This is a genomic window from Bacillus sp. NEAU-Y102 (assembly GCF_054788175.1).
The window spans coordinates 173,015-229,679 of the sequence record NZ_JBTWFK010000001.1 but is presented as its reverse complement, the minus strand read 5'-3'; the positions used below and the strand labels follow the sequence as shown (position 1 = coordinate 229,679).

The 56,665-nt window shown below is 34.0% G+C and carries 65 protein-coding genes, 6 pseudogenes and 2 riboswitches (1 of these 73 only partly in view); of the genes and pseudogenes, 57 read left to right on the top strand and 14 right to left on the bottom strand.

The features are described 5' to 3' along the window. Positions 1–34: the 5' end (the start) of a DUF1292 domain-containing protein gene (locus ACYFX0_RS01120; protein WP_002005464.1), read on the bottom strand. 248 nt of this gene lie to the left of the window's left edge; 34 of the gene's 282 nt are visible here — the first part of the coding sequence; its start codon is at positions 32–34; its stop codon lies beyond the left edge, outside the window. 155 nt (positions 35–189) lie between these two features. Beyond that, positions 190–873 (bottom strand): NAD(P)H-dependent oxidoreductase, encoded by a 684-nt coding sequence (locus tag ACYFX0_RS01115; RefSeq protein ID WP_000185604.1) that lies wholly within the window; start codon positions 871–873, stop codon positions 190–192. A gap of 128 nt (positions 874–1,001) precedes the next feature. Between ACYFX0_RS01115 and ACYFX0_RS01110 the strand changes: the two genes are divergently transcribed. After that, entirely contained in the window at positions 1,002–1,382 is a 381-nt protein-coding gene (locus tag ACYFX0_RS01110; protein ID WP_000340656.1) for a winged helix-turn-helix transcriptional regulator, read from the top strand. Between the two features lie 162 nt (positions 1,383–1,544). Here the strand turns inward: ACYFX0_RS01110 and ACYFX0_RS01105 are convergent, their stop codons facing one another. The 3 genes from ACYFX0_RS01105 to ACYFX0_RS01095 form a co-directional block, all read right to left on the bottom strand. Continuing rightward, on the bottom strand, positions 1,545–2,144 hold the full coding sequence (locus ACYFX0_RS01105; protein ID WP_106082297.1) for a hypothetical protein: 600 nt from the start codon (positions 2,142–2,144) through the stop codon (positions 1,545–1,547). A 222-nt stretch (positions 2,145–2,366) separates the two neighbouring features. Continuing rightward, positions 2,367–2,678, bottom strand: coding sequence for a hypothetical protein (locus ACYFX0_RS01100; RefSeq protein WP_000860703.1), 312 nt, complete (start codon positions 2,676–2,678; stop codon positions 2,367–2,369). A gap of 162 nt (positions 2,679–2,840) precedes the next feature. Continuing rightward, positions 2,841–4,118: a histidine--tRNA ligase gene (locus tag ACYFX0_RS01095; protein ID WP_000425329.1), complete on the bottom strand. Its 1,278-nt coding sequence runs from the start codon at positions 4,116–4,118 to the stop codon at positions 2,841–2,843. A gap of 340 nt (positions 4,119–4,458) precedes the next feature. Here ACYFX0_RS01095 and ybaK point away from each other — a divergent pair, with 340 nt between their 5' ends. From ybaK to ACYFX0_RS01075, 4 genes are all read left to right on the top strand, one after another. Next, the gene (gene ybaK, locus ACYFX0_RS01090; RefSeq protein WP_000710860.1) at positions 4,459–4,935 is read left to right on the top strand and encodes a Cys-tRNA(Pro) deacylase; all 477 of its coding nucleotides are present in this window, start codon (positions 4,459–4,461) and stop codon (positions 4,933–4,935) included. A gap of 240 nt (positions 4,936–5,175) precedes the next feature. After that, a riboswitch (purine riboswitch) is annotated at positions 5,176–5,279 on the top strand. 180 nt (positions 5,280–5,459) lie between these two features. Beyond that, positions 5,460–6,338 (top strand): 5'-methylthioadenosine/S-adenosylhomocysteine nucleosidase, encoded by an 879-nt coding sequence (locus ACYFX0_RS01085; protein ID WP_106082296.1) that lies wholly within the window; start codon positions 5,460–5,462, stop codon positions 6,336–6,338. 211 nt (positions 6,339–6,549) lie between these two features. Then, positions 6,550–6,906, top strand: coding sequence for a hypothetical protein (locus ACYFX0_RS01080; RefSeq protein WP_001229421.1), 357 nt, complete (start codon positions 6,550–6,552; stop codon positions 6,904–6,906). A gap of 499 nt (positions 6,907–7,405) precedes the next feature. After that, positions 7,406–8,233: an endonuclease I family protein gene (locus ACYFX0_RS01075; RefSeq protein ID WP_000672181.1), complete on the top strand. Its 828-nt coding sequence runs from the start codon at positions 7,406–7,408 to the stop codon at positions 8,231–8,233. A 146-nt stretch (positions 8,234–8,379) separates the two neighbouring features. On the opposite strand, the gene ACYFX0_RS01070 is transcribed toward ACYFX0_RS01075, so the two are convergent. Next, positions 8,380–9,810: a YfcC family protein gene (locus ACYFX0_RS01070; RefSeq protein WP_001166977.1), complete on the bottom strand. Its 1,431-nt coding sequence runs from the start codon at positions 9,808–9,810 to the stop codon at positions 8,380–8,382. Between the two features lie 199 nt (positions 9,811–10,009). Between ACYFX0_RS01070 and rraA the strand changes: the two genes are divergently transcribed. From rraA to ACYFX0_RS01035, 7 genes are all read left to right on the top strand, one after another. Beyond that, positions 10,010–10,489, top strand: coding sequence for a ribonuclease E activity regulator RraA (gene rraA / locus ACYFX0_RS01065; RefSeq protein WP_000266045.1), 480 nt, complete (start codon positions 10,010–10,012; stop codon positions 10,487–10,489). Between the two features lie 339 nt (positions 10,490–10,828). Further along, a complete protein-coding gene (locus ACYFX0_RS01060) occupies positions 10,829–12,691 on the top strand; it encodes a DUF4430 domain-containing protein (RefSeq protein ID WP_106103373.1) in 1,863 nt (620 codons plus the stop codon). A gap of 57 nt (positions 12,692–12,748) precedes the next feature. After that, positions 12,749–13,585: a DUF4430 domain-containing protein gene (locus ACYFX0_RS01055; protein WP_016077454.1), complete on the top strand. Its 837-nt coding sequence runs from the start codon at positions 12,749–12,751 to the stop codon at positions 13,583–13,585. A 22-nt stretch (positions 13,586–13,607) separates the two neighbouring features. Further along, positions 13,608–14,486 carry an energy-coupling factor transporter transmembrane component T gene (locus ACYFX0_RS01050; RefSeq protein ID WP_016077455.1) on the top strand — a complete coding sequence of 293 codons (879 nt, stop codon included), beginning with the start codon at positions 13,608–13,610 and terminating at the stop codon, positions 14,484–14,486. Beyond that, positions 14,459–16,120 (top strand): ABC transporter ATP-binding protein, encoded by a 1,662-nt coding sequence (locus ACYFX0_RS01045; RefSeq protein WP_460269689.1) that lies wholly within the window; start codon positions 14,459–14,461, stop codon positions 16,118–16,120. The genes ACYFX0_RS01050 and ACYFX0_RS01045 overlap by 28 nt, the downstream gene beginning before the upstream one ends. Next, entirely contained in the window at positions 16,093–16,794 is a 702-nt protein-coding gene (locus ACYFX0_RS01040) for an ECF transporter S component (RefSeq protein ID WP_000044907.1), read from the top strand. The genes ACYFX0_RS01045 and ACYFX0_RS01040 overlap by 28 nt, the downstream gene beginning before the upstream one ends. Positions 16,795–16,976: 182 nt before the next feature. Further along, entirely contained in the window at positions 16,977–17,699 is a 723-nt protein-coding gene (locus ACYFX0_RS01035) for a YwiC-like family protein (RefSeq protein WP_000779977.1), read from the top strand. Positions 17,700–17,729: 30 nt separating this feature from the next. Here the strand turns inward: ACYFX0_RS01035 and ACYFX0_RS01030 are convergent, their stop codons facing one another. Beyond that, on the bottom strand, positions 17,730–17,921 hold the full coding sequence (locus ACYFX0_RS01030; RefSeq protein ID WP_000554032.1) for a hypothetical protein: 192 nt from the start codon (positions 17,919–17,921) through the stop codon (positions 17,730–17,732). Positions 17,922–18,052: 131 nt separating this feature from the next. After that, positions 18,053–18,151: riboswitch (SAM riboswitch) on the top strand. Between the two features lie 100 nt (positions 18,152–18,251). Between ACYFX0_RS01030 and ACYFX0_RS01025 the strand changes: the two genes are divergently transcribed. The 4 genes from ACYFX0_RS01025 (at position 18,252) to ACYFX0_RS01010 (ending at position 20,111) form a co-directional block, all read left to right on the top strand. After that, positions 18,252–18,509: a hypothetical protein gene (locus tag ACYFX0_RS01025; protein WP_000171476.1), complete on the top strand. Its 258-nt coding sequence runs from the start codon at positions 18,252–18,254 to the stop codon at positions 18,507–18,509. A gap of 263 nt (positions 18,510–18,772) precedes the next feature. After that, on the top strand, positions 18,773–19,162 hold the full coding sequence (locus tag ACYFX0_RS01020) for an SWIM zinc finger family protein (protein WP_000271475.1): 390 nt from the start codon (positions 18,773–18,775) through the stop codon (positions 19,160–19,162). A 23-nt stretch (positions 19,163–19,185) separates the two neighbouring features. Then, positions 19,186–19,761 carry an NAD(P)H-dependent oxidoreductase gene (locus ACYFX0_RS01015; RefSeq protein ID WP_001101653.1) on the top strand — a complete coding sequence of 192 codons (576 nt, stop codon included), beginning with the start codon at positions 19,186–19,188 and terminating at the stop codon, positions 19,759–19,761. After that, complete coding sequence (locus tag ACYFX0_RS01010) at positions 19,758–20,111, top strand: hypothetical protein (protein WP_001006485.1); 354 nt, start codon at positions 19,758–19,760, stop codon at positions 20,109–20,111. The genes ACYFX0_RS01015 and ACYFX0_RS01010 overlap by 4 nt, the downstream gene beginning before the upstream one ends. A gap of 40 nt (positions 20,112–20,151) precedes the next feature. Here the strand turns inward: ACYFX0_RS01010 and ACYFX0_RS01005 are convergent. Next, positions 20,152–20,278: pseudogene (locus ACYFX0_RS01005) on the bottom strand (TIGR00366 family protein); the annotation flags it as partial. 123 nt (positions 20,279–20,401) lie between these two features. Here ACYFX0_RS01005 and ACYFX0_RS01000 point away from each other — a divergent pair. After that, on the top strand, positions 20,402–21,769 hold the full coding sequence (locus tag ACYFX0_RS01000) for a short-chain fatty acid transporter (protein WP_000682890.1): 1,368 nt from the start codon (positions 20,402–20,404) through the stop codon (positions 21,767–21,769). A 738-nt stretch (positions 21,770–22,507) separates the two neighbouring features. Here ACYFX0_RS01000 and ACYFX0_RS00995 read toward each other — a convergent pair. The 3 genes from ACYFX0_RS00995 to ACYFX0_RS00985 all read right to left on the bottom strand — a co-directional run bounded on the left by ACYFX0_RS00995 (position 22,508) and on the right by ACYFX0_RS00985 (position 25,499). Then, positions 22,508–23,767, bottom strand: coding sequence for a serine hydrolase domain-containing protein (locus ACYFX0_RS00995; RefSeq protein ID WP_106082291.1), 1,260 nt, complete (start codon positions 23,765–23,767; stop codon positions 22,508–22,510). Between the two features lie 100 nt (positions 23,768–23,867). Further along, positions 23,868–25,067, bottom strand: a complete 1,200-nt coding sequence (locus tag ACYFX0_RS00990; protein WP_001190320.1) for an MFS transporter — start codon at positions 25,065–25,067, stop codon at positions 23,868–23,870. 15 nt (positions 25,068–25,082) lie between these two features. Next, positions 25,083–25,499 carry a MarR family winged helix-turn-helix transcriptional regulator gene (locus tag ACYFX0_RS00985; RefSeq protein WP_000343679.1) on the bottom strand — a complete coding sequence of 139 codons (417 nt, stop codon included), beginning with the start codon at positions 25,497–25,499 and terminating at the stop codon, positions 25,083–25,085. Positions 25,500–25,688: 189 nt separating this feature from the next. Here ACYFX0_RS00985 and phaZ point away from each other — a divergent pair, with 189 nt between their 5' ends. The 25 genes and pseudogenes from phaZ to ACYFX0_RS00860 all read left to right on the top strand — a co-directional run bounded on the left by phaZ (position 25,689) and on the right by ACYFX0_RS00860 (position 46,069). Next, on the top strand, positions 25,689–26,591 hold the full coding sequence (phaZ, locus tag ACYFX0_RS00980) for an intracellular short-chain-length polyhydroxyalkanoate depolymerase (protein ID WP_000594886.1): 903 nt from the start codon (positions 25,689–25,691) through the stop codon (positions 26,589–26,591). Between the two features lie 61 nt (positions 26,592–26,652). Then, positions 26,653–26,880, top strand: coding sequence for a hypothetical protein (locus ACYFX0_RS00975; RefSeq protein WP_000549498.1), 228 nt, complete (start codon positions 26,653–26,655; stop codon positions 26,878–26,880). Between the two features lie 119 nt (positions 26,881–26,999). Then, positions 27,000–28,196, top strand: a complete 1,197-nt coding sequence (locus tag ACYFX0_RS00970) for an MFS transporter (RefSeq protein ID WP_106082289.1) — start codon at positions 27,000–27,002, stop codon at positions 28,194–28,196. Then, a complete protein-coding gene (locus tag ACYFX0_RS00965) occupies positions 28,180–28,380 on the top strand; it encodes an NETI motif-containing protein (RefSeq protein WP_000166303.1) in 201 nt (66 codons plus the stop codon). Before ACYFX0_RS00970 ends, ACYFX0_RS00965 begins: the two co-directional genes overlap by 17 nt. A 601-nt stretch (positions 28,381–28,981) precedes the next feature. After that, positions 28,982–30,217 carry a CapA family protein gene (locus ACYFX0_RS00960; RefSeq protein WP_000887606.1) on the top strand — a complete coding sequence of 412 codons (1,236 nt, stop codon included), beginning with the start codon at positions 28,982–28,984 and terminating at the stop codon, positions 30,215–30,217. A gap of 48 nt (positions 30,218–30,265) precedes the next feature. Continuing rightward, complete coding sequence (locus ACYFX0_RS00955) at positions 30,266–30,997, top strand: M15 family metallopeptidase (RefSeq protein WP_106082288.1); 732 nt, start codon at positions 30,266–30,268, stop codon at positions 30,995–30,997. A gap of 601 nt (positions 30,998–31,598) precedes the next feature. Beyond that, the gene (locus tag ACYFX0_RS00950; protein ID WP_106082287.1) at positions 31,599–32,021 is read left to right on the top strand and encodes a hypothetical protein; all 423 of its coding nucleotides are present in this window, start codon (positions 31,599–31,601) and stop codon (positions 32,019–32,021) included. Between the two features lie 26 nt (positions 32,022–32,047). Further along, positions 32,048–32,353, top strand: a complete 306-nt coding sequence (locus ACYFX0_RS00945) for a WXG100 family type VII secretion target (RefSeq protein ID WP_000014538.1) — start codon at positions 32,048–32,050, stop codon at positions 32,351–32,353. A gap of 22 nt (positions 32,354–32,375) precedes the next feature. Next, positions 32,376–33,095 carry a DUF5081 family protein gene (locus tag ACYFX0_RS00940; protein WP_000514120.1) on the top strand — a complete coding sequence of 240 codons (720 nt, stop codon included), beginning with the start codon at positions 32,376–32,378 and terminating at the stop codon, positions 33,093–33,095. Continuing rightward, on the top strand, positions 33,095–33,421 hold the full coding sequence (locus ACYFX0_RS00935; protein ID WP_001198201.1) for a hypothetical protein: 327 nt from the start codon (positions 33,095–33,097) through the stop codon (positions 33,419–33,421). Before ACYFX0_RS00940 ends, ACYFX0_RS00935 begins: the two co-directional genes overlap by 1 nt. Positions 33,422–33,454: 33 nt before the next feature. Further along, positions 33,455–35,224: a hypothetical protein gene (locus ACYFX0_RS00930; protein ID WP_223266676.1), complete on the top strand. Its 1,770-nt coding sequence runs from the start codon at positions 33,455–33,457 to the stop codon at positions 35,222–35,224. A gap of 37 nt (positions 35,225–35,261) precedes the next feature. Next, on the top strand, positions 35,262–35,666 hold the full coding sequence (locus tag ACYFX0_RS00925; protein ID WP_070180328.1) for an immunity 22 family protein: 405 nt from the start codon (positions 35,262–35,264) through the stop codon (positions 35,664–35,666). 709 nt (positions 35,667–36,375) lie between these two features. Then, positions 36,376–37,161, top strand: coding sequence for a recombinase family protein (locus tag ACYFX0_RS00920; protein WP_106082286.1), 786 nt, complete (start codon positions 36,376–36,378; stop codon positions 37,159–37,161). A gap of 154 nt (positions 37,162–37,315) precedes the next feature. Beyond that, complete coding sequence (locus tag ACYFX0_RS00915) at positions 37,316–38,551, top strand: IS110 family RNA-guided transposase (protein WP_460269679.1); 1,236 nt, start codon at positions 37,316–37,318, stop codon at positions 38,549–38,551. Between the two features lie 126 nt (positions 38,552–38,677). Continuing rightward, positions 38,678–39,214, top strand: coding sequence for an HNH endonuclease (locus ACYFX0_RS00910; RefSeq protein WP_223266675.1), 537 nt, complete (start codon positions 38,678–38,680; stop codon positions 39,212–39,214). Beyond that, complete coding sequence (locus tag ACYFX0_RS00905) at positions 39,211–39,702, top strand: SMI1/KNR4 family protein (RefSeq protein WP_002110829.1); 492 nt, start codon at positions 39,211–39,213, stop codon at positions 39,700–39,702. Before ACYFX0_RS00910 ends, ACYFX0_RS00905 begins: the two co-directional genes overlap by 4 nt. Positions 39,703–40,160: 458 nt before the next feature. Then, positions 40,161–40,988: pseudogene (locus ACYFX0_RS00900) on the top strand (ADP-ribosyltransferase). Positions 40,989–41,036: 48 nt separating this feature from the next. Further along, the gene (locus ACYFX0_RS00895) at positions 41,037–41,816 is read left to right on the top strand and encodes a hypothetical protein (RefSeq protein ID WP_106082283.1); all 780 of its coding nucleotides are present in this window, start codon (positions 41,037–41,039) and stop codon (positions 41,814–41,816) included. A 19-nt stretch (positions 41,817–41,835) separates the two neighbouring features. Next, on the top strand, positions 41,836–42,549 hold the full coding sequence (locus tag ACYFX0_RS00890) for a pentapeptide repeat-containing protein (protein WP_106082282.1): 714 nt from the start codon (positions 41,836–41,838) through the stop codon (positions 42,547–42,549). 155 nt (positions 42,550–42,704) lie between these two features. Then, positions 42,705–43,097, top strand: a complete 393-nt coding sequence (locus ACYFX0_RS00885; RefSeq protein ID WP_106082281.1) for an immunity 22 family protein — start codon at positions 42,705–42,707, stop codon at positions 43,095–43,097. 32 nt (positions 43,098–43,129) lie between these two features. Next, positions 43,130–43,786 carry an SMI1/KNR4 family protein gene (locus tag ACYFX0_RS00880; protein WP_000177844.1) on the top strand — a complete coding sequence of 219 codons (657 nt, stop codon included), beginning with the start codon at positions 43,130–43,132 and terminating at the stop codon, positions 43,784–43,786. 345 nt (positions 43,787–44,131) lie between these two features. Continuing rightward, the gene (locus tag ACYFX0_RS00875) at positions 44,132–44,335 is read left to right on the top strand and encodes a hypothetical protein (protein ID WP_000873537.1); all 204 of its coding nucleotides are present in this window, start codon (positions 44,132–44,134) and stop codon (positions 44,333–44,335) included. A gap of 112 nt (positions 44,336–44,447) precedes the next feature. Further along, on the top strand, positions 44,448–45,101 hold the full coding sequence (locus tag ACYFX0_RS00870; protein ID WP_106082069.1) for an SMI1/KNR4 family protein: 654 nt from the start codon (positions 44,448–44,450) through the stop codon (positions 45,099–45,101). An 87-nt stretch (positions 45,102–45,188) separates the two neighbouring features. Continuing rightward, positions 45,189–45,441 (top strand): annotated as a pseudogene (locus ACYFX0_RS00865) (ankyrin repeat domain-containing protein); the annotation flags it as partial. Positions 45,442–45,595: 154 nt separating this feature from the next. After that, positions 45,596–46,069 (top strand): Imm30 family immunity protein, encoded by a 474-nt coding sequence (locus tag ACYFX0_RS00860; protein WP_098223064.1) that lies wholly within the window; start codon positions 45,596–45,598, stop codon positions 46,067–46,069. Between the two features lie 183 nt (positions 46,070–46,252). On the opposite strand, the gene ACYFX0_RS00855 is transcribed toward ACYFX0_RS00860, so the two are convergent. After that, entirely contained in the window at positions 46,253–46,507 is a 255-nt protein-coding gene (locus tag ACYFX0_RS00855) for a SunI/YnzG family protein (RefSeq protein ID WP_000900619.1), read from the bottom strand. A gap of 313 nt (positions 46,508–46,820) precedes the next feature. Here ACYFX0_RS00855 and ACYFX0_RS00850 point away from each other — a divergent pair, with 313 nt between their 5' ends. Together ACYFX0_RS00850 and ACYFX0_RS00845 are read left to right on the top strand one after the other, a co-directional pair. Further along, positions 46,821–47,153, top strand: a complete 333-nt coding sequence (locus tag ACYFX0_RS00850) for a DUF3895 domain-containing protein (RefSeq protein WP_001071919.1) — start codon at positions 46,821–46,823, stop codon at positions 47,151–47,153. A gap of 237 nt (positions 47,154–47,390) precedes the next feature. After that, positions 47,391–47,612 (top strand): annotated as a pseudogene (locus ACYFX0_RS00845) (hypothetical protein); the annotation flags it as partial. Positions 47,613–47,846: 234 nt separating this feature from the next. On the opposite strand, the gene ACYFX0_RS00840 reads toward ACYFX0_RS00845, so the two are convergent. Continuing rightward, a complete protein-coding gene (locus tag ACYFX0_RS00840) occupies positions 47,847–48,464 on the bottom strand; it encodes a DUF4241 domain-containing protein (RefSeq protein WP_071759461.1) in 618 nt (205 codons plus the stop codon). A 651-nt stretch (positions 48,465–49,115) separates the two neighbouring features. Here ACYFX0_RS00840 and ACYFX0_RS00835 point away from each other — a divergent pair. The 7 genes and pseudogenes from ACYFX0_RS00835 to ACYFX0_RS00805 form a co-directional block, all read left to right on the top strand. Beyond that, positions 49,116–49,412, top strand: coding sequence for a hypothetical protein (locus tag ACYFX0_RS00835; protein ID WP_063264064.1), 297 nt, complete (start codon positions 49,116–49,118; stop codon positions 49,410–49,412). Between the two features lie 86 nt (positions 49,413–49,498). Further along, positions 49,499–50,332: a DUF2262 domain-containing protein gene (locus ACYFX0_RS00830; RefSeq protein ID WP_142398805.1), complete on the top strand. Its 834-nt coding sequence runs from the start codon at positions 49,499–49,501 to the stop codon at positions 50,330–50,332. Between the two features lie 13 nt (positions 50,333–50,345). Next, a pseudogene (locus ACYFX0_RS00825) lies at positions 50,346–50,540 on the top strand (SUKH-4 family immunity protein); the annotation flags it as partial. A gap of 63 nt (positions 50,541–50,603) precedes the next feature. Beyond that, positions 50,604–51,116, top strand: coding sequence for a SecY-interacting protein Syd (locus ACYFX0_RS00820; protein ID WP_175282548.1), 513 nt, complete (start codon positions 50,604–50,606; stop codon positions 51,114–51,116). Between the two features lie 59 nt (positions 51,117–51,175). Continuing rightward, entirely contained in the window at positions 51,176–51,550 is a 375-nt protein-coding gene (locus ACYFX0_RS00815) for an immunity 22 family protein (RefSeq protein ID WP_002162741.1), read from the top strand. Between the two features lie 64 nt (positions 51,551–51,614). Further along, entirely contained in the window at positions 51,615–52,043 is a 429-nt protein-coding gene (locus ACYFX0_RS00810) for an SMI1/KNR4 family protein (RefSeq protein ID WP_000543081.1), read from the top strand. Positions 52,044–52,089: 46 nt separating this feature from the next. Continuing rightward, positions 52,090–52,173 (top strand): annotated as a pseudogene (locus tag ACYFX0_RS00805) (Imm30 family immunity protein); the annotation flags it as partial. Positions 52,174–52,234: 61 nt separating this feature from the next. Here ACYFX0_RS00805 and ACYFX0_RS00800 read toward each other — a convergent pair. Next, positions 52,235–52,942: a DNA alkylation repair protein gene (locus ACYFX0_RS00800; RefSeq protein WP_097838173.1), complete on the bottom strand. Its 708-nt coding sequence runs from the start codon at positions 52,940–52,942 to the stop codon at positions 52,235–52,237. Between the two features lie 225 nt (positions 52,943–53,167). Between ACYFX0_RS00800 and ACYFX0_RS00795 the strand changes: the two genes are divergently transcribed. From ACYFX0_RS00795 to ACYFX0_RS00770, 6 genes are all read left to right on the top strand, one after another. Then, the gene (locus ACYFX0_RS00795; RefSeq protein ID WP_000403541.1) at positions 53,168–53,656 is read left to right on the top strand and encodes an antitoxin YezG family protein; all 489 of its coding nucleotides are present in this window, start codon (positions 53,168–53,170) and stop codon (positions 53,654–53,656) included. A gap of 103 nt (positions 53,657–53,759) precedes the next feature. Next, positions 53,760–54,134: an immunity 22 family protein gene (locus tag ACYFX0_RS00790; protein ID WP_000451788.1), complete on the top strand. Its 375-nt coding sequence runs from the start codon at positions 53,760–53,762 to the stop codon at positions 54,132–54,134. Positions 54,135–54,261: 127 nt separating this feature from the next. Next, positions 54,262–54,600: a DUF4064 domain-containing protein gene (locus ACYFX0_RS00785; protein WP_106082067.1), complete on the top strand. Its 339-nt coding sequence runs from the start codon at positions 54,262–54,264 to the stop codon at positions 54,598–54,600. A gap of 101 nt (positions 54,601–54,701) precedes the next feature. Then, positions 54,702–55,031, top strand: a complete 330-nt coding sequence (locus ACYFX0_RS00780; RefSeq protein WP_044783999.1) for a hypothetical protein — start codon at positions 54,702–54,704, stop codon at positions 55,029–55,031. Between the two features lie 56 nt (positions 55,032–55,087). Continuing rightward, a complete protein-coding gene (locus ACYFX0_RS00775) occupies positions 55,088–56,044 on the top strand; it encodes a DUF3994 domain-containing protein (RefSeq protein ID WP_044784001.1) in 957 nt (318 codons plus the stop codon). 155 nt (positions 56,045–56,199) lie between these two features. Then, positions 56,200–56,658, top strand: a complete 459-nt coding sequence (locus tag ACYFX0_RS00770; protein ID WP_000591640.1) for a hypothetical protein — start codon at positions 56,200–56,202, stop codon at positions 56,656–56,658. Positions 56,659–56,665: the final 7 nt, after the last annotated feature.

Here is a 56,665-nt window from a genome sequence, read left to right as displayed (position 1 = left end):
ACACTTCGCCAACTTCAATATCAGACATATTCATTCTCCTCCTGTTCGACTCTAAAAAATAGAGCGCTCAAACTGTATACATACTAATATATCTTTCCATGAAAAATCAAATTCATACATAAGAAAAACGACTGATAGTTCTTTAGTATAAGTATCCAGCTATTAGGAGCATTATTTGTGTGTGCTATATTACTTAATCCATTCAACAATTGTATCCATAGTCTGTCTTGTTTTATCACGCTTTGGCTCTTCTTTACGGTAACCAAAGGCAACCATAACTGATGCTTCAAAGTTATCGCCTTGTATAATGCCTTCTTGACGAAGTAAAGAATCTACTTCCTCTTTATCAAATCCTTCTATTGGACAAGAATCAATACCGATTTGAGCTGCGCTCGTCATCATATTACCTAAAGCAATATAAGTTTGTTTAGATGCCCAATCAAATACAGCACGATCGGATTGTAATAAGTTAAAATCTGTTTCCTGGAACTTTTTGAAGAATTCATATCTAATTTTTTGAGTGTCTTCAGGCAATCCAATAATATCGTTCATCATATATTTAATATACTCTGCATCATAGTGCATATCTTTAATGTTTCTTGAAAGAACAATGACGAAGTGGCTTGCTGTTGCAAGTTGCCCACCAGCGCCCCATGAATACGGTTGTAGTTTTTCTCTTAATTCTTTATTTTGTACGACAATAAATTTCCAAGGCTCATATCCAAAAGAAGAAGGAGATAATCTGCCTGTTTCTAAAATGAATTTAAAATCCTCTTCTGAAATTTTGTGTATAGGATCGAACTCTTTACATGCATGTCTGAAATGAAAAGCCTCCATAATTTTCTCTTTTGTAATTTCTTTTGTATTTGTCATAAAAGTTCCTCTTTTCGTTAATTTATTTTGTAAGTAAATTATATTTTTAAAGTAACATAGACACAAGTACGCACATTTTTGTGTTATAGTATCAAAAAAGATACTATTGGTAAGGGAAAGGAGTTATGATGGATTGTTCGAATGAAAATAATATAAATTACCCATTTTTAAATAAATATTCTTGTCCAGTTGAAGCTATGGTTGAGGTTATTGGTGGAAAATGGAAAGGGGTTATTTTGTATCATTTATTAGATGGTACAAAGCGGTTTAATGAATTAAAAAGATTAAAACCTAATATCACACAAAGAATGTTAACACTGCAGCTGAGAGAACTTGAAGCAGACGGCATCATCCATCGTGAAGTATACCGTGAAGTTCCACCTAAAGTAGAATATTCGTTAACTGAGCTTGGTGAATCACTACGTCCAATGATTCTATTAATGATGGAATGGGCGACTCATAATATGGAGAAAGTTTTGGAAAGTAGGAATACGAAAAATAATAGTTAAGAGTTGTAGAAATAAAAGGTGTTTTCCATACGTAAAGACACCTTTTATCCCGCATTAACGGGCAGTAAGATCCCCACCTCAAAATTCAGTGGAAGCAAAGAAGTTAGGTGGGGGATGAACAAAACCCCCACTGATTAAAGTTTCACTTTATTTCTATGTTTTTTACTTTTTAACTTCAACTGCTGAAATTGCAAAGTCATTCAAGTTTACAGTTTTACCATACCAATCAGAGTGTTTGAAGACGATACCTTTACCATATCCTTCAGTTGAAGTACGATCCCATAGCGTTGTCGAATAGCTAGCAGTAGGGGATGCTGTACTTACAGAAGAAATTCTATTTTGCCAATTAGGAGGCAAATTTTTAAAACCGCTACTAAGAGAAAAATACTCGCCACCTTTATTTGCATGTTCATAGAAATCTGTACTATTAGGTCCGCTCCCTCCAACACCAAGGGGATTGATTGTATTATTCAACCTTTGTTTGTCTTTTTCAATAAAAGAATCTAAACTTTCTTTGTTCGAAAATCCATAAGATAACCAGTCTCCATTTTGATTTTGTTTCGGTAGAACTACAGTTATTTTTACGTCTTCCTTAGATGGAGCACCCAATTTGTTAAACGAATCTACAGTCTTTTCATCTACAGTTACATATTCAAAAGAGCTAATCGAATAATCCTTTTCGGTACTAGCTGATACTGATCCCAGTCCTCCAGTTAACGACAAAACAGTTAATAATGCACCTGCTACCAACTTTTTCAGCATGGATTCATCTCCTTAAAACTTAGATTTTTTACATAACTAAAATGTATGTTAATTTGAATGTATTATAAATATTTAGAAATTTATAAAAAATAAACAGAATATTCTTTTATTAGTCTTGAGTAAGGAAAGTAATTAAAAATGAAAAAAAGGTTTACTTAAAAAGTAAATCCTTTTTGCCAACCTATCTCAAAACTCTATGGATTAAAGTTTCATTTTATCCATCTATGAATCATACACTTCTTTTGCATTCATAGAAACAGCATCTAATAAAAGAAAAATGGCTGCTATCATATGTAGAAGGATTTCTATATAAGGAAAGAAGGCAACTAGAGTAACGATAATACCTATATAATGAGCGTACGTATTCATGCCTGCTTTTTTAGCTAATAAAATAGTAGTGATATGTAAAGCAATCAATAGTAGTAAAGGTATCCCATCTAGGTTAACAAGACTTGGAAATATATAATAGCAAGGAAGTAATAAAAGATGATAGATCCCTGTAGGCCACTTTAGTGCTTGTATGTAAGTTTTCAAAGTAAATCCTCCTAAAATAATTAATATCTATATATTACCAAAAAAGATAGGTGATTGGATATTAAACACTTGTGGTTTTTAGTATAATATAATTATTTTATGTTAACTAATTGTTTCCTTATCTATAAAATAGAAAAACCACCCAAACGAGGGTGGTTCGTATTATAAATAACTACTTAAAGAAGAAAGGGGAACCTTCACCTCACTACCTTCCTTCATATTCCGCAGCATAACGGTTTCTGTACTAAGTTCTTCTTCACCAATAATAAGCACGTAAGGGATATTCTCTTTATTGGCATAATTAAGAGCACGTTTTAATTTGCGTCCTGCTAGTTCGAGTTCGACTTTTAAGGAAGTGGTAGAACGTAATTGCTGGGCAATTTGTAAGCATTGTAATTCTGTCCCGAGTGGGATGATAAATACATCCGCTGTAGATGATATCGTTTCTTTCTGTGAGAGTGCTGTATAAATAACGTCTAAACCGAATGAAATACCGACTGTTGGATAGCTAATATTATCGCCACGGAATGCCCCAATAATATTATCGTATCGACCGCCGCTACCGATGCTAGATGTAATCGATCCATCTTTTAAAAAGATTTCATATACGGTGCCTGTGTACATTGTAAGTCCTCGCGCTAAAAACGGATTGAATATAGCATTTTCATTTATTCCAAGAGCGATTAAATATTGCTGTAATTGTTGCAATTCGTTTACTCCATCGGCAACGATTGGAGTATTGAAAGCGTCTTTAAAGTCATCAATTGAAAGCTTTAGACAAGATAATACAGTATTACATATTGTATCAGCCATTTCTTCAGAAATTCCGCGCTCTAATACATCTTTTCGTACACCATCAATCCCAATCTTTTCGATTTTGTCTAATGATAAAATGACGTCACTTGTTAATTCAGTAGGGATGTTAATGGCCTGAAGAATACCATTTAACAGTTTTCGGTTATTATATTGGATCGTTATCTCTAAGTTTAATGTTCGGAACAGCTCAAACGCCATGCTCATGAGTTCCGCTTCAGCCATGACTGATTCTACACCGACTATATCAACGTCGCATTGTATAAATTCACGAAATCTTCCTTGTTTAATTGGCCCATCTCGAAATACTTTCCCAATTTCATAACGTTTAAACGGAAGGCGGATGTTCGGATTCATTGCCACGACTTTTGCGAATGGAATAGTTAAATCGTATCGTAAGGCAAGGTCACGTTTTCCTTGATCCTGAAGTGTATATATTTCTTTTAATATTTCATCGCCACCACCGTACTTGTAAGACATAAGCTCATACATATTTAACATTGGTGTCTCTAACGGTTTGCATCCGTATCGTTCAAATGTATCTTCGCAAGTTCTTTTAATTTTATTTCGCAGCACTTGCTCCTCTGGTAAATAGTCTTTCGTTCCTTTTACATTTTTCATTTCCATTGTAATCACTCCTTTTTTTAATTAAAAAAAGCTATGCAGGTATAAAAATACCCACATAGCTTTATGAACGCTTCGTGGGTCAACAGGAAAAGCCCTGTACCCACGAAGAAAAATTTTTCTTCGGATACACGGCGTTACGTATGATGATGAAGTTGGAAAGAAGTATTAAAATTTCGCATTGCAAATCTCTCCTTAACGTAAGTTTTTCCAAATTATATCAGATGATTTTTGAATTATCAATATTTTTAGTTTTGAAATATACGTGAAGTTATGTAGGAGAAATGGAAAAGGGTGTATAATAAAACTTAATAATATGAAATAACCTTTTAAGGAGAACGTTATGAAAAAAGATAAAACAAATGCGATGCGAATATTAGATAAAGAAAAGATCGAATATTCGATGATGTCATATGATCCAGACGATGGGAAAATTGATGGCGTATCAGTAGCCGAGAAAATTGGACGAGAAGTGAGAGAAGTATATAAAACGTTAATCGCTCAAGGGAATAGTAAAAATTATCATGTGTTTATCATCCCAGTAGATGAGGAATTAAATTTAAAAGCTGCCGCAAAAGCAGTAAGTGAAAAGAAGATTGAAATGATTCCTGTAAAAGATATTACGAAAGTGTCAGGATACATTCGCGGTGGTTGTTCACCAGTCGGAATGAAGAAGTTATTTTCTACATGTATCGATGAAAGCGCCCAATCACTTGAAACGATGATCGTAAGTGGCGGGAAGATTGGTATACAAATTGAGCTGAAAGTGGATGACTTGGCGAAAGTGACGAGAGCGCAGTTTGGAGAGGTAACGAAGTAAATATACATATAAAAAGAAGTTCTAGTTTTATGGGACTTCTTTTTATTTTAGGAAGATTTTCATTAACGATTGCTGTAGGATAAACTAGTTTAGTATATAATTTTTTTACGATGTAAGTTATTTGGGAAGGTTATTTTTTTATCGGATTTATCTTTAAAAACGAACATTTTTAAAAACTTAACGAAAAATGTTCATGTTTTAATTGCGCGCACACTAATAGTTTGTTATATTATCCATATAATAATTTTGAATAACATCACTCGTATATACTCGGTAATATGGTCCGAGCGTTTCTACCTAGTTCCCAATGAAAGAACTGGACTACGGGTTAAAGTATTCGGCCGTTCTATGCTAATGAGCGCTACCGATCTATAATTTGGCATTTGTTTTATCTTTTGCTCAATTAACTTTGACTACCGTAGTTCTAGAAAGTAGAGATTCTTCTACAATTTCTAGAACTTTTTTGTTTGGACCAAAAGCATCGAGTATAGAAAACACAACAAGAGAAAGAGGAGAGATTATTTATGAAGAAGAATACGTTGAAAAAATGTGCTGCCCTAGTAACTACTGTTGCATTGTCATTCTCGATACTTGCGGGATGTAATGCGAGTCCGAAACAAGTTGAGGAAAAAAGCAATCAAAAACCTATCTTAATTCAAGGGCCAATGCCGATAGAAGCAGAAAAGTTTGCGAAAAGGCTAAAAAATGTGAAAGAAGAAAAGTCTGGAACTTTTGTATTTTATAAAGGAACTGTCGACAATTATCCTGTAATCGTTGCGAAAACAGGTAAAGGAATGGAGAATACAGCAGCTGCTACAGCGGTGGCTATTGAAAAATATAAACCTACAGCAATTATTAACCAAGGAACATCAGGTGGACATGATCCAAATTTAAATGTATTTGATATTGTATTAGGAAAACAAGTTGCAAATATAGGTTCATTAAAAACAACAAATATGGATGAGAATCAAGGAATTGAGCCGAAAAAATGGATATCTATGGACTTAATGGCTTCTGAAGGAAGTGCAGGAGAAGATCCAAATGCTGAGAAAATCCGATACTACGAAGGAGATAAGGATTTACTTGCAGCAGCTAATGCGGTAAAAGATAAATATACAAAAGGTAAAGTGGTTGAAGGTACTATAGGCTCAGCAGACCTTTGGAATAATGAAGTAGATAGAATTAAGTGGTTCCATACAAAATACGGTACATCTGTAGAAGAAATGGAAGGAGCTGCTGCAGCTCAAATCGCGAAAGCTTATGATGTCCCATTTTTAGGGATTCGAGTATTATCTAATAATAAAACAAACGGCGGGAAATATAACCCAAATACAGCAGCCGCAAATCAAGAATATGTATATGAAGTAGTTAAAAAATATATAGATTCAATGCAAAGTAAATAGTAGTAGTTCTGCTCCAGCATAAACGTCAAGTAACTGTAAATGTTTTCGAGACGGATAAACTTGTCTTAGGAATGGTAGTTGAAAAAAAAAGCTTGTTTCTTATAGAAAATATAAGAAACAAGCTTTTTTATTTAAAATAAATTGGGTAATTAAACTATAACGTCAATATATACCGTTGAATATCATAATAATATAATGGGGGTAATGTTATATGGCACTTACTACAGGACCAATTGAAAACGTAGGAAATCAACCTGCTAATGCAAATAGAGTTAGGGTAAAGATCCTTAACCGTACTGCGGGCCCACTTACTGGAGTAGCTAGAGTTTTTAGACTTGACGGTTCATTAGTATTAATTGAACAGGTAAACTTCAATGTGAATTCTAATGCTTCTACTTTTGCAACTCTAAGTTTAGTTCATCCTGCTTTTGGACAAGCATTTGAATATGAAGTTCAAATTGTTCCTAATCAACCTGGTGGACTATATAGTGTTTATGGACTAACAGCTGACAGTGTTATCATTACTGCACAACGTGTTGTGAACTCAGAATTGACACAGTTTCTTTAATTAAAATAGATTGGTGCCTACATGGTATCCAATCTATTTTTGTACGTATTATTCAGAGAAAGAAAGGTTTTACACAAAAATAAAGACAGTTATAGAAAAGGGAAAAGTCGAGCTATCATCTTGATTTTTATTATTTCTGTCTTAGATTGTATCTGTTTTGTGGCATGGTTTTCTTTGAATGCTTTTTATTCAAACTGTTTTTTAAAGTATTTATCAAATATGCATTATTGCATAAATAAATTTAAATTTATAAGTTAATATTAAACTACTTTTTAATTGTAAAGAATATTTTAATAATCTTTATAAGAGAAGGATATTCCATGTAAAAAGTGAAATTGTTTGGAATGTGAATAAACAAAAAGTTTAGAAGTGATACAGACTGGATAGAGTCGTGTATTAAATAAACAGAAAAGGGGTATGGATTTCTAAAAGGTTTCGGGGGTTAGAAAGCACTTTTTAGTGAATAGCTTCAAATTATATTTTAAAGGGGAATGGGTATATGAAGTTTCGAAATACAAAGATTGCTATGATTACACTATCTTCATTTTTTATTTTAGGTTCTGCATCGCTATCATTCACAGATACTATACACGGTGAAGTAGCTCCTGCATCAGCACAAGAGATTATTGTAAAAAGTTATGACGATACATATTATAATAACGCAATAGGAAAAACGGGGTTAGAATTAAAGAAGGAACTGCATAATATTATTGATAATCATACAAAGTTATCATACAGTGCGGTTTGGGAAGCACTAAGAGATACTGATGAAGATCCAAATAATAAAAATAATGTGTTACTCTTATATACTGGTCGTTCGCAAGGGAAGCTTACGAATGGATCAGGAGTAAATAACTGGAACCGAGAGCATGTTTGGGCAAAATCTCACGGTGACTTTGGAACGACTGCAGGACCTGGAACAGATCTACATCATTTAAGAGCGACGGATGTATCTGTAAATAGTTCACGTGGAAATCTGGATTTTGATAACGGTGGTGTAAATCATTCTGAAGCGACAGAATGTAAATATGATAGTGATTCTTGGGAACCTCGTGATAGTGTAAAAGGAGATATTGCTAGAATGCTGTTTTATATGGCTGTTCGTTACGAGGGGGACAACGGCGAAATAGATTTAGAACTAAATGAAAAAGTGAATAACAATAAAGATGCATACATGGGGAAACTATCTGTTTTATTAAAATGGAATGAACAAGACCCGGTCGATGATTTAGAGCGAAAGCGTAATGAAGTGATTTTTACAAAATATCAACATAACCGCAATCCTTTTATTGATCATCCTGAATGGGTAAATAAAATTTGGAACTAAGATTTTTAAAGGTATTATATTTTGATAAAAGGGATTGATCATTATGATCAATCCCTTCTTATATGTTTACTAGAATAAATGATTTTTATAGGATTGAAGAGGAGAATAGGATAGATATTTTATCAAGTTAAGTATATATGGGTATTTTAGTACGGTCCCCACTCAATATTCACCCCAATAATAAGAAAAACAAGTCCAATGATAAACCAAATGAATGCAAGTGGAGCCATGAATCGAATCCATTTGCCGTAAGAAATGCCGCTTGCTGCGAGAACGCCCATTAAAACACCGGAAGTTGGATTTAAGCAGTTGACTACACCTTCTCCAAGCATAACAGCCTGTACTGTAACTTGGCGTGTAATGTGCATGAAATCAGCTAATGGAGCTAATATCGGAATAAAAATAACCGATTCTCCTGTCCCGGATGAAATAAGGAAATGTAATGCGGCACTACTTACGTACATACCGATAACACCAAATACAGGGCTTTGTCCTTCGAGAGCTTGTGCGAGTTGGTTAACAATTGTATCAAGCAATTTTCCTTGTTCTAAAATGACTGAAATACAACGAGCCATTCCAACGATTAAAGCACCATATATGAGATTTTGGCAGCCCGCTAGAAAAGTAGAAGCGATATCGTTTGCTTTCATGCCACCTATTATTCCGGCTGTAATTGCTATGAAAATAAAAGTAGCGGTCATTTCTGCGTCCGTCCAATGTAGACGAAAAGCGCCTATTAAAAATGCAATTAATGATAAAGCTGAAACGAGTAAAATTAATTTATGACGTATAGTCCAAGGGACTTCTTTTTTCTCTGTTTCTTTTTCGCTTGAAAGAGCGTTACTTGGAAACCAGTTATCGCCAAGAATGCTTCCTTTATTCGATTTTTTCAAGCGCTTTACATACCAATTTATATAAAGGATAGTGGCAAGTAAAAAAGATATATAGATTGCGGTGCGTAAACCAATTCCGGAAAACATCGGAAGTTCTGCAATCTTTTGTGAAATGCCTAAAGGTGAGGGAGATAAAATAGTAGCATTAAAGCCAGCATAAGTACCTAAATAAATAATTGCTACACCGACGATAGCGTCCCATTTCAATGTGCGTGCAACGATGATGCCGATGGGGATAAAACCGATAACTGAATTAACGATAATGCCAGTCGTTCCAAGAATAGAAAAAAGTGCAGCAACGATACAAATGAAAAGTAATTGCTGATTACGAAATTTGTTAATAACATGATAGATTAAACCGTCAAGGGCACCTGTTTTTTCAAGAATTGCAATGGCTCCACCTGTAAATAAAATTAGAAAGATAATAGGAGCAGCAAGGGTCATTCCTTTTTCAATAGCGGTAAAAAAAGAAACAAATCCTACGGGTGATTGCGGAACAGAATGGTAGCTACCTGGTATTGTTGTTGTAACGGTCCCGTTTGTAACCCTTTTAAATTCTCCAGCAGGAACGAAATACGTAGCAATGGCGCAAAGTAAGGCAATAAAAAATAGTAGTACGTAAGCATCAGGCATTTTAAACTTTTGTTTACTAGGTTGTTTTTTTGCCTCAGTTTGTATTTGCATAAAATCCCTCCTTCTTCACTTGGTTAATTTTTAATATTCTGAATTTAATCTGTGAAATAGATTATAATAAAGGTGGCTTCTTAAGGCAATAGTTTTTGTATCCTTTCCCGTACATACAAATTATTGCAATGTTAGACAGGGAAACGAAAATAAGCCAAGAATATGTTATGTAGAAAGAAAAAGGAAAAGAGGGAATAAGATGTGGAAAACTACGGATCTATGTGATGAATTTGAAAAGGAATTACAAATATGTCGTCAGTCTTTTCGATCTTTTGGGAAGAAAGAACAATTCCACGGGAAAATTGCAACTGTAAAAGTGAAAGATGATAATGTACTAGTGCAGGAAGGATTGCAAACATTACCAGAAGGAACAGTATTAGTTGTTGATGGCGGAGCGTCTACTAATTGTGCGTTACTCGGTGATAATTTGGCAGCTATTGCGGAAGAAAGAAAGTTAGCAGGAATTATTGTGAATGGGTATGTTCGTGATTCTAGTGAACTAAAGAATATTAATATTGGTATTTTAGCGTTAGGAACGATGCCAAATAGAAGTGTGAAAGAAGGAAAAGGAGAACGAAATATTTCATTGCACTTTGGAAAAGTGGATTGGAATCCAAATGAATATGTCTATGCGGATGAAGATGGCGTCATTATTAGTGAAAAGAGTTTACATAGTTAAGAGTTAACAAGTTATTATTCTTAGAAAATAAATCCGATAAAGCGTGGACAAAATTCTTTGTCAATAGTAAAATAATACAGAAATTTAAAATTTACAGAATGTATAGGTTTATCGTTTTACGATAACTTAAATGGAAGTAAGTTGTGCCAAGAAAAGTGAATGTTATCACAATGATACGTTCATAAACAAAATTATTTTTCCTATACAAATATAGCCGCGAATAATGCGGGTAGGAGGTGTTGTACATTTTTGTTCGACACTTACAAAAAGAGAGTGTCAATCGCACGCCCTTGAAGGGCCTTTTTTTGTGTAGATGGTAGTAAGGGAGGAAATTTTGGGATGGCAATGTTGAAAAAATGGCTGCTTACGTCTTTAATGGCAGTGACACTTGTATTTGTTTCTTTTGCGAATACAGTACATATTACGTTTGCTGAAGGAAATACAGCAAAACTTGCAATTATTGGGGAATCACAAAAAGGCATTATGTTATGTCCGAAAGAAGAGCAAATTAAAGATGGGGAAACAGCTTTAAGTTTGCTGCAAAAGGTCATGGGGGACAAAGTAGAATCTGAAACGATGTCGTTTGGAACATATGTAAAAGGAATCGATGGTTTAATGGCTGGGGCTACAAGTGCTTGGCTGTATGATGTAAATGATAAGTCTGCAGAAGTCGGAGCAGATAGTTATAAATTAAAATCTGGAGATGTTGTTGTCTTTCGCTTTGTTTCAGACTGGAGCAATATGAGCCAGGAAACATTGAAAGAAACGTTAGATAAGTTCGGGACTTGTAAAACAGAAGAACCAAAACCAGAAGGCGAAAATGGTAAACCGACAGTCGAGCCAAAACCAGAAGGTGAAAGTGGTAAACCGACAGTCGAGCCAAAACCGGAAGATGAAAATGGTAAGCCGACAGTCGAGCCAAAACCGGAAGGTGAAAATGGTAAACCGACAGTCGAGCCAAAACCGGAAGATGAAAATGGTAAACCGACAGTCGAGCCAAAACCAGAAGGTCAAGATGATAAAAAAACAGAACAACCAAAGCAAGAGAACATTCAAGTTCCAAGTGCACAATTAAATGAAGCCATTTCTAAAACATCAGACAAGATGTTACAAGATGGAATTGAAAGTGATTGGGTAGCTGTAGCGCTTTCTCGTTCTGGAAAGAATGTGCCAATTGAGGCAAAATTAAATTATGTTAAGTCAGTAACTGAAAAAGTAGAAAAGCGTATTAACCGTTTTTCAGCGACAGATTTAGCTAGAACAATTATTATGATGAATGCAATGAGTGCAGACCCTAAAAATGTAGGTGGACATAATTTAGTTCAAAAATTGTATGAGTCAGATAAAGTGAATTCTGTTACAGGTTATGCATTTGCTTTACTTGCATTTGATACGAAGAAGTATGAGATTCCAGTTGAATCAAAATGGAACAGAGTTGCTCTAGTGGAAGCACTGTTAAATAATCAGCATACAGACGGTGGATGGACTTATAATAGTTCAGGTAGTAAAGATAGTGCTAGTAGCGTTGATGTAACAGGTATGGTTTTATCAGCATTAGCTCCTTATCAAGAGCGATCAGATGTGAAACCAGCTATACAAAAAGCTGTTGCGTATTTATATAACGAACAGCTGCAAAATGGCGGTTTTTCAGCTGATGGACAAGAAAATTCAAATAGTACTGCGCAAGCAATTATTGGATTATCACTTGTTAAAGATGTAGATCAAAATCGTCTTCATAAGGCAATGCAAAACCTATTATCATATCAACTTTCAAATGGTGAATTTAAATGGTTACCAAGTGATCAAAATGGTAACGGAATGGCTACAGAACAGGCTCTTTTAGCATTACTTCAATTTAAGGAAATGGGAAAATCTATTTATGATTGGTCTAATGTAGACGCTGGTGATGTAATTAAGCCAAAACCGATTGAAGAGCCAGAAAAGGTCGTTGAACCAGAAAATAATGTAGTAGAAAAAGAAGTTACTGAAGAACCGAAAGAACAAAACCAAGTACAACAAGAAACAAAAGATGAAAATCTAAAAGTAGTTGTAGATAACGAACCGGTTAAGAATAAAAAAATCGGAAACGGTAACAGTCTACCAAAAACAGGAGCATCTTCTCATAGTGCAGCAACAGAAGTAGGTATGGGTGTATTATGTATTGCTTCTGCATATGTATTATGGAGACGTAAAGCAGCTTAACAAAAAATTAGGAGCAATTATTTGCTCCTAATTTTCGTATGAAAGGTGAGAGATAGGATGAGTAAGGTGAAATGGTTCATTTCTTTACTGCTTTCGCTCGGGCTACTTGCCGGATGTGAAGAGGCAGCTGTAAAGCCTGAGAAGAAGGTAGAACCGAAGCAAGAAGAGGTAGCGAAACAAGAAGAACAAAAAGATGAAGCGAAGCCGGAAGAAAAAACAGAAGAAAAGCAAGCTGAATCAGAGCAAAAGCAGCAAGAAGAGCAGAAAGAGAAACAAGAACAAAAAGTAGAAGAGAAGCCGAAAGAGGAAAAGCCGCAGGCACAACCAGAGGTAAAGAAAGAAGAGAAACAACAGGAACAACCGAAAGAACAGCCGGCTGTAAATAAGCAACCAGAGCAGCAACAAGCACAAGAAGAGAAACAACAACCGAAAGCACCAGAAGTAAAAGAAGAAGCAAAGGTTGTGAATCAGCCGAAAGAAACACCGAAGCAGGAGCAAAAGAAAAAGTCAGAAGAGAACAATAGTGTACCAGCTCCACCAACACCGGTACCACCACCAAACCCAGTGCCACCACCAGTACCACCAGTACCTAAAGCAAAACAAGTAACAATCTCGGTAAAAGGAAATAACGGATATATAATGGGTGCGAAAAAGATGGATGTACAAGAAGGCGATACAGTGTATAAAGTATTACAACGTACAGGATTAGATGTTGATGCAAGCGGATCTAGAGATAGTATTTATGTAAAAGGTATTAATGATTTATATGAAAAAGATATTGCGGATACTAGTGGATGGAAATATCGTGTGAACGGTGCTTTTCCAAACCATAGTGCTGGTGTAGCTACGGTAAAACCAGGAGATACAATTGAGTGGGTATACGTATTACAATAAGAAAGGCATTCGGTAAAGGGCTATGAAAATAAGTTTTTCTTCTTTACATCCTTTTGTGAATTTTTTCTATTATATCGGGGTGATGATACTATGTATGATGTGTCTTCATCCTCTTTTTTTAATTGGAGCAATACTATTAATTGTTATTTTAAATGTGATGCAAGGGAATAGCGAAAAGATAAGAAAGATGTTACCAAGCACAATTATTTTCTTTTTTATGGTCATTTTATTTAATTCGTTATTAACGCATAGAGGCCGAACGACATTATTTTGGTTAGGTGATAGCCGTATTAAGCTTGAGGCGATTATGTTTGGAATAGTAATGGGGTTATTACTAGTTGCAGTTATGTTTACGTTTGCGTCATACAATGATATTATTTCCAGTCATAAATTTTTATATCTGTTTTCAAGAATTTCACCGAAAGTTGCATTGTTAACGATGATTACAGTGAGATTTGTTCCTTTGTTTATAAGGCGATTAAAGAAAATCACACTCATTCAAAAGACGAAAGGTGTGCAGGTAGATTCAGGTTCGATAATTGAACGCGTCAAAAATGGTATGCAATTGCTGCAAGTATTATTAATTTGTTCATTGGAAGATGCACTGCAAACGGCAGATTCTATGCAAGCTCGTGGATTTGGTGTAACGAAACGTACGACATATATTCGCTATAGAATGGAAAAACGAGATTGGTATACGCTCAGTTATTTAAGTATTCTATTTATAATTGCTATCATATGTAGTACGTATGGCGGAGGAAAGTTAATCATTTATCCGAAAGTCGAATCTATTTTATTTCAGCAATACGATGGGATGATGTTTATCGTATTTACGATGTTTATTAGTTTACCAATTATAATGGAAGGAAGGGAATGGTTATGGTGGCGCATGCAGAAATAAACAATTTATCATTTGTATATGCTGATGAAAATGAAAAAGCGTTACAGCATATTTCTCTTTCTGTTCAAAAAGGTGAGTTTATTGCACTTGCTGGAGAATCGGGATCTGGGAAGACGACGTTATTAAAACATTTTAAAAAGGAGTTACTTCCAATTGGTACGCGTTCTGGAGAGATATTTTATGAGGATGTTTTAATAGAGGAAGTAGCTGATTTGTTATCTGCCCAAGAAATTGGGATGGTATTTCAAAACCCAGAAAACCAGATTGTTATGGATACAGTGATTCAAGAATTAGCATTTTCTTTAGAAAATATCGGATTACCATCACATATTATTCAAAAAAGAATAGCAGAGCTTATTAGCTTTTTAGGATTTCAAGATTTATTGCATCAATCTGTTCATACGTTATCTGGTGGGCAGAAGCAGCTTGTCAATTTAGCTGCGGTATTAGTTATGCAGCCGAAATTGCTATTATTAGATGAACCGACAGCGCAGTTAGATCCAATCGCTGCAAAAGAGTTTTTAGGATTATTAAAACGGATTAATGAAGAACTTGGAATTACGATTATTTTAAGTGAACATCGTTTAGATGAAGTTATCCCGCTTGCAACACGCGTTGTTTGTATGGATAATGGCCGTATTATGTATGATGGTAGTCCTAAAATGGTTATTACGGATATGTGGGGAGTAGAAACATTCCATCCATTTATTCCGCAAATTCCAAGGCTATTTTTAGAGTGGAATGTGAGAGATATTCCGTTTACAGTGCGAGAGGCGCAAATGAAAATGAATGATTTTACAGCGATATCATATGTAAATGAGCCAATAGCACAAAGTGAAAAGCAAGAGGTAATTTTAAGCGCAGAGCATATTTCGTTCCAATATGAAAAAAATAGTCCGCTTATTTTACGTGATTTATCAGTTTCGATTGAAAAAGGAAAATGGGTAGCGCTCGTTGGGAAGAACGGTACAGGTAAGTCTACACTGTTAACGATTTTAGCGGGATTGCAAAAAGCGAGAAGAGGGAAAGTAAAGTGGAATGGGAAAGTGATACATAAAATTGATTCGAAAGAACGATTTAAAAGTATTGGGTATGTATCGCAGCATCCATATTATCATTTTACATTTGATACAGTGTGGGAAGAAGTGTATGAACGTGCACGTGAATTATACGGAGAACAAGGAAAAGAAATAGCAGAAGATACGCTAAAACAGTTTTGGTTGTATTCGCTTAAAGAACGCCATCCGCACGATTGTAGCGGAGGAGAGCAACAATTACTTGCGTTATGTACGACGTTATTATCAAAGCCGACTTTATTATTACTTGATGAACCGACAAAGGGGTTAGATCCATGGAAGAAAGAAAGAGTAGGAGAACTATTTAGGAAGCTGCAAAAAGAAGGAACAACAATTGTAATGGCGACGCATGACATTGAATTTGCAGCGAAATACGTTGATCAATGTATGATGTTATTTGATGGAACAGTCATTATGAATGATGCACCGAAAGAATTTTTTAGCGGCAACTTCTTTTATACAACATCTATTAATCGATTCATTCGAAAAGAATTGCCATATGCATTAACGTGGGAGGATGTGTACGAAGCGTGTCCAAACGATATGTTGCATTCATAATATGTATCTTTGCAGTAATAATCGGCACATTACTTCTTACGACACTTGTCATGGACGGTTATTACATGTTAAGTAGTTTGTTTATATTAGCAGTTATTATGTTACCTTTCTATATCCGTTTTGAAAGAAAGGCGTTTGTTTCACGTGAAATTGTTCTCGTTGCTGTATTAGCGGCAATTGCAGCAGTAAGCCGGGTGCCATTTTCTATTTTACCAAGTGTACAACCAACTTCTTTTGTCATTATCGTTTCTGCAATTGTATTTGGAAGTGAAACTGGTTTTATGATTGGTGCTACAGCAGCAATCGTATCCAATATTTTTTTAGGACAAGGTCCATGGACACCGTGGCAAATGTTTTCATGGGGCATGATTGGTTTTATAGCAGGTCTACTTCGTAATACATTTTTTATGAAAAAGCTATGGGGAAGACTTCTTTACGGAGTAATTGTTGGCTTTTTATTTGGCTGGATTATGAATTTCTGGGGCCTTCTCGGTTTTATACGAGAAGCAACGTGGGAAACTGTCATTTCGTATTATATCGCAAGTTTTTACTTTGATTTGAGCCATGCGATTTCGAATGTTATTTTCTTATTACTATTTAGTACTTCATGGATTACGATTCTTACAAGATTTAAAAAGAAATACGGTATATTAGATGAGCATAACGTGACATAGAAAAGCATACTCATATAAGGTAGGGTCGCGACTTACATATTCGTTTGCCTCTTTCATGCTTCTTACATATTGTAAGGAGCATTTTTTTGTCAAAAAATTGATTTAATATGCATCCGTTATTATATAAAATTATTTGTATAATGGTAGGTGAGAACTTTTTTCAAAAGTGAGGTGTATAGTTAATGAAGTTAGTTATTCCGAAGCAACATGGTGCATGGGCCATGCTTGTTATTCCTTTTTTATTAAGTGTCATACTTGGGAAACCTACTATTTATCATATTCCATTGTTTTTAGCGTGGTTTTTTATCTATTTAGCCACGTATCCATTTCTTACGTACATAAAGCAAAGACGAAAAAAAGAGTTTTTACAAGCTGCCATTGTTTATTTCAGCATTGCGTTCCTATTTGGGATGATTTCTTTATTATATGAGTGGCGAATTCTTTTATTCTTAATAGTAATGATTCCATTATTTATAGTGAATATGTATTACGCCCGTCAAAAAAATGAAAGAGCACTATTAAATGATATTTGTGCAATCATTGTGTTTTGTATCGGTGGGTTAATTAGTTATTACTTTTCAATGAAGCAAATCGATCATACAGCTTTATTCATTGCACTTATTTCATTTTTATACTTTTTAGGTAGTACGTTCTATGTGAAAACGATGATTCGTGAAAAAAATAACCCGAAGTATCGTCTTATATCTTGGGGATATCATATCTTATTAACGATAATTGTATTTGCGATTAATCCGTGGTGTTCTCTTATTTTTATACCAAGTGTCATTCGAGCAATTGTGTTGTATGGCAAAAAAATTTCTATTATAAAAGTAGGAATTTTAGAAATTGCTAATTCTGTATATTTTTTAATCATAACGGCAATAATTATGAAGTATGCCATTTGAAAAAACTTCCCATCAATAGATGGGAAGTTTTTAATCTTTTTCTAAAATGTGAACGGTGTACTCGCAACGTTGAATAGCTTGTTCAACAGCATAAAGTGATTGTTCAATACGAGCGCGATTAAAATCTTTTTCAACTGTTTCGAGCGCTTCTTCTAAACAATTTTTAGCTTCTTGTAATGATTGAAAAGAATCTTGTACATATCCGCGAGCATTTTGATGCATTTCATAATCCTCCTTGCATGTTCGTATATGGGTAGTATGAACAGTAAGGAAGAAAATATAATTTGTTATATTTATTATATTTGTTTGACAATTAAAGTGGAATTACGTATAGTAAGAATTAAGTGAATATTTTCTTATCCAGAGAGGTGGAGGGACTGGCCCGATGAAACCCAGCAACCGCGATGCAGGTGCTAATTCCAGCAGAACATATTTGTTCTGGGAGATAAGACGAAGATATATACGTAACTTCTTCTTATCGGAGAGGTTTTTTTATTGCAAAAAAACCGATTACGAAAATTTATATTAAGAAGAAAGGGGTTGCGCATTACTGTGACACTCGAAAAATACGTAAAACTGCGTAGTACAGTTTATGAATATATGATAGAGCAAGATAAGCCGATATCATTATTAGATATTCAAGAACATATCGTTTCGCATCATGAAGGAAAATTCACGAAAAAGATGTTGCATCAATTTTATTTATCAAGATTATTAGACGAACTAAAACTGGATGGGAAAATTACATTAGCTGATGAATATCTCTATGCTGAAAAAGGGGTATTGTATAAGGCGAGAAAAGGGAGCTAAGCTCTCTTTTTTTCTTAAAATAACGGAGTATGTAGAGTAAAAGACTGCTAAAGCAGCCTGATACAGGGAATGGTGTTGAGTGTGTAGTGTCAAAAATTGAATGTGCCTGAAAGAGGCAATTCATATCGGCTGCAAATGAAAAGAGACACCTTCGCCGAATAGGTGTCAGTCATTTTGTCATATAGACTTGCTATTTGACAGTTATTAGAATAACATGCAGGGGTTGTGGAAGTCAAAAGGGAATTAAAGGAAGAGGTGTTGTTATGTATGCTTATTTAATAAAAGAACTATATAGGCATATTCCGAAATATATTATTGATAGAGGATATGAATATTATGAAGATGGACATGTAGAAGATGTTGAAGTACATGATAATAAAGTATTTGCTTTTGTGAATGGTAATGCAGGAAATTATGAAGTCGTTATCGACCTCAAAGATTTTTCAGAAAGTAACTGTGAGTGTCCCTATGAAAATTATTGTAAACATATGGCGGCAGTTGTTTATGATATTCAAGGCACTGGTGAGAGTGCAGTTAAAGAGAAACTGAAAGATTTAGAAAAGGAAGAGTTACTTACTGTATTAAACCGTTTATTACAAAGTTCGAAAAACGTGCAAATTGTAGAGAAGTTGTTAAAGAAGGGGAAACTTTAACTTATAGAGGGAGTTGTTATGTAGTGAATGTACTAATTGTATACGCTCATCCTAATCCTTCAAGTTTTAACGCGGCGATTTTAAATCATGTGCAAAAAGGACTACAGGAAACAAATCATTCAGTTACCGTACTTGATTTATACAAAGAACAATTTGATCCAGTCCTCGTGTTTCATGAAGAGAAGAAAAGACGTGATTTAGTAAATGAAGAGGAAACAGCTCGGTACAGAACGTTAGTAGAAGAAGCAGATACACTTCTATTCATCTATCCAATATGGTGGTGGGGGATGCCAGCAATTTTAAAAGGATTTATCGATCGTATTTTCGTAGCTGGATTTGCTTATAAATATGAAGGGGCTCTGCCGAAAGGATTATTGCAAGGGAAAAAAGCATGGGTTATTAATACGTTAGACTCGCCTCTATGGTACGTCGCATTGTTATATCGATCAGCAGATTGGATTATGATGAAGAGAGGTGTTTTACGTTTTTGTGGCATTCGCGATATAAAACGGTCAGTGTTTCAATCTGTGAAAACGAGTAAAGTATCAAAGCGTGAAAAATGGTTATTACAAATAGAAGAAAAGGCTCGTACATTATGAATGAAGTCGACCGTATTATAAACTGTGTTCAGTATGATGGCGAACTTTTTCGGAAGTATGTTACGCGTTTACTTCAATTGAAAAAATGCAGCGATACATTTCAACAAATTCAAATTGAGTTAAGAAATGACTACTTGATAAGAGGAATTTGTGAAAGAGAAGTTGATGAGGTAGTACGGGGAAGTAAAGAATATGAAATGCATTTTCTTCCTAAAGTATTACAGTGGAATTTTTTGAGGGAAAATCCATATCTAATTGAAAAAGTGTGTGAAGATTTTTTTGCGTTTGAGGCATTACATCTTAAGGACGTAGAGTGGAATACAGTTATAAATTGCATGGGAAATAAATGATTTATTATGTAAAAAAACTAGTATAAAACTAGCTTTTCGTTTAAATAAATAAGAAGTATAGACTAAATGATAAAACCCGCATATAGTAAGTTCACAACACAAAATCCCATAATGTCACGAGCACCTAAACCAGCTATCGCTAATGCTGGTAATGCCCAGAAAGGTTGAAAGGAACGGTATTTGAATATTGATCTAGTTGATTAATATGCAGCAAGTGCAAAAGGATTTTATTTTCTTTTGTGGAATGTTATTTATATTTACCTTATTAAAATTTAGAAAGGAGAATATTTATGAAACATTCCTTAATGGAGACAAATTCAGAACCAGAAAAGAAAGAATCGTTGCTTACACGATGTGCAAATATATTTTCGAGATGGTCTCAGAAATATGTCCCGGATGCCTTTGTTATTGCAGTGCTGCTCACTTTATTTACTTTCATTATAGCTTTGTTGATGAATCCCTCAAATCCGTACAAAATCGTAAAATCTTGGGGGGATGGGTTTTGGACTTATTTAACGTTTACAATGCAAATGGTATTGCTAATGGTTACAGGGATGACGTTAGCTTCTGTCCCGTTTATTAATAGAGCCTTGCAGTCTGTTGCAAAGTTAGCCGATACACCTCAAAAGGCCTATACGATGACATTTTTGATCAGTGCAATTGCATACTATATCAATTGGGGGCTAGCCGTAGTTGTGGGAGCTATCATTGCAAAGGAAGTAGCAAAAAAGAATGCGAATGCACATTTTCCATTACTTGTAGCAGCTGCTTATGCTCCGACAGCCTTATATAGCGCAGGTCTCTCCAGTTCTATTGGCCTGACAATTGCCACAAAGGATCATTTTCTTGTAGATATGATTGGAATTATTCCTACCTCACAAACAATCTTTAGTTACTCTACTTTAATTATTTTTTTCACTCTATTCATCACGATGCCAATTATTATTGTACTTATGGCTCCCAAAAGTGGGATTATCAGCTATAAAGCAATCGAAACTGATACAAATTCTTTTGTAAAACCTCCTCAAAAAAGTTTAACTCCTGCGGAAAAACTGGAATGGACACCAGTTTTAGGAATAATATTAGGCGCAATCGGCACGTTGTATTGTGTTTATGAATTCATGAACGGTCATAGTTTAGATTTAAATATCATTAATTTGTTTTTCTTGTCACTTGGTTTGCTCCTACATGGTTCTCTTGGTAACTTTGCACAAGGATTTAAAGAATCTGCGCAATCCATTTCTCCAATTATCTTACAGTTTCCATTTTATGCAGGGATTATTGCTGTTTTAGGTAGTTCAGGTTTGGGAAGCTCAATCATTGAATGGATGGCATCCATTGCGTCAAAGGATACATTTGATATATTTACATATTGGTCAGCGGGGCTGGTAAACTTATTGGCGCCATCTGGCGGGGGGCAATGGGCTTTACAAGGACCACTGCAGGTCCCGGCAGGATTGAAGTTAGGTGTAGATCCGGCTACTATCGCTATGGCGGTAGGTTGGGGGGACGCATGGACAAATTTGATTCAGCCGTTCTGGGCATTACCTCTTTTAGGTGTGCTGGGATTGAAAATTAAAGACATTATGGGTTATTGTTTCATTCTTTGCATTTGGGTTGGCATAGTTACAAGTTTATTGATGTTATTTGTATATTAGCTTTAATAGGAATGCCAATACTATCAAGTAATACTATTAAAATGAAAAAACCTATTCTTTCTATAAATATATAGGAAAGGATAGCGTTTTTTTATGTCTATTCTTGTATCTGATGAATTACAATTATTTGCTTAAGAATTTTAAAGATTGTTATCTTCAAATATCTTACGAGAGATTACTAGGGATGTTGGTTTTGTGCAACAAACAGATAGGTACCAAGCAAGTATTTAGTTACTTTATATGCTTGGATGAGTCAAAATACCACTAAAACTTCTTTCACATGTATGGAATGTACGGTTTTTTTATCCACAAGCTGTTCTTTATCAAGCTCAGCATGATGATCACCATTAACACTATGGTTGAAAGTATACAATATGGTATGGCAGAACCGAGAGTGTTGGAAGTACTACGAGAACTGTTGGACATTATTAATAAGCGACAATAAAAATTTTTTCCTGAACGCAAGAGGAGTTTTTTATTGGGAATAGTAAGGGTGAGGGGAGGTGCATTACATATGGGAAAAGGTAGAAGTAATAATGCAGGTAAAAAGCAACCAAATTTCGATGATTCATCTAATTTCGCTAAACAAAGCCAACCGACAGAAAAGAAGAAGAAATAAAAAAAAGGATCTCTCTATATCAAGAGAGATCCTTTTTTACTATATTGACGTTTTAGCACAACAGATCGAGTGTTCAATTGAATAGTCATAACTGTGCAAGGTTTAAACTCCTGCTTCCACTACTGTGGAAGCTTTTCTAAATGATGTGCAATATCAATATACATATTTGAATAAACCGAATGTATTTCATTACTTGGCGTTGCGTTAGAAGAGAAATGAACGATTACCATATTTGCTTTTGGATCGATGTAAAGTGTTTGTCCGTAACTACCTAACACTTCGAAAGCACCTTGTTCATTGTGGGGAATCCACCATTGATTATGATAAGAAATAGAAGCGCCACTACTAATTTCAAGTTCACCTTCTTGTACATTTTTTACACTTTCTGTAATAGAAGAAGGGAGAATTTGTTTTCCGTTATATTCCCCGTTGTTTAATAGTAATTGCCCGAATCTCGCCATATCTCTAGCATTTGCATTTAAGCCAGCGCTTGCTTGTTCTATTTTCATTTCATCTGTAACATAATACGCGTTTTCTTCCATACCAATTTGAGACCAAATTCGTTCGCTTACATTTTCAGCTAGTGATTTACCAGTAATAGTTCTAATAATCCAAGCAAGCGTTTCTGTTGATCCGTTATTGTAAGAAAAGGAAGAACCAGGCGGTGCAGTTTCTTCGGCTTCCCGTAACATATCATAAATTTTCATCGGACCGTCGTAATTTTTGCCGCGGGGTAAAATATTGCTAGCTAAATATAATTGTGCATCTTGATTTTCTAGCCCAGGTTGCTCATATCCATGAGTAGGATATTCAGCTGAAACTTGCATGTCCATTAATTGCTGAAGTGTGGCATTACCGAACGGTGTGTTTTTTAATTCTTTTATGTAAGTGTCAGCTGTTTTTTCTAAGTCAATACGTTTTTCTTCAGCGAGAGATTGTATAATTGCCCCGGTAAAGACTTTTGCTAATGATGCCATACCATGAGGTTCATTCTGTTTATACTCATTGAAATATCGTTCATAAACAAGTTGTCCATTATGTACAACGACAAAAGCATCTGTTTTGTTATCGTCTAAAAGTTTTTTTAGAGGAGTTGTATTTCCGAATCTACGCTCCACAGCAAAATCATCTAAGTTTTGCAATGCGGAAGGGAAGTGAGCAATTTGGTCAGGGTTGTTTTTTACGTTATTAACTAAAGTGAATTCTTTCATATGTGTATACGACCAACGTAAGTAAGGGGCATTTAACCAGTTTTCTTTTGTCACATTATGTTTTGATGGGGTCGTTTTATTATGTTTGAAGTAAGTAAACCCAAGCCCTGTAATTACAAATATGAATGTTAGTATAAGTAAGAGTAGGGGAGATTTTTTTAGTTTCATATATGGTCCTCCTTTTTATTTCTACTATAAGTATACGCTCGTCTTGAAAGAAATACAAAATAAGGAAAGTAAACGGGGAAGTTTACTTTCCTTATTAACGTTAAGCGGAAATTTTTCCGTCTGTAGGTTGTTTCTTGAATTTTTGTTTTCGTCCGTGTAATCCGTAATATAAAAGTAAAGTGAACGCAACGATAATAGCTGCGATAAAATACATATTATGATAACTGGATTTCGCTGCGACAATACCTAAAATGAAAGAACCAAAACCAATACCACTATCAAAGAATGAAAAATACGTAGCTGTCGCAGAACCACGTCTATGGTTTGGGGCGGCAGAAATTGCAATCGTTTGGAAACTCGGAATTAATGTTCCGTAACCTAAACCGATTAGCATACCTGCGCCAAGGAACCAAAATGAAGTTTGTGCTTGGCTTAATATGAACATTCCGATTGTGAAAATAATGATTGCAGGGTAAACGAGTACATTTTCACCGAAGCGATCAAAAATCTTTCCTGTAAATGGACGAGAAATGACAACAACAAGTGCGTATACAATAAAGAAGTAACTTGCAATTTCACTTAAACCGAGTTCTTTCGCATAAATAGGAATAAAGGATAAAATACCACTATAAGAAAAGGCTAAAACAAATCCTGTAAGTGCAATCGGAATAGAAGATGGTTCGATTAAGTCTTTCCATTTCATTTTTTCACGTTTTTGTTTGCTAACAGGTGCTTCGTGAGGAATATCGACAAGTAGCCCTAATAAAAATGCAAGTAATGAAAATACGGAACAAACGATAAATAACACAGTAAACGAAAAATGAGAAATAATTGTTAAACCTAAAAAAGGACCAATTACCATCGGCAGACTCATAAATACGCCGAAATATGCAAGTGCTTCGCCTCGTCGATGAGCTGGCGCAACATCAGTTACAATCGTACCAGTAGCTGTCGTTGCCATCCCGAACCCAATACCGTGTAAGAAGCGAAGGGCAAGTAATAAGAATAAACTTTGCGCACCGAAATACATAACAGTAGCGGCTAAAAATAATGAAAGTGAAATAAATAATATTTTCTTTCTTCCTAAATCATCGAGCCATTTTCCTGTGAATGGTCTACATAAAACAGAAGAAATAAGAAACACAGTTGCAACTAAACCAATTTCCTCAGGTTTTCCTTTTAGGCCGTCTATTACATAGACAGGCAGAGTAGTCATAAGCATGTAAAATGTTAAGAAGAGAAATAGACTACTAAAACAAGTTCCGAGGAAATCCTTCGTCCAAAGTTTCTCACTTTGCATCGTCATCCCTCCAATTTAATCTAAATTTTTAATAATTTGTTGTAACATTTGAAATGCTTGATGTAAATCATCTTCGTTAATACCTTCTAGCGTTTTTTCTTCGAAAGTGTCAACTTCTTCTTGCCATACTGGAATCATCTTTATCGCTGTTTCGGATAAAGAAATAAGCTTCTCGCGGCGATCTTTACCTTCTGTACGAATAATCCATCCCATCGTTTCCATACGTGTTAACGTACGAGTCATCGTTGGTGATTCAACATTTAAATACTGGCATAATTCTGTTTGCGTACAAGAACCAGTTTGATTAATGCGGAAAATAACAGCCCATTGCGCACTAAATAACCCTGTTGGAGATACACGTTCATTAAATTTCTTCGTAAACTTTCGAGAAGTCTGGCTGACGATGTGAAAAAAATGTTGTTTTTCGTCCATGTATTTTGATCCTTTCAAATTAGTTACCTAGCTAACTATATACTTTTTTATAATAATTGTCTAGTAATAGACATGTTGATTTATGTAAAAAATTCTTATAGGTTTTATGTTGCGAACGTATATTCTACGTGCTATTCTTTAATTAAGTAAAGAATTTTCTTTCTATTAAATAGAATGGGGGAACTTGTGATGATTAAGCCTGCAACAATGGAGTTTGTTTCACTATCGAACGGAGAAACGATTGCATATCAGGAAGTTGGAAGGCGAAATACAGATATTCTTGTACTCATTCACGGGAACATGACATCGTCACAACATTGGGATTTAGTCATTGAAAAGTTGCAAGATCAATACCATATTTACGCTCTTGATTTAAGAGGGTTTGGACAATCAACGTATAATCGATCGATAGATTCATTACAGGACTTTGCAGAGGATGTAAAATTATTTATCGACGAGTTAAAGCTAGAGAAATTCTCATTAATGGGCTGGTCAATGGGCGGTGGCGTTGCGATGCAATTTACAGCGAATCACCCAAATTTTGTAGAAAAGTTAATTTTAGTAGAATCAGTAGGAATGAAAGGATACCCAATCTTTAAAAAAGATACGAATGGGCAGCCGATTGTATCAAGTTTAGTAAAGACGAAAGAAGAAATTGCGCAAGATCCAGTACAAATCGCTCCAGTATTAGATGCGATAAAAAATATGAACAAACTATATTACCGTACAGTATGGAATCTATTAATATATACGCATAACCAACCTGAACCGGACCGTTATGAAAAGTATTTAGATGATATGTTAACGCAACGTAATTTCGTAGATGTGAATTATGCGCTCATTACATTTAATATTTCAGATGAACATAATGGGGTTATAGAGGGAAGTAAGCAAATTCATCGTATTAAAGCGCCAACACTCGTCATACAAGGTGATAGAGATTATGTCGTACCGCAAGTAGTCGGTGAGGAATTAGCGAAACATTTGCCAAATGCAGAGTTGAATGTATTAGAAGATTGCGGACACTCACCGTTTATTGATTGTTTAGATGTATTTATAAAACATGTAGAGAATTGGTTAGAACAGAAATAATCCCCGAAATGAGAAGTGTTGCATATACTATAACATTTGTATGTATAAGGGGAGATTATCAATGCATAAACCATCCTTAATCGCTTATTCGCCATATAATCATCATATCTATACAAAAATAATGATAGATCCGATGTATATGCAAGTTTCACCAGCTGTAGTTCCTTTACAATTGCAGCAGCCACTAACAGCTCATATGCAACATTACTTATATGGACCATCATTTTATGAAAATCCATATTTTAAACATTTTCATTACAATGTGAAAGCACAAGTTTGGGAAGGATAAGATAACAAGCTAAAAGGTTCATTCTTTTAGCTTGTTTTTTATTGCGAATATTCGTACACGCATTTGCAGAAACAGTTTATAATGAAAAGTGGAAAGCGTGAGAAGGAGAGGGACAGAGGATGTCGATGCGTTTTACTTTTTGGATTATGGTTGGGATTGTAGCAATCTCGGGTTTATCACAAGGAATGCTCTTACCTGCCATTGCAATGATTTTTGAACAAGAAGGGATTAGTTCAAGTATTAATGGTATTCATGCGACGGCATTGTACATTGGGATATTAGTTATTTCGCCGTTTCTTGAAAAACCGATGCAAAGGTTTGGAATGAAGCCGATTATTGTTATAGGTGGGTTTCTCGTTATTATTTCATTATTCTTTTTTACACAAACATTTTCGTTTTGGGTATGGTTTATCCTTAGATTTCTAGTTGGAGTCGGAGATCATATGCTTCATGTCGGAACACAAACGTGGATCACGACAACATCAGACCCAAGTAAAATAGGGAGACAAGTATCGATATACGGTGTATTCTTCGGAATTGGTTTTGCTGTTGGTCCATATTTAGCAAGCACTGTGCAGTACGGTCTTGCGACACCATTTATTATATCTACTATACTTTGTCTACTAGGTTGGCTTTTACTACTTCCAACAAAAAATGCATTCCCAGCGCAAGATGAAAGAGAAGTGAAGAGTGAATCATCATTTTCTCGTTATAAACAAGTTGTTGGATTAGGATGGATTGCACTGCTAGGTCCACTTGCATATGGCGTACTTGAAGCAATGTTAAACAGTAACTTACCAGTATACGCACTTCGTAAAGGGTGGTCTGTTTCAGATGTATCCTTCTTATTACCAGCATTTGCAGTTGGGGGTATTATTACACAAATTCCGCTCGGTATATTAAGTGACAAATACGGAAGGGACCGTATATTAACGTGGACGTTTAGCATAAGTACGGGCATTTTTCTACTTGCCGCCGTATTTGATCAATATTACTGGATCGTCTTTGCCTGCATGCTTTTAGCGGGTATGGTTATTGGATCGTGCTTCTCTTTAGGGCTTGGATTTATGACTGATTTATTACCGAGACACTTACTACCAGCAGGTAATATATTATCCGGAATCGCTTTTAGTTTAGGAAGTATTATGGGACCTGTATTAGGCGGCGTATTTATAGAAAAAATACAGTATACAAGCTTTTTTATTGCGGTTATGATTATAATGGGAATTCTCGCAATGTTATATATGGTCTACATGAAAAATCAATTCGCATCAAGAAAAATAGAAAGTAGGTTAGGGCATGACAAAACAACCTAATAAAAAGAAATTTGAAGTACTTGAAAATGAAACAATTACAGACTGCTTAGCACGTATGGAACAAGAAGGCTACGCTCCGTCTCGTCGTATGGAAGAGCCAATCTTTCATGAAGTAAAGAAAGACGGCAAAACAGTAGTTGAGCCGTGCGGTAGGAAGATTGTTTTTGAAGGGAAATTGAAGTAATCCAATAACAAATTCTCTTTATAGTATAGAGCCATCCAATAGTTGGATGGCTTGTTTTTTTATTAATCAATGAAGGAATTGAATAGAATGAATCTCTCGTTCATCTCTCCTAATTGGCTTCTTTATATGAGACAAAAGATTGCTACTTTTTTCGTATATTGGTAAAATAAGTTCTTGGGTCTTACTTATTGTTATCGGTATAATGTTTGTCGCTAGAATGAAAGAAAATAGTTACAAAAATTTTGCACTATGTAAAGGGGTACAGCAACGATCCCCTTTTTGGGAGGCACCTTAAACATAAAGCGAGAGAAGAGGCTATATGAACGAGATTCTCCTATCTTGTTTAAATATTAAACGAGTTACTGCAATTGGAACAGGTATATCAAACTAGTCGACATCCTGATGGGTCATCTTTTTCTAGTAATCTATCATTTCTGATGGAATCGATAGATTGCTAGAAAGCGGAAAACAATTATTAGTATATTCCGAAGCAGGTGTAACAGAGTGTCCTTCCATAATTAAGGGTAAAACCAAAATACGTTGTTGTAAAGAATGATTTGTTAGAACTGGTTATAAGGAATAAAACAGAAAAGAGGATCACATGTTAGATACTTTACAGAGAAGTAAAAAGTTTTTTTTAGTATGTCTTATTTTTTTAGTGCTTTTAACCGCTTGTGGTAATACAGATGTTAAGACATCTAAAGCTTCATTACCACCAGCTGAATCCAATATAGATACATCATTAAAAGCACCAAATTGGGTAGAGAAAAGTCCTATCCAACAGTCTCCTAATTTTACGGAAGATAAAAAAGTACAATCGGTTGTGAATTTAATAGCAACGGGTGATAATTTATATCATGACGCAGTAATTAAAGATGGCAAACAAAAAGACGGTTCATATGATTATAATTATATTTATGAAAATATCAAAAAAGCTGTTAAATCAAGTGATCTTGCTATAGTGAACCAGGAGACTCCGATTGCCGGAAATAATTTAAAAGTACAAGGATATCCGACTTTCAATACACCTGAAGAAGTAGGCCAATCTTTAGTGGACACTGGATTCAATATAGTGACGCAAGCGACAAATCACGCTATGGATATGGGTATTAAAGGTGTTGCGAATACAAGAGAATACTGGAAAAAATATCCGGATGTTATCCCAGTAGGCATTAATGAGAGTAAAAACGAGCGTAATGAAATAAAAACGATTACAAAAAATGGTATTCGTTTTGCGTTACTAAATTATACATATGGTACGAATGGAATTAAAATTCCAGCTGATAAGTCTTGGGCTTTAAATTTAATTGATAAAAAAGCGATACAAAATGATGTGGAAAAGGCAAAGAGTAGCTCTGATATGGTGATTGTTATGGTGCATTGGGGAGTAGAATATACCTCCACACCTTCAAAGCAACAAAAAGAAGTTGCTCAATATTTAACAGATTTAGGTGTAGATGTAGTAATTGGAAATCATCCACATGTAATTCAACCAATTGAGTGGAAACAAAATAAAGATGGACATGAAACGCTAATCTATTATTCTCTTGGAAATCTTATTTCTGCGCAAGAAAAATTAGAAACATTAGTTGGAGGATTATCTTATGTACAATTTGTTAAGTATGAAGATAAAACTTTTGGTATACGACAAGCGGCAATCGTACCGACAGTAACCGACTATGCTGATGGTAAGAAACAATTTAAAATTCAATTTTTAAAAGATTATTCGGATGAAAATTCTAAAAAACATGGAATTAAAAAATTTGTCGGCCCGGTTTCTTTGAAGGATTTCAAGGAGATTCCTAGAGACGTGTTGGGAAATTGGTATAAAGACTAATAAACAAAAAGGGAATGAGATACAATTAAAAAATTTATAATTTTAGCATTGGTATTAGCAATGGGATGGAGTCTTGCTGCTTGTAGTGGAAAGCAAACATCTCAGGAAACTACTAATAATAACGATAAAAATAAAAATGAAATACATGCGAAGAAAAAAGATGTTTTACCTATCTCTGATGTTAATGATTGGAGAATTATCCTTGTAAATAGAGAGCATATGTTATCAAAGGAACTAGGAATTGAATTAACAAGTATCACCCAAAATGCGAAGCCAAATATGAAAATAGATAGTAGAATTGCAACTTCCTATCAGGATATGGTAGCAGCTGCAAAAAAAGAGGGAATCAATCTTTATTTAAGATCAGGTTATCGAGCTATAAAATTACAACAAACTTATTATGATGCTTCAGTTAAAAGCTATAAATCTCAAGGTTTGTCGGATAAAGAGGCTAGTGCTAAGGCATTGGAATATCTTCAGTATCCTGGTGCAAGTGAACATCATACTGGATTAGCGTTAGACATTATTTCAGTTGAATGGCAGAATACTGTAGAAGATTTAAATGCAAAATTTGAAACTACCGATGCATTCAAATGGTTAGATAAGAATGCTGCAGAATATGGATTTACTCTCCGCTATCCAAAAGAGAAAGAGAATATTACTGGCATTAAGTATGAGCCATGGCACTATCGTTATGTAGGAAAAGAAGTTGCCGTTTATCTAAAAGAAAAAGGGTTAACTTTAGAAGAATATAACGAAAAAATTAAGTCTGGTAAGTAAAAATATGCTTTAATTTTATTGAACATTATGCACTGCTACAAGAAAAGGTGAATCTGAGGATGTGTTAACCTTCCACCTAGTATTGTAAAAACTGAGTATGATAATTTGAGCACGTACGAACCAGTTATCGTGTAAAAAGATGTATGTATTAAGAAATTAAAGTTAAGGATCTGATATTCATATCAGATCCTTTTTCTATCGTTCTTTTAAGAGCGACTGAGCCAAAATATTGGAATGAATATAGAAACAAAACAGCCCAAGGAATAGTAAAACGAGTCCGGGAGCCTACTCGTACGCTTCATTGGGATTATCCAGAAATAGTTGTTTATGAAATAAGAAAGAACTGGTCTTACTCTCAAGTAAGGATTTAATACGAATGAATTGGATAAAAGGTAATAATAAATACATAGTCATATTGATTAAAGTTTCACTTTATTGAAGAAAAATGCGAAAGCCATTCATAAAATATGGAAATGTTAAAATCCCTTTGATAAAATAGCAATATGTAAAAATAATTATTTGTTAATTCTTAATGTAATGAATATTCATGTTTAAATATACGAATTTAACTACATAGTTATTGTGCTAAAGGGGGAGAAAGATGTTAGATGAATTGTACAATGCTTTTTTAAATGCGTCTGGTTTTACAGAAAGTGCGAGGAAACGAGATCGGTATGATGATTTACATGATTATTTAAAAGATAAAGAAAGAGAGTTAAAGCAATTCATTCAAGATGCTGAATCAGCGAAGAGAGATTATGAGAGTAAAAGTAATGGTTTAGAAGCTAATAAAATTCCGGCAGTTGAATTTGAACAAAAACGTCATGAAAAGGATGAAGAATTACATACATTAGTATCCTATTTTAAAAGTGCATTAAGCGATGTTGGATCTGCAAAAAGTACAGCTTATGCAAAGTATTTGGAATATAAAGCGAAAGCAGAATCGGAGAAAGCGTCAGCATACGCCGCAGCGACCAAGGCTTTTGAAGAAAAGAAAAAGGAAATTGAAAAACTTATCCATTAAGTATACAAAGAATGGAGGGAACGAACATGAGTGGTAAAGAGGTTGAAATTATAGGAAGTAACACTGCAAGTGCCATTTCTTACGCACAAAACATTGAAAATGGTATGAAGGATTCTTTAAACCAAGCGAAAGACTTAAAAGCATATGTCACAGGTGCGAAATGGAATGGAAAAACGAGAGATGCATTTTTAAGTTATCTTGATTTGATCATTCAATATAATTCAGAAATGGTAGAGGCATTTGAAGGACATACGAAAGCATTGAAAGAGTTAGATAAAAGTATTCAAACGTACGGAGATAGATCGGAAGTAAGGGCGATAAAACAACTGTGATGGAGAAACGAGGGATAAAAGAATGGGGAAAGAAATGAGTTTTGCACCTGCTGAATTATATGTTCTCGCAGGTGCAGCTGGGGTTACCGATATATTTGGATTGCCAAACCGTGACGCAATTATTTTACTTGATGCAGAATGTGTCACGAAAGCAACTACGAGTTTAAAAGAAAAAGGCCTACTTACAAGTGAAAATGGAATTACCCCTGCAGCTTTTCAAATAATTGAACTATTAAAGGAATATGAAAATTGTCATGAATACACGAGAATGAATAATGTATTAATTGGCTTTTTAAAAGAGGATAAAGACCGAGTGGCTGTATTAACAGAAATAGAACCAAATAAAAAATACGAGATCGACTACATACCAAAGCCGGACGTATATTTTTCATTATTAACACGCATTCCTTTCTTATTGAGAGAACCGAGGGAAATAGAAGATACATTTTTCTCAAAGAGAATGACAGAGGCAGAACAGCAAACATTTGAGGAAAAAGATTTATCAAATAAAGACGTTATAGCGATAGAAACGTATACGAGACCTCGAAGTAATAGAGGAGGAAAATGGGAATGTTTCTTATATTTCACTGAAGGAGAAGATTTCGTTCAAATCGATGTAGATCGTAATCGATATGACTGGGTGAGCCTCTATGCGATTAATAAGAAATTGTATGACGTGTTAAAAATGCCATATAAAAAGTTAATTGACCCGAGACAATTCTCGTTAGGAGGTATTCAATAATGCAAGTATCAATGGGAGATAGTGGTTCTGGTGGTGGAGAAGAAGTATTAGTTAATTTTCAAGAACTACTTGATATAGTAATGAAGTTAGAAAATATATATAAAATCCATGTAGACGTCATTGGAACGAATATTGAGAGTTTATTAAGCTGTGATTTTTATCAAAAAGGTGAAGCGATGAGAGTAATTGAAAAATATCCTGATATATTACACAAAACACTAGAATTGGCTGAACACTATTCTAGGTCAGCGACAGTTGTAGGAAATGTATGTGTAGAAATGCTTGAAAAGGACGAACAATTACGTGAAATATTAAGTAAGTTGTAGAAATCACCATACGGCTGGGGGGATGAAAACGAGATGGATGTGAAATATAGACCTGAACCATGGCAAAACATGGGGGATGGTATGAATCGAATTACAAAAGATGCACTCATAAAATTACGGGAAGCAAATGAATCATTAAAAAGAATTGATGGAAGAATACGAGATTTAGACTCGGATGGTAGTATACATTTTAATCCTAAAGATCAATCGCAAAAAATCGGGGAATTACTTGATAGTTATACGACATTACAAAAATATTGCGGAGAAGCAGGGCGATTAGTCTCTGAACATATAGATAAACCTTTTTTAGTAGAAATGGATAAATTCGCTCAAAAAATGAGAGATACATCTATTCTCAGTTTTGAAACAAATAACCGAATTGGCTCTACAACAACGACAGCATTACCAGGTGCGCATGCAGGCTACGGAAGTGTACCACAAACAATACAGAAGAAGAAAGATAAAATAACAGTAGAAGATATTTTTAGAGATTCACCTGCATTTGATAACGTACTGAGAGGGGAATACAAAGAACTAAAAAAACAAAATCCAGATGCAAAATTAAATTATGAAGAATACAAGAAAGTAGTCCCATCCACACGAGGATTTGAATACAAATCGATAGAAGATGAACAGAAAAAACTAGAAATGGTGCGAGACATAGGAATAGGCGTAGGAATCATCATCACAACAATCCTTTGTCCACCACTCGGGGCCGCTGCCGCAGTAGTATACGGAGGTGTACAAATAAAAAGCGGTATCGACGGAGAAGACTGGGGAACACATAGGAAATTGAGCCAAGAAGAGCGGGTAGGAAACATCATTTTTGGCGGATTAGATGCAATCCCAGTTGTTGGAGCAGTAGGAAAAGGAGTAAAAGCATTCAAAGGCACGAGTGAATTAGCTGATTTAGCCAAATTATTAAAATTCAAAGAAGGAATGCCTGGTTTTAATCCAAATTTGGGTAAAAATGTGGTACAATCGCTTAAGGAAAATAAGACTTTAAAGAATACACTAGATGCTATGAAAAATACTCCTATTCCAGTAGCAGTTAGGACGGTGGATACTGGAATAGGAATGAAGCTTCCTTATATAGAATCTTCAACTGTTGGAGAAGTAGCCGGAAAGTTTTCAAAGGCAAGTACGGCAGCTAAGGATGACGCTTATCAACTTGCTAAGGGTAGTGGTGGTTCAGGAGTTAGTAAGGAAGGTAGTGTGGCTAAGGGTACGGAAAAAATAAAACCTAGACCATTAAAGCCGACTAAAGATAGAATTTCTTCTAGTAATAAGCAATCAAAGTTATATAAGGGACCAAAACGGTTAACTAACGCACAGCGTGCAAAGTTAATTAAAGATAATTTTGTTAAAGAAACCTCAAGAACAAGAACTTTTACGCCTCAAGATATGCCCGGCAATAAAGAATTTGCGAAGTGGTTTAATAATTTAACATTGGACGAATTTGAATTAGCATGGGCTGATCAGAAGCTAAGGAGTATTATTGAAAGTAGAATTCGTTATCCGGGAGGGCTACATGAATGGCATTTAGTATCACGAGCACCTACTTTTAAATTGTGGGGAGTAAAAGCGGAAGATATTGCAGAGATGAGAACAATTATAGAAGACGTTCATTTTGTTAATCCAATAGGTAAACATGGTGATATAGGTTCTACTACAGCACATAATGAGTTGTTAAAAATTATTGATAGTTCTCTAGATTATAGTACATTTAAAAGAAGATTAAAAAATTGGGCACATTATAGATTGAAAGGTGGAATAAATTCATTACCTGAAGGCTTAAGATAAGTGATGTTACTATAATTTATATATAGGGGGATTCATTATGGAAAATCCGGGCGTAATGTCTTTATGGGTAGGTAATTTTAGAACTAAGCAAAGTCTAAAAGAATATGTTGAAATTAAGTTTGATGAAGTTGGGGACAGAATTCAATCTAAATTCATGAGAGACTTTAATATTGATTTTATTGATTATAACCAAGATTTATTAGAGAGTACCTTGATAGAGGGCTCCACTACATCGTTGACTACCCTTTTAAGTGGTTCCTCTTACGAAGCGGAAATTTTATCGCAATTTGTGGAACATTATGGGGAAGAATTGCCAGAAACCTATGATTCTGTTATTAGATTATATGATTTTGAGTACGATGGAGATATAGATGAAGTTAAATTTAAAAGTGGAAATTTAATTTATATGGGGTCAGTTGTATATGAGGAATGGGATGAATAGTTTGTGATTTAGTGAAGGAAACTAATACGATTAGCTATAGTAACTGTCTAAGTATTTATTACTGGACTTATAGGTTATATACTAGAATGATAAAGCATGTGGTACTAAAATTGTATACACAGTCAGGTAAGGCATGAGAACGAAAAAGAATAGGCTGTTAAAAAGTAAAGACCTCATGATGGTTGTACCATCATAGAGTATTATGTGCAATGATAGAATAGAAAACGAAGTACGATCTTAGGCGAGATGACATTTTACGGGGAGACGAATATAAATACATGGATTGTATATTAAATTAACGAACTCGTACAAACTCGTAAGTTTTAACGTAGTAGTTGTTATGACGTATAAAAGGTGTCATACTGTTACTACAAAACTTACAAATTTATGCTACTTAAAAATACATGAACTTAAAGCACTTGATTGTCAATTAAAGGCAACAAGTGCTTTTTTGCGTTTTAGCGTAGAAATTTAAAAGAGCACTATAATTTTATAAGTGCATTAAGTGTTAAATTTTTATTGTTGTTTTATAGATTGTAATGGCTATGTATAGCGTACGACGATAGTAGAGGAAAAAATAAAGGGTTGTATTATTTTTTGAAATCATCGTAAAGTACGTTTTAACGGATGGACGTTATGCACACGTTATCCGCAAAAAACGGGTAAACGTTACAGGGACTTTAATTGCTGTAACGGGAGGGAGTTTGATATGGGGGAGAAAGTTGTTGGTTATGTACGAGTTTCAACAGAAGGACAAGTGCGTGAAGGGTATAGCCTAACGTATCAAGTAGAAGAAATTGAACCGTACTGTAACGAAAATGAACTACAACTGCTTCACATATACGAAGATAAAGGAATTAGCGGAGCAACAGTAGATGAAGATGGATTAACAGTTGAACGTGAAGGTCTACAAGAGCTATTGTCGGATATGGCATATCATCAAGTGGGCAGAGTTATTGTACTCAATACATCTCGCTTATGGCGCTCAGACATGGCAAAAGTGTTAATACAACGAGAGCTAAAGAAACATGGGGTAGGTGTAAAAGCAATTGAACAACCAAATTATAGTATATACACACATGACCCAAATGATTTTTTAGTGAATGGAATGTTAGAACTATTAGACCAATACCAACGTCTCGAGATTGCATTAAAGCTGAGTAGAGGTAGAAAGAAAAAAGCGGAACAAGGGGGATATGCAGGTGGCGGTGTGATGTTTGGTTACACGGCAAAGAAAGGTCAAAAAGTACTAGAAGTAGATGCGGAAAAAGCAATGATTGTACGTAGGCTATTTGAGTTACGACACTTTTTTAGGCATTGGTCACTCGCTCAATTAGCGGAACGACTTAATGTAGAGGGCTATCGTACAGAGAAAGGAAAGCTGTTTACGAAAGTACAAGTGAAACGTATGTTAGACCGAGAGAACTTTTATCGAGGGGTGTATACATACGGGCAAATACAAACAAATGGACAACATGCAGCAATTATTTCATAAACTCACTTAAAAAATTAGCTTATTTTACTATACATACTACTAGAGTGATGAAAAATGGATAGGCTTGCGTACCTATGCGCATCGGATGATGAACGCTCGAACTAAGGGTGCCGACATTTTTATATGACTAAATCATTGAATAGAGGGATGAGTTATGCATAATAGGCAGAACTATTTGTATGTAGGAGTAGATTTACATAAGCAGCATCATACGGCTGTTATTATTAATTGTTGGCAAGAGAAACTAGGAGAAATACAATTTGATAATAAACCATCTGCATTTTCGAAGTTCTTATTAGAAGTAGAGACATATGTGTGTGATGGGATAACTGTTGTATTTGGTTTAGAAGATGTTGGTGGTTATGGAAGAGCATTAGCGAAATATTTAGTAGACCATGAACGAGTTGTGAAAGAAGTAAATCCAGCTTTATCATTTTTAGAACGCAAAAGTGAGGTAATGATTAAAAAGAACGATAGCTGGGATGGGGAATGTGTAGCACGCATATTGGTAAACAAATTTAATCAATTACCAGATGCAAAGCCAAACGATTTATTTTGGTCGATACAACAATTGGTTTCAAGAAGGAATGCATTAGTAAAAGCACAAAGTGCGTTAAAGAACCAACTACATATTCAATTAAACCATCATTATCCAAGCTATAAAAAGTTTTTCTCAGAAGTAGATGGGAAAACAGCACTAGCATTTTGGCAGCAATATCCGTCACCCTCTTGTTTAGAGGGGGCGAATATAAAGCAATTAACAGCTTTTTTATTAGATGTTAGCAACAATACATGTTCAGTAAAGAAAGCAAGCGACATATTAAAACTTGTAAAAGAAGATGGACAAACAATGAAAGAGTATCAAGAAACACGAGACTTTTTAGTAAGAAGTATTGTACGGGATATTGAGTTTAAAAAGAAGGAAATGAAATACATCGAAAGAGAATTAAAACGGTTAGTAAATCTACTAGATTATCAATTAGATACAATGCCAGGAATAGAACTTGTGACGGCATCAGCATTAATAGCTGAGATAGGAGATATAAGACGATTTCTAAATGCCAATAAATTAGCAAGATTTGCGGGGATTGCGCCTGTTTACTTTGGTTCTGGTGGGAAAGGTAAGACACATAAAAGCAAACAAGGAAACAGGGCGCTACACGCTTTATTTTATAATTTAGCAGTACAGCAAGTGCAAGTAGCGAAAGGAAGTAAGACGCCACGGAATCCAGTGTTTCATGCATACTATCAAAAGAAACTAAAAGAAGGAAAAACAAAAGGACAAGCGTTGGTATGTATTATGAGAAGGCTTGTAAATATTATATATGGCATGATGAAACATAAAACGGCATATGCATTGCCGGTAGTACAAGAGAAGGAAGTAGTTTAATAAGGTTTTATATGGTTTGTTTTTTTATTGTGAGAGTTTAAGATTACAACATAGGGTACGGGTAACGCTGTTCATAGATCTGAAATTGACAAAGTAATTAAAAATAATTACGATAAAGACGGAAATTTGATTAATAGATCAATTGTGCCTAAGGGATATGATAATGTTGAAGATTTCTTAAAACAAGTAGATGATACTACTATCAAAGAATTTGGGTATGATAGTGTTGAAGAGTTTAAATCAGTAGTAGGATATGTTGATGACTTTTTAAACGCTTCACCTAAAAATAATATAATTAATAAAGGATTGGCAGGAGGAACACATGTGCAGGGTGTAGACTATGATGTGTTAGGTTTTCCTATTTTTAAAGGAGATAACTTAAAATTTACGTTAAAATTAAAGGAAGAATATTATGTTATGAAAGATACAGATCAGTTTAAAGAGTGTACAAGGATATTAAAAAAGGCAATTGAAGAAGGTAAAGTATCAAGGGAACTTTTTACTCCACAACAGCTTAATCAGATTGAAAAGGGGAGAGCAAGAATAAAGGGGCTTACTTGGCACCATCATCAGGTTCCTGGAAAGATGCAATTAGTATTAACAGATATTCATGGGGTTAACCATCTTGGTGGAAATAAATTATGGGGAGAGGGTATTAGATGAGAAAAGATTTAGAGTGGGAATATGCTGATGCAGAAGTATCAGAAACTAAGATTAAAGAAATTGGATTACAATTAGGCTTCCAGTTACCTCAAGATTATATTGATTGTGTAAAAATAAATGGAGGTGCGAGTGTATTACCAGAAGAATTTAATGTAGGCAATGTAGAGCGTTGCTTTGGTAGTTTATTTAGTTTTGATGAGGAAAGTAGTGAGTACATTATTAAAAAGTATGAAATATATAAACCTACGCTTCCGCAAAAGATTTTCCCTATTGCAATTGATCCAGCTGGAAATTTAATATGTTTAGATTATAAAAATAATACAGAAAACCCAATTGTAGTTTTTTGGGAGCATGAGAATGCTGGCGAAAAAGAAATGTTAATGCGTCAAGAAGGTTTAACAGAAGCACAAGTAGAAGAACTGGCAAGAGAAAATGTATTTTATATTGCAGATACATTTACTGATTTTTTAAGTAAATTACACGATTAAAAAATATAATGATGAATGAAAAATAAAGTTTATGTGAAATGGATAGAAAAAATAATAGGGTGTTTGAAAATATATACTCCATGATGGTTGTACCATCATAGAGTAATATGTGCAATGATAGAATAGAAAACGAAGTACGAGTTTAGGCGAGATGATATTTTACATGGCGATGAATATAAACACATGGAATGTATATTAAACTAACGAACTCGTACAAACTCGTAAGTTTTAACGTAGTAGTTGTCACAATATATAAAAGGTGTCAAACTGCACTACAAAAATTACAAAATTATCCATAATTAAAAACATATTAACTTAAAGTACTTGATTGCCGACTAAAGGCAACAAGTGCTTTTTTAATTGAAAGGTATACTATAAATTTATAAAAGTTATTTTTATGAATTAAAGCTAACAGAAACTATTAGTATTATATAATTGAAAATACATTAGCAAAAGGTGTGGACTCCGTAGCCCCATTCGTTAAAGGTGTAGAAATAATGCCAGATGGAAGTGTCGTTAGAACTGGAACGAACTATAGCGGAAAATTCCAAGAAGCCCATGATGCCTCAAAGGCGTGTATTCAGAGTAGGGTCTCGAATTTGGAGAGTGGTGGGGTTAAGGAGACGGGTGAAGGTAGTAATACAAACCCAAACAAAATTAAACTAACTTCAGAACGAGAAAAATACTATTGAATGAAAATAGATGAAGCCAAAGCGCGAGGAGATTATAAGGCAGCAGATGATATTAGATATGATCGTCATTGTGAAGAAACGAAACAACCTTTAGAGCGTAAAGATTGGGAAACTAGGACTGAAAATTTAAGAAAGAGCCAAGAGCGTGGAAGAGAAGAAGAAATAAAAGGGAGAAAAGCCTTGGGAGAACATCTTGATCGCCAATTAGAAGACAATAACGCTGGTGAGGTTGTTACATATACATCTAGTGAAGGGCATCTTACGCGTCCAGATAGTATTGGGCGTAATGATAAGGTTGAAATTGATTTAGTTCATGATCACAAACACAAAATGGGTGAAAAAGAGCAAACTATTCATAACGACAGGCAAATGCGAGCTGAAAGAGAGATGCTCGAAGATAAAAATGGAAGTCATATTGTGACAATATCAAGCGATAAACCTGATTTGAATGGGATTCCTCTTCATCCAAGACCAAGTGGGCCTTTAGGAGAAAAGAGTAAGATTTACTATACTGACCCAAGTAGTGGAAAAGTGACTGATAAATGGGAGGGCAATTCACGTTTACCTGGTGGAGGGCGATGGAAAAAACTATGAATAAAAATTATTATGTGACTATATTTTTCAGTATTAAGGAGGATATACATGAAACCTGATTTTTTCTCAATTACAATGTATCCTACAGTATCGATTAATCAGGAAGAGATACTAGGTCGTCTTTTGAGCGTGTTTGATTCGAATGAAAAATTTGCTCCTACTCATTGGGGTAACAGTGAAACTGTACGGGTAGAATATAATCGTGAGGAAATTCTTGAAAAGGTGATTTTGAAACGTAAAGTATCAGAAGTACATTTGTATCGTGATAAAGCAGTGCACTATAGAGGAAGCTTTAAAGTTAACTGGAGTCATAGGTCATATCTTGAGTTTGAGTTTCATAAATCAATACCTAAAAGTTTATGGTCTGCTTTTTTTGAGTTATCCGATCAAATCGCAGAAATTGTAAAACCACGTTTTGGGGTGTCGCAAATCTTTTGGAAAGCGTCTTATCCATGGAATACAGAACGTGAACGGTTACATATGTGGATGAATATGTCTGCCTTACCTATACCGGTAAGGTTTCTTCCTAACGGTCCTTTGGGGGTAGGCGCTAAAACATATTTGAGTGGTCATATTTTAGACATGTTTGATAAGGAATTATTACTAAATAGCCCAGCTGTCGTATCAGAGCAGGATTGGGGTGGGATTTGTATAGACCTTTTACAAAATCCATTAGAAGCCGATATAGATATGTTACTTGATAGTTGGTTACATGTAATGAAATACTTAGAACCAGCTCAAGTAATGGCCATGCCAAGTTTTCATGAAAGTCGAATGGTTGTAACTTATTCTCCAAATGTTGCTTGGAAGGAGTATCTGGAAAGTTAAATGAAAGGAATTTGTAATTATGGATGAGAAAAATAATGATAGAATAAGAGTCATGGAAATATTAAATAGATCTCAATACAATGATGAAATTATAGATGGGCTAGATATGAGCAATTTAGATCTTACTTTTTCAGATTTGTCAGAGGTGATGGCAGAGGGTATCATGGCAAAACAAGTCCATTTAAGAGCTTCTTCATTAATGAGAGCATCTTTTTTTGATTGTGATTTTGAGTTTGCTGATTTCAGGAGCTGTAATTTAGAGGAAATACATATTGCAGATTGTAGATTTGGTGAAGCTAATTTCTCTAAAGCCAATATGAAATATGCAAAGGTAAATATAAGTAGTTGTTTTGAAACATGTTTTGATGAAGTTGATTTTTCATATGGAGAATTAGTTGGAACGATATTAAATCATGCTACTTTTCGCCATGCAAATTTATCAGGAATCAATGCGGAACAGGCTGATTGTACGGGAACAAATTTCAGCAACGCGAATCTTACAGAAGGTAACTTTGAAAAAGCATATTTAGAAGATGCTAATTTATCAGAAGTAGATGCTAGAAATACAGATTTTACAAACGCAGATTTAACAGGAGCGAACCTTTTAAATGGGAATTTCACAAATGCGAATTTTACCGGTGCCAAGCTAGACAATGTAGTTTGGAAGGGAGCACAGGTAGAAGGAGCCAAGTTTGACGAAAATGTGAAGGAACAAATCTTAAAAATGATTTGATTATTATGGGAAGTATATACATTTGAGCACTTGAAAACCTATTATTGGTAGCGAGTGTTTTTTTCGTAGAGAAATTAGAGATTGCTAAATTAGTGAAAATCAATATAGATTATTTTTAAGGATTATTAGATAGATTAAGTCGGGAATATTATATAATGGAAAGTCCAGAAGCTGTTTCCCTTTGGTTTGGAAATTGTACTAGCGAAATGGTGTTAAGAAAGTATGTAGAAATAAAATATGATAATGAGGGAAACAGAATCCCTTCACGTTTTATGACTGACTTTCAAATAGATTTCATTGAGTATAACCAAGACTTATTAGAATGTACATATAATCATGTTACATCTTCTTTGTCTGAATTACTACAGAATGCTCCGTATTCTGAATCAATTATAAGTGAACTTATAGAATTTTATGGTGAAAATTTAGAAGAACAATACAATACTATCATTCGGTTATATGATTTTGAATATGAAGAACTTGTTGAAGAAGCAAAACTGGATGGTAGAAGCCTGAAGTATATGGGATCGGTAATTTATGAAGATTAGAAGTTTAATGTAATAATAGGGATGGAGTAAAAATGACAATGATACAATTTAATTCTTATCATCAAAAAGTAGAGGTAAAGAGAAATTTAGAACTTATGAACTTAGAGCATAAAAAAATTAGAGAGTATGTGAATTTTGATGTATGTTCTTTTGAGCAATTAGATGAATTTCAAGTAGGATACAGCATTGACACCGACGGAAACTCCCTTGTAACCGATGAGGAAGATACTTGGGATGCAAATTGGATTGTTATTGCATATGAAACTATGTGTGGAGATCCAATTATTATTGACTTAAGTGAGGAAGGATACCCTATATCTTCACTCATGCACGGGATGGATAGTTGGAGTGGTGGCGATTTTCTTGCAGATTCCATGGAATCATTTATTAATTTTATGAAAGATATAGGTGATTTTCTAACTGAGAAACAAGTGTTAGAAGGTAAAAGAATGATACTAACTAAAGAATTGGATATATTGTTAAATGAGTTTTTAGAAAGAAATAAATTTACTGATTTTGAAATATGGCACTCTTTATTAAGTCCATTATTTGATATCGCAGAAGAATATGAGCAAACAATGGAGAGAAAAGTAAAAAAGATGAAGGAAGAAGGAAAGAAAATAACGGAAATTGCCCACATGCTTAATATAAAACCTAAAGAAGTGTATGAGTATATTAAGAAAGTTTAATAATGCCTCTTTACTTTAGCGAGAACAATCAGGCACAATGATGGAGCGATACAGGCAGAAAATGCTCGAATTCTTATAAAGTCGAAACAAAAAACCTGCTGAAGAAGAATCCATTTTGCTCAATCTTTTTTCAAAATGGATTCTTTTTATTTATTGTAAAACTGAGGATTGAGAGTTGTTTTTGATTAGAATTTATTTCGAAGCGAGGGCAATGGGGTTCCGAGGCAGCTCTGCATGAGTAAAGATACTTACAAAAAATCAATGAAATTCAAAAGAATATCCATAAGTGAATACAGTATGGAGAATGGGAACGAAGGACGACGGACGCGGAAGGTGGCTACAGGGATGAAGTATGGTGAAAATACTAAGTTAGTTGAGGAAGTAGAAAGAGACCTTGAGATGTGTGCACTAAATCGTTTAGTAAATGGAAAAGTGGATAATTTTTATGAAAAGGTATTTAAGGTGTATAAAATGGGAGGATGGCCTTGTGGATGGAAAGGTGAGTACATGGAAGGGAAAATGATTATCTACTTACCAAATGAAAAATGAAGGCTTACATACCGACATACTTTATGATTTAATGAACTCTATTGTGAAACGATTATAGAGAGATGACAGGCAATACGTTTAAATATCTTGATAGTTTAGGAGGGATTATTAAATGATTAATCTATCTAATATTCCAGATTTGATAGAAAAGTCGGCAGCGAGTGATATTGAAATTCAAGCAGTAGAAAATCGCATGAATGTTACATTACCTAATGTATATAAGGGATTATTGAGATGTTCAAATGGCTTTTCAATAGGTGGTGGGTTACTTATTTATGGTACGGAGCATATTGCAGAAAGGAACGAGGTTTGGGAAGTAGATGAGTATGCGAGGGGGTATGTCTCAATTGGTGATGACGGTGGGGGTAATGTATTTTTAATGGCTCAACATGCAGAGGAAAAAGAGGTGGTAGTAATTGATTCTGGGGACATGAATCCAAGCCATGCTACTGTGATTACCGCTGATTTTAAAAAATGGGTGAATAGTGGTTGTGTAAGTGAAATAGAACAGAAAACAATACATAAGTCATCTGATATTTGTAATATAGTGTTAGTGAAAACTCCTAATGAAGGTTTGAAAGATTTAATAAGAATAAAGAACGTATTAGGGCTTGAGATTTCCGCAATTGATTTGCTAAAGGGTTCAAAAAATCTTCCTTATATATTAGTAGAGAGATTTCCATATGGGAAGGCCAAAAAACTCATTGGAAAATTAGCAATTGATAGTACTATACTGAGTATAGAAACGGCTGGAAAAAACAGTTAATATTAGAAGGTAACTTTCATATGATTAGAGAAATCGATATGGACCCAAGAGAGTAAACAGGGAGAGTTAAAAATGATAATAAATGATGCAGTTTTTGGTGAGATGGCTATTGTTGAGTACTTATTTGATAATGGTGCAATATTAGATGTTAGTGATCCAAATAGAAATTCACTATTCTCAGCAATTTATGATAGGCATTTTAGTATTGTAAAGAATGGTATTGATACTACTGTAAAGTATACAGGGGATACTATGAAAGATTATAAAAGATATGGGAGCTTATGAATTTGCTACTGAAAGAGGACGAAAAATTGCTGAATATTTAAAAATGTACACTTGAGGTCATATATTGAGGTAATAGAAAAGCGTGGAACCCCTACATATAATGAATGTTTCAGGTTTGTTCCTTTTCTTGGGTTAAGCGGATTATAAAGGTTGAAAACTTAGGATCATATTAATTTAATTATCCAATTCATTTAAAAGGGGAAATTTATATGGACTATCAATCTGAGGTTAAGAGATTATATAGTTGTAGATTTTTAAAAAATCAATCGGAATGTGAAGAGTTTGACAGTGTATTAGAAAACTTAGCAGATTGTACTGATGAGAAGCTTATTAAAGAATTGTGTATAGTATTTGAGGATGAAACACAAGCGGAAGAGGTTATGTTTGGTCTAGTTCATTGTATTGAAAGTTTTGAAATGGAAAAATATTTAACAGAGATGCCTAAAGCTTTACCAAAAATGGTTGAGAGTGCAAAAGAGTGGGCAATGCTACTAAACAAAAGAATTTTAAATAGTGATTTATGTAGAAGTGAGTATGCTAAAGTACTTGTAGGAATCAATCATGATATACAACTAACGGTAATTAATTTACTTAATGAAATTATTGCTGATAACCCTAAAAAATTTGAGAGCACTGCCAATGAGGTTCTTAGTCAATTACAAGGAGTTCATAAAATTAAATGAATATTGTAGAACTACTGTATATAGATAAAACTAAGAACACCCTAGCGAAGAGCTAGGGTGTTTGTGTTATATAGTTTCACCATATGCTTCAGAATTCGGAGCAGGAGTAATCAACGAATCTTTTGTAGCGTTTCCTATAATAGAATGTAGGTGTTTAACATTTAAATATAGGAAGAAAAACAATTAAGCTTTTATTTTATTTAAAATGGATACTCTATTAGTAGTGAATAGTAAATAATTTTGCTTTACGGTCTTAATTAAAATACGGTCAGTTGTACCATATGCTGTTCCAATTCGGATTGCGCTTTTTTCTTCAACACCAGCATATGTATTATCTTCCGTTACCTCAGTGATTTCACATAATGGAATATGAATTTTAGAGAATTGCCATGAAATAATTAGTTCATCTTTTGTTTTTTCAACATGAATACCTAACATGTTACCAGAACCTTTCTATATTAAAATTTTACTCTTACTATTTTATTATACAAATTTATAGATACTATTTCTATTTTTTTACAGGGGGTATACAACTAACAACGAGAAAAATGTTCATAATTACTTTCATTCCTATTATAACGAATTCTACAATAGAAAACAGAACGTATATTTGGTATAATCGAAATATACTATATGAAACGATGTACATGAGTTTGAGATTTATGAAAAAAGGTAAGTAATACATAATAATAAATACGCTATAGGATTCAGTTCATGTTATACAAATCAATCGTTAGAAAGGAAAAGAAGTATGAATCAAATTTCATTCGAAGATTTATTTGAAGAAGAAAACAAACCAGAAAAGGTGGAGGTAGCTGAGATTCCCGTACCTTTATCGCCCTTACAACAGGATATTTTAGAATTAATTAATTCTGAAGAAATAAGTGCACTTGAGTTATGCGAACAATTAATACGAGCTGGTAAAATATCAGATGAAAGATTCACAACGAATAAGCCTAAAGCATATGGGCAAGTATGCTTACTATTAGAAGGTTTTGTTAAAGAAGAAAAGCTTATTTTTGTCAAAAGTGATGAGAAAAGAGATAGAGTATATAAATTGAAAGAAGAAGATTCTAACGAATAAAATGTGTAAAGTATAGTAATGAAATAAGGAAGTCCTCATATTTGTGTTGAAAGATTATTTTCACATAAGCATGGGGATTTTTTGGAGGGAGGATGTATGAAAGCTATATTGCTAATAATTTTACGGAGTTTTTAAATAAGTTACATGATTAATAGTGGAAAGGATTCCAACTTATCTGGCAGTGATAAATGAAAATAGTTACATAACCTCGTTTCTAATAAAAAGGGGGGGATTAAAATGAAACCGAATTATTTTACAATCGCAATGTATCCGACTGTAGCATTTAACGAAGAAGAGATATTAAATCGTCTTCTAGATGTATTTGAATCAAACGAAAAATCCGCTTCTACTCATTGGGGAAACTGTGAAACGGTGCAGGTAGAATATAATCGCCAAGAAATCATAGAAAAAGTAATTTCGGAGCGTAGAGTATCTGAAGTTCACCTCTATCGTGATAAACAGTGCACTATTAACTCTACATCAGTAGAGTTAATAAATTATTTAAATAAAAAACTGTTAATAAACAACGAGAATTAATGACGGGTTATATTCACTTAAGAATATAACCCTATTTATTAGAACCAGTAGTATATAAGGAGATTATTCTACGAGTTATATACAAATATTAGACGAGGAATATTTGACGTTGTAAAAGAAAAAATATTGACTCTTATATCATTATTGATGTTGTCCTCAATTCTCCTCATGTAGCACTTGGAAATCAGTAACAAGTGAAACAATTTTTCCTGCTTCATCGATTCCCCAATAGGAAGGATAAAATCCATCTCCATAACCTGAACGGAATATAATGATATTACTTCCTGTTTCCTCACACACCACGCAATTTCCCCAATCTTCATCATGTTCTGTTAGTATGTCATCTATAAGATCATCATACAAACTAGTAAATTCTTCTCCTAGTTCTTGTTGTAACCTATCTTCTATTTCTTCTAACTTATCAATTGCTTCAACATCTGCAAAGCACCCTAAGCCTGTATCAACTGGGTAACCAAAAATATATCCGTCTTCCAGTTCACTGACATTTTGTCCTGGTTTTGTTGCCATCTTCCATCTTACCGCTTTTGACTCCGACAATTTCAATTCGGCACCAGCAATGACTCCATCTTCCTTATGCCACCAAGCAACAATTGGATATGTACCTGGCTGAATTGTTTGTTCGAAGTGATTTTTATTAAAAATAAGAGGATCACAAGCAACAATTTTACCTGAAGTAACTTTCAACTGTTCTAGTGCTTCGGAACGCAGGGCCTCACTATCCGGTTTAGATAATTCACGTAATAACTTTGACATAATGTTTCTCTCCTTTTCCTTTTAAAATATTTGTTGGTGCTGCCTCCCATATATTTTTATATGAGTTACATTTGTGTTCTGTGGTATTTCTATCGCCTTTGTATGTTCCTATAACTTTGATATTATCGCCACGAACTTCTAAAACCTCCGCGACATATTGTACCCGCGTTTTTCTAATAGTTCCGCAACATATTCTTCATGCATTTTACATTTTCCGATATATTGCTCCTCCGTACAAGTGTAGATAGAACAAACCTTTATACATTGAAAAATATAACAAATGAATTTGACTTTAAAATTAGACCCAGTTTTGAGGATGTAAATAATAATCCACCCGTTGATTATATTATTTTAAGGGTAAAAATGCATTAATTAAAAATTCAATAAAAGAAGATTAGACTAGATAGTCTTTCTAGATTGATCTTCTTATTATATATTCCCCTTCACTGCAACTCATTGCAATATGTCTACTTCTGTGACCCATTATACAATTGTACAGAGATAATGAAGTAATATGAAAAATAATATAAAGATTTTAATTTAATCCTATATATTTTTTATAAATTCTAAAAGTAAATCCCTTATTTTTGGTATGATTGACAGAGATTATTTAATTTCTTATGAATATTCTTGAAAAGGGAGTCATGCTGTATGAAATCAATAAATGTAAATGGGAATATATATCATATTGAATCTGTTCCTTTTGAAGATAAGAGTGAGCAGGATGAAGAGGGATACTACGAATATTTTTACAAAGGAGTCAATTTATCGTTTCACTCGGACAAAGAAATAATTAAAGCCCGAATTTATGACGAGGAAGAAATAATATATTTCTTAAAAAATCCATCTCTTGCTTTTGGTAAAGATTTTGAAGCTATAAAAGTATATATAATTAAAGAATATGACGTAAATAAATTTAAGATTCCAGGTGAAAAAAAGCCTATATAGAATTATTGCTATAATTCTATATAGGCTTTACCATGACCAATTATAATAAAACAGGAAAACTCACAAAGTACTTATGCCTGTGGGTGATGAAAGGAATGTATTTGAAATTGAGTAAATCAAGTGAAATAAGTAGATTTGAAAATAGATTCTCAGAAAATGTGATTGAAATAGCAGCTGTCACAGGGGTATTAGGAATCGGTGCATCAAAAGGCGGTGACAACATTTTGTGGACTGCGTCAATTGATTTGATTGCGTGGAAAGACTTACATAACAATGAAACGATTACAAAAGAAGACATACGACTCGCATGGCTGGTTGATGATGCAGAATGGAGAAAATCAAAAGACATTTTGACAGCAAATACAGTTGTATCATTACAGGTGCGCAAGTCAGAATATTCATTGATGCTTGTTAAGGTTTTGGAAACACCATATAAAGATGATGAGTTGGAAATCATCTTACAAGATGCAATGAAACCACTTTTTTATCATGATGAGATGTTGGGTGTGTTTGAACTCGATAAAAGAGTGAAAACTTTTGAAAAGAGAATATCTTGGGCTGGTGAAGAATGTCATTTATATTTTGATTGGAGTGAAGACAAACATATGATGAAGTCTGCACTGGAAACAGCACATGCACTTTTCAAAGAGCAAGATGAATGGAAAATGAAAATGGAAATGTATGCTGCAAAAGAACTGGTAGAGTTAGCAAATGAATGGCTACAAGATGATGATGAAGCAGAAATCGACGAAATTACAAAAGAAATGTTCATTAATTCCATCACATTAAGCAGCTTAAGCGTTTATTCAGAAGGTGATTTTGAAATATTCTTTTCGGATGGAGATATATTTTGGGGACATTCTATCATTGTAAGCGGAAATATTCATGAGGGGCTCTCTTCGGCTGAGATTGCAGGATAAAGTGAAACTTCCATTTGCAGCATGTTTATTAGCATATTCAAAAATGATTGATAAGGCAGTAGAGATTAATGGTGAGGATGCCTTTATCGATAATAATATACCAGAGTGTACAATAAGTTGGTTGAAGGAAGAGTTGAAAAAAATTGATGATAAGTGTATGGAAAAGGATTCTTTTTGGTTGATTGAAATTGAGAACTTATATGAATAATTGAAAGTGAAAAAGAAAATGTATGGTGCATGGAAGAGGAGTATGGTGATAGTGAAGAATGCTATGAGTACATATTTTAAATTAAGAAAAGAATATTTTGATAGAGGTTTGAATTTCTTATTTAAAACACCATATAACGAAAAAGTTGATTTTGTTATATATCAAGGTGAAATAGAGGAAGATGAAATTTCATGGAAACCAGTTGAGAAATATATTGAAACTGATTTAACAATACTTGAGGAGCAATTCGCAATTAAGTTTCATGATTCAGTTTATCACTATTTTAATTCATATTGGTTCGCTGATTTGGATGGGTTTATCGGTGACCATTATATTAGTTTAGAAGCTGTATTACCAAATAAAGAGTTGGACTCTTTCAAAGAGAAGTTAGAAGGGTATGAGAAAAATCATTGTAAGCTAGATAAGATTCCTATAGGAGTAGAAGGAAATGGTTCATTAGTTGTTTTAAATAATGTAAGCGGAAAGGTCGAATTGGAGGATTTCGAACGTGGGTTGTTTATAGAGGTTTCGAATAGTTTAAATGAGTTGATTTCTAGTTTGAGATTACAAAAATAGTAAAGTGAAGAATGTTTATATGAATTATAGAGGGGCGTAGAAAAGTGGAATATAGTGGAATGGTTTCAGTTTGGTTTGGAATTTCTAAATCACTTCAAAATCTTGAGGAGTATGTCGATATAGATTACACGATAGATGGTGATTCAGTTCATTCAAAGTTTGGGACGAGCTTTGAATTCGGTTATTATGATGAAGATAATATTGAAATTTGTTTTTATGAGAATAATAAAAGGGACGTTGAACATATTTTAAGTGATTTTTCTTATAGTGAACAAATTATTCCTAAAATAAAAAAGCTAATAAATGGAGATAGTTTAGCGAAAGATATTAACTTTGCTATTGTTCTATATGATTTTAAATATAATGAAGTAAAAAGAGAAGATATGTTTGATGGTTTAGAGGTTACATTGATTGGTTCTATGCCATACAGGTAGGTTGTACGGGGTTGCTAATTTATTTCACAAACACATGGATAAACCTTATAAAGGAGGGATACAAATGCATGCTTTGCTGAATTGTTTAGAAGAAGTTTTGGAAGAAGACATATATAAGCGGGCAGATAAAGAGCAGGTGAATGAAGTAATAAATAGATTAGGTGTAGAAGTATCTGATACATTTAGAGAGTTTTATTATCGATTTGCAGGACCTTTTTGGGAAGAGCACGTTCCTTATGAATTACTTGATATTATAGATGAAGAGAATAATATTGAATACTACACAATTATTGCTCGAAAGGAACATGGATTTCCTAATAAGTATTTAGTTTTAACGGAAATGACAGCAAATGCTGCATTGGTACTTGATAGTGTAACCGATCAAGTTTACTCAGTAAATTTTGAAGGTGGAGATGAATTACTTTTAAGTGGAAAATTAAAGGAGAGTTGGTCAACATTTTATCTGTTTTTGAAAGACTATTTTAAATGTTAGGTGTTAACAGAAATGAATAATAAACAGGGACATCTTTACGAGTAACATTAAAGAACTATTATTGGAAATAAAAAATGAAGATCCTGATATGTTTAGTGGATCTATTAATGAAGTCATTGAGTTTATATAATAGTTGAATAATAAAAAAAGGTGTCAATCTTTCTCGAATTGACACCCCGATACGAATCTGTTTAACATCTTACATATTTACGCTTAAAACCAAGTCTTCCTCTATCAAGTTCTTTCTGAATACTCTCTGTAGCATTTAACAAACTGCTTTTTTTCTTATCACGTTTCACTTCAACTATACCAACTTCTTTTGCAGTCTCGACTGCCTTTTCATGTAGTGGTACATATGAAATTGCCACAGTGTTTAGGAAGTTATTCATAGCGGATTTTGTTCGCTCTGGTGAATCATGAATTGTATTTTTCACCATTTCAAGCATATCGGAAATTTTGCTTTCGGAAAATTCATTGTCTTTACGATTTCCTAAAAGCCAACAGTAGCAACTCCATCCTGCTGACATTCTCAGCTCGTCCCCACTTTTAATCCATTTATCAGCAACATCTTGTGCAATATTTGACTCTGATAAAGTTACTGCTACCACATAATCGGATAGCATATAAAAATACGCTCCGTCTATCCAGCGATCAAAATCAGGCTCACTCATAGCTTTTGGATCCGCAATAATACCTGCAAAGTACATAGCATCGTAGTTGCCAGTGGCATACAGTTCCTCGGCTAACTCTTGATTTAATTTTATTTTCTTAGCAATTGGTTTCATAGCGCCTGTAGCTACGCCAAAAACTGGTTCGTGTGCACCGTTAGATATGTATATTTTTTTCGTTCGTTCCTTACCTAGAGATTCAAGTTCTTGCATAACTGTTTTAAAATCCATAGCTGTGCACTTCCTTCCTTCATGTGAAAGCCTTTTCAAGGCTTTCGTATTTCTTATGTTAATACTAATTGTATTCAAGAGGTATGTCTACTTTCTAAAAGTATCGGAACTTGGTTTGAATTTTAGATGAAATAAATTAGTGCTTTATTGTAAATAAAGAGCTAATTAAAAGGGTGGTATAATATAGAAAAAGTGAATGATGAAAATCAAATAGGGGGTATTCAATTGGAAATAAAATTGAATCGATTATATAGAGAGATAGCGGAAACGGTTCATGCCATGATTCCAGAAGAATGGGAGAAATTTTATTTTTATGCACAAATATCAGAAGCTGGAGGGGGAACTTACTTTTTCTATAACAACTTCAGAAATAAAGAAAATTATAAGTATAGTGTAGAAATTCCTTTTAAATACGAAGTTAATGAAGAGGAGTTTGAAAGGAAAGAAGATTCTTTATATAAAGTGAGTAAGGAATTAAGAAATGTTTTCAAAGATAATCAGCAAGAGCTTTGGTACTCTTTTACAATGTCTCTGGAACATAGTGGGGAATTTAACATGCATTTCGATTATACCAATTGGCTCGACACAGAATATAGTTTTAGTGATCAAATGATTATTTGGAAACATAAATACTTAGGTGAAGTACCAATTAATGAAAATGATAAAGTGCTAATTCATAAGTATGATAATGAATTTCCGAATAACCCCATTTAACTAAATGGAAAGAAGAAATGTTTTTCATAAAAATTATGAGTTTTAAAGTAGTCGGTAAGTTATAGAATTGGTTCTGCAAGATAAAAAATAAAGGAGAACTACAATGGAAGTACATGGAATAGTTTCAATATGGTTAGGTAATATGAAAACGCAAGATCAGTTGGATACATATATAGATGTTACGTATGATGAAGAAGGAGACGCTATACCAGCGAGTTTTTTTGTTGATTTTAATATAGATATGATTGATGTAGATGAGGATTTTATTGAAAAGGAAGTGTTAGAAGAAGCAAGTGATGACATTTCTATGTTATTAACGGGATGTTCATATGATGACAAAATACTTTCTCGAATTAACGAAGAAGTTAAATTAAAGAAATCCTACAATTCTATCATATTAATTTATAATTTTCAGTATGACAATTCGGTTAGTAATTTTGAAGGTTTTAATTTTGTAACTACTACAAGCTATCTATAAAGGTAAGAAGGTCACTGTAAGGTAAGGGAGCATGAAAAATATGTATAGTTTTTCCAATAAATATTTGGTATGATGGTGAATGGGAAAAATATACAAGTTTTTAGTGGCTCATAAAAGGGGGATTGAATTGAAAAGAACGATTGAATTCGTACTAGGTTTAATTGGTGGCATTATAGGAATTATTATTTCCATACTATTAATAGTTGTAGCGTTTAATATTATGGAAGGTTTTGATTATGAATTTTTAGCTTATTACTCTATTATTTTAACGGTTCAAATAGGATTGCTTATTTTATCATGTTTAGTAAACAAGGTTAATAATAAAGTTTATGGAGTTTGTATGATTGTGATTCCTATAGTTATGTTATTTATGTCATTATTCTTTTTGCTTATTCCAACAATTTTACAAATTATATCTGGTTCATTTGCATTTAGAACATTAAAGTTAGAATCGAATGTAAGCTAAATATAATTATTGACGTCTGAATATTCGGATTTTTAAACATTTTCGTTTGCAGTTCAAATTAACATAAAGTACAAAGTTGTACGCTTTAGGAGGAGAAATAAATGATTATTTGGTCTGGTTGGGGTTTTTTAGTCGCAATTATTGTAATTATTAATACTCTTTTGGGTAAGGCTATCTTTGGATCTATAATGGGGGACGCTACATATTTTCAAGACCATAGTTGGCCAATGGCGGTAATGTTTATTATATCAGGGGTTATGTCTTGGTATTTAGGTAAATATATTAATAAACCAGATGGGAAAGTTTATATAGATGCCGAAACTGGTGAAAAAGTTATGTTTAACAAAAAGCACTCATTATTTTTTATAAAAATGGAATATTGGGGACCGATTCTAGGAGTTATTGCGATTGTAATTTTAATTACAAGATAAAAAAAGAGGATGGGTATAGCAAGAGTAATCTATTCAAGTAAAAGGAGAAATCAGTCATGAATACAAAGAAACTACTAGGGGTAGCAGTTCCGGTCATGTTGTTATTTGGTTGTGGAGTGTCTGAGAAAACGAACACTTCTAAACAGGAGAAAACAGAAGAGTCTAAAGTAAAAGAATCGAAGTCTAATAGTAAGAAAGAAAAAGTTTCAAAGGAAGACTATCCTAATAAAGTGTATAAATTAGGGATAGAGTTTGATAAGTTGTTTGCGGAGCATAACAATATTACAAGAGAGGTTTTTGACGGTAAGAAAAAGAAATCAGATATAGTAGATAGTGTGAAAGAATTAAATAAAACGTTAGATAAATTCGAGTCGATAGATCCCCCTGCAGAGTATGTAAATCAACAAAAGGATTTTGAAAAAGCAATTAGTTATTTTAGAGAGTCTTTTTCTTTAATCAATGAAGTATTCACCCGAAAAGAAAAAAGAGAAAAAGGCGATAAGACTGATAAAGAGTTAATGGAGAAATCCGAAAAGTTAGTGAAAGAAGGAGATATTTACTGGCTTAAGGCATTCAAAGACCTTGAAGGGGATATTAAAATCGGTGACGGTACAGTATCTGTGAAAGATTTGAAAGAGTTAGATAAGAAAGCTGGAATTAATACGGATAACGTTATGAAGAATGTGAAGGATGGTACGGAATTAATTGGTAATTGGGGATTCAAAGGAACAGACGGTTTCATTATGTCACTTATTTTAAAAGGTGATAAGACATTTGAAACGTATGGTAAAGATGAGTATCCAAATAAAAAGAATTATATTGAAGGCACTTGGGAATATGATAAGGAAGCTTTTACAATCTATTTACATCTCAATAAACGTTTAGTAGACGGTGTAGAAGATACAATTCAAAAAAAGAAAATAGCATATAAAGTTCAAGATTATGATGGGGAAAACTTGCGATTATTTAATGAGACGTCATTTCATACAATTAAGTATGTGAAGCAAAGCTAAAGTTATGGAGGACTAGGTTTAAATGGTCTGGTCCTTCATTAAAGTGTGGGTATGTAAATAATATGTTATCTTTCGTTCTGTTTACTTAGTATCATGTTATTCTTTAATAGAGTAATAAATGGAGTTTTACATTAAATATATGAGGTTGGTTACAAATGATAAAGAAATTCACTAGATTAGTATTAATAGTGGTTATGCCAATCAGTCTTATTACAGGTTGTGGGGCTACTGAAAAAACTGAAGCACAAAAGCCGAAAGCGGTACAAACGGAGAAAAAGGACTATATGGATTATTCATATGGTAGCAAAGGTATATTAGTAAGTGGCAAAGCGAAAGAACGGCAACAATACGAGATTGGATATATGGATGATAATAAGTTAATTGGAATTGATGAAAATATTGAGGACTGTATTATTTTAGATAATAAAGATGAAGCAAGTCTCGTTTGGAAACAAATAGAGCGTGGGTCTATTATTGAAGTGCAATATGGTAAAAATCGCAACGATATCGTCGGCGTACAATTAGTAGAAGATCGTGAGCCATACGAAATTAGTGATAAGTTTGATCGAAATACGATAAACGAAATTGTTGAAAACGTTAAAGGGAATTTGTAATAGATGT

Excerpts from the sequence above, each read along its gene's own strand:
- ACYFX0_RS01115 (WP_000185604.1), bottom strand. The coding sequence starts at position 873 with ATGACAAATACAAAAGAAATTACAAAAGAGAAAATTATGGAGGCTTTT.
- ACYFX0_RS01110 (WP_000340656.1), top strand. The coding sequence starts at position 1,002 with ATGGATTGTTCGAATGAAAATAATATAAATTACCCATTTTTAAATAAA.
- ACYFX0_RS01105 (WP_106082297.1), bottom strand. The coding sequence starts at position 2,144 with ATGCTGAAAAAGTTGGTAGCAGGTGCATTATTAACTGTTTTGTCGTTA.
- ACYFX0_RS01095 (WP_000425329.1), bottom strand. The coding sequence starts at position 4,118 with ATGGAAATGAAAAATGTAAAAGGAACGAAAGACTATTTACCAGAGGAG.
- ybaK (WP_000710860.1), top strand. The coding sequence starts at position 4,459 with ATGAAAAAAGATAAAACAAATGCGATGCGAATATTAGATAAAGAAAAG.
- ACYFX0_RS01085 (WP_106082296.1), top strand. The coding sequence starts at position 5,460 with ATGAAGAAGAATACGTTGAAAAAATGTGCTGCCCTAGTAACTACTGTT.
- ACYFX0_RS01080 (WP_001229421.1), top strand. The coding sequence starts at position 6,550 with ATGGCACTTACTACAGGACCAATTGAAAACGTAGGAAATCAACCTGCT.
- ACYFX0_RS01075 (WP_000672181.1), top strand. The coding sequence starts at position 7,406 with ATGAAGTTTCGAAATACAAAGATTGCTATGATTACACTATCTTCATTT.
- ACYFX0_RS01070 (WP_001166977.1), bottom strand. The coding sequence starts at position 9,810 with ATGCAAATACAAACTGAGGCAAAAAAACAACCTAGTAAACAAAAGTTT.
- rraA (WP_000266045.1), top strand. The coding sequence starts at position 10,010 with ATGTGGAAAACTACGGATCTATGTGATGAATTTGAAAAGGAATTACAA.
- ACYFX0_RS01060 (WP_106103373.1), top strand. The coding sequence starts at position 10,829 with ATGGCAATGTTGAAAAAATGGCTGCTTACGTCTTTAATGGCAGTGACA.
- ACYFX0_RS01055 (WP_016077454.1), top strand. The coding sequence starts at position 12,749 with ATGAGTAAGGTGAAATGGTTCATTTCTTTACTGCTTTCGCTCGGGCTA.
- ACYFX0_RS01050 (WP_016077455.1), top strand. The coding sequence starts at position 13,608 with ATGAAAATAAGTTTTTCTTCTTTACATCCTTTTGTGAATTTTTTCTAT.
- ACYFX0_RS01045 (WP_460269689.1), top strand. The coding sequence starts at position 14,459 with ATGGTTATGGTGGCGCATGCAGAAATAAACAATTTATCATTTGTATAT.
- ACYFX0_RS01035 (WP_000779977.1), top strand. The coding sequence starts at position 16,977 with ATGAAGTTAGTTATTCCGAAGCAACATGGTGCATGGGCCATGCTTGTT.
- ACYFX0_RS01030 (WP_000554032.1), bottom strand. The coding sequence starts at position 17,921 with ATGCATCAAAATGCTCGCGGATATGTACAAGATTCTTTTCAATCATTA.
- ACYFX0_RS01020 (WP_000271475.1), top strand. The coding sequence starts at position 18,773 with ATGTATGCTTATTTAATAAAAGAACTATATAGGCATATTCCGAAATAT.
- ACYFX0_RS01010 (WP_001006485.1), top strand. The coding sequence starts at position 19,758 with ATGAATGAAGTCGACCGTATTATAAACTGTGTTCAGTATGATGGCGAA.
- ACYFX0_RS01000 (WP_000682890.1), top strand. The coding sequence starts at position 20,402 with ATGAAACATTCCTTAATGGAGACAAATTCAGAACCAGAAAAGAAAGAA.
- ACYFX0_RS00995 (WP_106082291.1), bottom strand. The coding sequence starts at position 23,767 with ATGAAACTAAAAAAATCTCCCCTACTCTTACTTATACTAACATTCATA.
- ACYFX0_RS00990 (WP_001190320.1), bottom strand. The coding sequence starts at position 25,067 with ATGCAAAGTGAGAAACTTTGGACGAAGGATTTCCTCGGAACTTGTTTT.
- ACYFX0_RS00985 (WP_000343679.1), bottom strand. The coding sequence starts at position 25,499 with ATGGACGAAAAACAACATTTTTTTCACATCGTCAGCCAGACTTCTCGA.
- phaZ (WP_000594886.1), top strand. The coding sequence starts at position 25,689 with ATGATTAAGCCTGCAACAATGGAGTTTGTTTCACTATCGAACGGAGAA.
- ACYFX0_RS00975 (WP_000549498.1), top strand. The coding sequence starts at position 26,653 with ATGCATAAACCATCCTTAATCGCTTATTCGCCATATAATCATCATATC.
- ACYFX0_RS00970 (WP_106082289.1), top strand. The coding sequence starts at position 27,000 with ATGTCGATGCGTTTTACTTTTTGGATTATGGTTGGGATTGTAGCAATC.
- ACYFX0_RS00965 (WP_000166303.1), top strand. The coding sequence starts at position 28,180 with ATGACAAAACAACCTAATAAAAAGAAATTTGAAGTACTTGAAAATGAA.
- ACYFX0_RS00960 (WP_000887606.1), top strand. The coding sequence starts at position 28,982 with ATGTTAGATACTTTACAGAGAAGTAAAAAGTTTTTTTTAGTATGTCTT.
- ACYFX0_RS00950 (WP_106082287.1), top strand. The coding sequence starts at position 31,599 with ATGTTAGATGAATTGTACAATGCTTTTTTAAATGCGTCTGGTTTTACA.
- ACYFX0_RS00945 (WP_000014538.1), top strand. The coding sequence starts at position 32,048 with ATGAGTGGTAAAGAGGTTGAAATTATAGGAAGTAACACTGCAAGTGCC.
- ACYFX0_RS00940 (WP_000514120.1), top strand. The coding sequence starts at position 32,376 with ATGGGGAAAGAAATGAGTTTTGCACCTGCTGAATTATATGTTCTCGCA.
- ACYFX0_RS00935 (WP_001198201.1), top strand. The coding sequence starts at position 33,095 with ATGCAAGTATCAATGGGAGATAGTGGTTCTGGTGGTGGAGAAGAAGTA.
- ACYFX0_RS00930 (WP_223266676.1), top strand. The coding sequence starts at position 33,455 with ATGGATGTGAAATATAGACCTGAACCATGGCAAAACATGGGGGATGGT.
- ACYFX0_RS00925 (WP_070180328.1), top strand. The coding sequence starts at position 35,262 with ATGGAAAATCCGGGCGTAATGTCTTTATGGGTAGGTAATTTTAGAACT.
- ACYFX0_RS00920 (WP_106082286.1), top strand. The coding sequence starts at position 36,376 with ATGGGGGAGAAAGTTGTTGGTTATGTACGAGTTTCAACAGAAGGACAA.
- ACYFX0_RS00915 (WP_460269679.1), top strand. The coding sequence starts at position 37,316 with ATGCATAATAGGCAGAACTATTTGTATGTAGGAGTAGATTTACATAAG.
- ACYFX0_RS00905 (WP_002110829.1), top strand. The coding sequence starts at position 39,211 with ATGAGAAAAGATTTAGAGTGGGAATATGCTGATGCAGAAGTATCAGAA.
- ACYFX0_RS00895 (WP_106082283.1), top strand. The coding sequence starts at position 41,037 with ATGAAACCTGATTTTTTCTCAATTACAATGTATCCTACAGTATCGATT.
- ACYFX0_RS00890 (WP_106082282.1), top strand. The coding sequence starts at position 41,836 with ATGGATGAGAAAAATAATGATAGAATAAGAGTCATGGAAATATTAAAT.
- ACYFX0_RS00885 (WP_106082281.1), top strand. The coding sequence starts at position 42,705 with ATGGAAAGTCCAGAAGCTGTTTCCCTTTGGTTTGGAAATTGTACTAGC.
- ACYFX0_RS00880 (WP_000177844.1), top strand. The coding sequence starts at position 43,130 with ATGACAATGATACAATTTAATTCTTATCATCAAAAAGTAGAGGTAAAG.
- ACYFX0_RS00875 (WP_000873537.1), top strand. The coding sequence starts at position 44,132 with ATGAAGTATGGTGAAAATACTAAGTTAGTTGAGGAAGTAGAAAGAGAC.
- ACYFX0_RS00870 (WP_106082069.1), top strand. The coding sequence starts at position 44,448 with ATGATTAATCTATCTAATATTCCAGATTTGATAGAAAAGTCGGCAGCG.
- ACYFX0_RS00860 (WP_098223064.1), top strand. The coding sequence starts at position 45,596 with ATGGACTATCAATCTGAGGTTAAGAGATTATATAGTTGTAGATTTTTA.
- ACYFX0_RS00855 (WP_000900619.1), bottom strand. The coding sequence starts at position 46,507 with ATGTTAGGTATTCATGTTGAAAAAACAAAAGATGAACTAATTATTTCA.
- ACYFX0_RS00850 (WP_001071919.1), top strand. The coding sequence starts at position 46,821 with ATGAATCAAATTTCATTCGAAGATTTATTTGAAGAAGAAAACAAACCA.
- ACYFX0_RS00840 (WP_071759461.1), bottom strand. The coding sequence starts at position 48,464 with ATGTCAAAGTTATTACGTGAATTATCTAAACCGGATAGTGAGGCCCTG.
- ACYFX0_RS00835 (WP_063264064.1), top strand. The coding sequence starts at position 49,116 with ATGAAATCAATAAATGTAAATGGGAATATATATCATATTGAATCTGTT.
- ACYFX0_RS00830 (WP_142398805.1), top strand. The coding sequence starts at position 49,499 with ATGAAAGGAATGTATTTGAAATTGAGTAAATCAAGTGAAATAAGTAGA.
- ACYFX0_RS00820 (WP_175282548.1), top strand. The coding sequence starts at position 50,604 with ATGAGTACATATTTTAAATTAAGAAAAGAATATTTTGATAGAGGTTTG.
- ACYFX0_RS00815 (WP_002162741.1), top strand. The coding sequence starts at position 51,176 with ATGGTTTCAGTTTGGTTTGGAATTTCTAAATCACTTCAAAATCTTGAG.
- ACYFX0_RS00810 (WP_000543081.1), top strand. The coding sequence starts at position 51,615 with ATGCATGCTTTGCTGAATTGTTTAGAAGAAGTTTTGGAAGAAGACATA.
- ACYFX0_RS00800 (WP_097838173.1), bottom strand. The coding sequence starts at position 52,942 with ATGGATTTTAAAACAGTTATGCAAGAACTTGAATCTCTAGGTAAGGAA.
- ACYFX0_RS00790 (WP_000451788.1), top strand. The coding sequence starts at position 53,760 with ATGGAAGTACATGGAATAGTTTCAATATGGTTAGGTAATATGAAAACG.
- ACYFX0_RS00780 (WP_044783999.1), top strand. The coding sequence starts at position 54,702 with ATGATTATTTGGTCTGGTTGGGGTTTTTTAGTCGCAATTATTGTAATT.
- ACYFX0_RS00775 (WP_044784001.1), top strand. The coding sequence starts at position 55,088 with ATGAATACAAAGAAACTACTAGGGGTAGCAGTTCCGGTCATGTTGTTA.
- ACYFX0_RS00770 (WP_000591640.1), top strand. The coding sequence starts at position 56,200 with ATGATAAAGAAATTCACTAGATTAGTATTAATAGTGGTTATGCCAATC.